Below are 55,391 nucleotides of genomic sequence, written 5' to 3' on the forward strand. Positions count from 1 at the left end.
ACGCCGCCGTGCAGGAACGGGATCGCGGTGCCGAACCGTTCGGCCAGGTAGGGCGCGACCAGTTCGCCGAATTCCCGGAATTGCGTGAACAGCAGCGCCTTCTCGCCGTCGGCCAGCACCGCGTCCACGACGTCCTCGACGAGGGCGAGTTTGCCGGAACGGTGCGCCCCGCGGTGCAGCACACCCGACCCGTCGCCCAGGAAATGCGCGGGATGGTTGCACACCTGCTTGAGCCGGGTGAGCGCACCGAGCACGGCGCCTTTGCGCGCCATGCCCTTGGCGTCCTTGATCTTGGCCAGCATGTCGTCCACGACCGCCTGATAGAGGGCTGCCTGCTCGACGGTGAGGTTGGCCCGCACGGTCATCTCGAGTTTCTCCGGCAGGTCGCTGATCACCGTGGGGTCGGTCTTCACCCGGCGCAGCACGAACGGCTGGGTGAGCCAGCGCAGGCGGCTGATCGCGTTCTGGTCGCGTTCGCGTTCGATGGGCACCGCGAAGCGGGCGCGGAACGACTGGGCGCTGCCGAGCACCTTCGGCATCGCGAAATCCATGATGGAGCGCAGTTCTTCCAACCGGTTCTCCACCGGAGTGCCGGTCAGCGCCAGCCGATGCCGCGCGGGCAGCGACCGCGCCGCCCGCGCCTGTCGCGTTCCCGCGTTCTTGATGTGCTGCGCTTCGTCCAGGACCACGCGGTCCCAATCCTGCCTGCCGAGTTCCTCGGCGTCGCGAGCGAGCAGCGCGTAGGTGGTGATTACCAGATCCGCGGCGGCGACCGCCTCGTCGAGGTCGGCGCCTGCTCGCCGTCCCGCGCCGTGGTGCACCCACACCCGCAGGTCGGGCGCGAACCGTTCCGCCTCGCGCTGCCAGTTGCCGACCACCGACATCGGGCACACCAGAAGGGTCGGGCCGGGCCGCTCCGGCTCGGACGCGGTCTCGCGCTCGTGGACCAGCAGGGCGAGCACCTGGACCGTCTTGCCAAGGCCCATGTCGTCGGCAAGGACCGCGCCGCACCCCATCCTGCTCATGGTGGCCAGCCAGGCCAGGCCGCGTTCCTGGTAGGGGCGCAGCTGGGCCTTCAGGCCGACGGGCGGGGCGAGCGCTTCGGGCTCGCGCGTGCGATCGAGCAGGTCCTCCACCCATCCCGAGGCCGTGACCTCGGTGATCGGCACCTGCGGCACCCGGGAGACCGCGATCTCGCCGAGCATGTCCGCGAAGGTGACCGGAGAGTCGTCGGCATGCGCGGCGACATACCGGGCCGCGGCGGCCAGCGCCTTGTGATCGGCTTGCACCCACTGGCCGCGCAGCTGGACCAGATCGGACTTGCCGCGCACCAGGCGTTCCATCTCGGCCCGGGTCAGCACCATGTCGCCCAGCGCCAGCTCCCAGCGGTAGGACACCAGGCCGCGCAGACCGACCGTGCTCTGCGCGGCGGGCACCGCGCTGTCCACCCGCAACCGCATGCTCGGCTCCGCGACACTCCAGGCGCGCGGCAGCAGCAACCGCACCCCCGCGGCGTGCAGGGCGTTCGCACCGTGCGCGACCAGATCGAGCACCACTTCCGTGGGCAGCAGCAGATCCATGCTGCGCGGATCGCTCGGCAGATCGCGCAACCTCGGATACGCGCGCTTGGCCGCCCCGAGCTTGTCCCCCGCGATCCGCACCAGATTCGGATCTTCGTGTAGCGGGATCGTTCTGGGCGCCTCACCGGTCAGGCGCAGGCAGACCTCCAGCCGCCACAGCGCCACCGATTCGTCGGCGAGGCCCAGTTCGCCGTCCGGTTCCAGCAGCCGCAGCACCAGTTCCGGCTCGTCGCCGGTCAGACTGGCCCGCCAGCGCTCCAGCACCTCGGCGACCTGATAGCTGCCGTTGTCCAGCGGAGTGTCACCGACCAGGGCGGCCACCAGGGGATGCGGCGAGGCCGGCGGTTCGGCCAGTGACCGGGCGATCGGATCGGTCAGTTCGGTGACCATGTCGTCGAGCAGCGCGGCCGGACGCCCGGCCACCCGCAGCGCCTCCGGCATGGCGACCGCCAGTTCGGCCAGCCAGGCCCGTTGCCGCTCCCCGCCGACCAGCCGCCAGCGCACCCACCACTGGCCGTCCTCCCTGCGCAGATCCGGCACGACACGCCCGGCGCGCACCCAGCGTTCGATGCCACGGGCGACGTGCGCGAGGTAACGCAGATCCCCGGACACCAGCTCGACCGGCAGCCGCTGCCGGAGGGCCTCCGCCGCCGCGACCGGAGCCAGCGCGTGCGCACGGACCCGCTCGGTACCGGCGACGCCGTTCGCGACGGCCAGGACCTCGGCACGGTGCCGGAACTTCGACGCCCGCAGCACGCGGCCCAGCGGATCGGGCAACTCCGCGGACGTCGCGGCGACCGGTGCGTCGTGCCAGAGCAGCAACCCGGATCCTGGCGACCACAGTCCGTGCAGCATCACCCCATCCAAGCAGGCGGCTCCGACACGGCCGCGCACACCGCGGCCCGAGCGTTGTGGATTTCTGCGCGATACCGGAACATACTGGAATATCCGCAGGTCATCGCAGAATAATCGCAGCTCGGCGTCAACGAAGCGGAGGAAGCAGCATGACAATTCTGCTCCAGGTTCTCGAGCAGAGCTTCACACCGACGACCGCGTGGGAACGGCGCAAATTCACCTTCGTGCATGCCGACAAGATCGTCGGCATGCGGCTGGACGGGCAGTGCGGCGTATGGCTGGACCTGTCGCGTCCCGGCGAATCCCAGCGGCTGGCCCGCACCGCCGACCCGCGCGAGGCGATCACGTTCCTGCTCACCACCTTCGCCAAGCTCGCCGAATGCGAGGAGCGCGGCGGCTCGTGGGTGATCGGGCACGACGGAACGCATATCGAGTCGATCGCGGCCACCCGGTTCCCGCCGCGCGCCAGCGAGGTCACCGACGACGACCTCCTGGCGCGCGCCTGGCTGTAGGGGCCTTACAGCGGCGGGTCAGCTACCTGTCGCTACCGGCCGTTTCGGATCGTTCGACCACTGCGACCACGACCCGGGATACAACGCCGCCTCCACACCGACGATGGCGAGCGCCGCCACCTGGTGCGCCGCTGTGACGCCGGAACCGCAGTACACGGCCACCGGCCCGGATCCGAACCCGGCGAAACGGTCGCGCAGTTCCGGTACCGCGCGGAAGCGCCCCTCGGCGTCGAGATTGTCGGCGGTCGGGGCGCTGAGCGCACCGGGGATGTGCCCCGCACGGGGGTCGATCGGCTCCACGTCACCGCGGAAGCGCTCGCTCGCGCGGGCATCCAGCAGTACGCCCTTCCAGCGAGCGGCCGCGTCGGCGTCGATCACGGGCAGATGGCCGGGACTCAATTCGACATCTCCGGGCTCCGGGTCGGGCTCGGCGCCGGTCGCGACGGAGCCGCCCGCGTCCACCCAGGCGGGCAACCCGCCGTCGAGGATGCGCACGTCCGCGACTCCCGCCCAGCGCAGCAGCCACCAGGCGCGAGCGGCGGCCATGCCACCGGTGGCGTCGTAGACGACCACCCGATCGCCCTGGCGCAGACCCCAGCTGCGCGCGCACTTCTCCAGTTGCGCGAGATCCGGTAGCGGATGCCTGCCGCGCGCCGGCGACGGCGGCGCGGCCAGTTCGATCTCCAGGTCGACGAACACCGCACCGGGAATGTGACCGTCGAGATAGTGCTGCGGGCCGTCCGGGTCGCCCAGTGCCCATCGGACGTCCAGCAGCCGAAGCCGCTTGTCCGCCAACGCTTCCCGAAGCTCTCCCGGTGAGATCAGTACCGCGCTCAACTCAGCTCCTCGTCCCGAATGACGTCCTCGCGCACCGACTCCCCCACCCTACGCACCGGATGTGCCGATGTCGCCGTACTCTCGCCTCGCGTGCCACCGGCCGGTCCAAGTCAGTCCAGTTTCGCGGCACTGGCAGGCGACACACCCTCGTGACCAGCGGCAATATCCGACCGATGTCGAACCTTTCCGCCGAAGCCACCCCGACACCGGCGCCCGAACGGCCGCCGGCCGGAGCGGCGCCGGCGATCGGCGCGGGCATGGTGACCGCGCTGGTCGGTTTCACCAGCTCGTTCGCCGTGGTGCTGAGCGGGTTGACCGCGGTGGGCGCGAGCCCCGCGCAAGCCGCGTCGGGCCTGCTCGCGCTGTGCGTCACGCTGGCGATCGGCATGATGGCGCTGAGCTACCGCTACCGGATGCCGATCACGCTGGCCTGGTCCACGCCGGGCGCGGCGCTGCTGGCCGGGGCGGGCGCGGTGGCAGGTGGCTGGCCCGCGGCGATCGGGGCGTTCGTGATGGCGGGAGCGCTGATCGTGCTCACCGGACTGTGGCAGCGGCTGGGCGGGCTGGTGGCGGCGATCCCCGTGGAGATAGCGCAGGCCATGCTGGCCGGGGTGCTGCTGCCGCTGTGTCTGGCTCCGGTCCGGGCGGTGCAGACGAGTCCGGCGGTGGTGGCGCCGGTGATCCTGGTCTGGCTGGTGTTGCAACGGTATGCCCAGCGGTGGGCCGTGATCGCCGCCTTCGTGACCGCCGCGGCCGGAGCCGCGATCAGCATCGTGGCGGGGCACCGGCACCTCGACGTCGGCGCGATGGCGCCGCGGCTGGAACTGACGCTGCCGCACTGGAGCTGGCAGGCGCTGATCGGCGTCGCGATCCCGCTCTACATCGTCACCATGGCGTCGCAGAACATCCCGGGCACCGCGGTGCTGGCCTCCTTCGACTACCGGGTGCCCTGGCGCGCGGCGATGACCGTCACCGGACTCGGCACCGTGATCGGCGCGCCCGCGGGCGGGCACGCGATCAATCTCGCCGCCATCAGCGCCGCGCTCTCGGCGGCCCCCGCGGCGCATCCGGACCCGAAGCGGCGCTGGATCGCCGCGTTCACCGCGGGCGCGTCGTATCTGCTGCTCGCACTGGGCTCGGCCGCGCTGGTCACGCTGATCGCGACCGCTCCGGCGGGCACGCTGGAAACCGTCGCCGGTCTCGCGCTGCTGGCCACCCTGGGCGCGGCCCTCGGGGCGGCACTGCGCTCCGAGCACCGCGAGGCGGGCGTCGTGACCTTCCTGATCGCCGCCTCCGGGGTCGGCTTCGCCGGCATCGGCGCCGCCTTCTGGGCGTTGCTCGCGGGGTTGATCGTGCGAAAGGTGCTGCGCTAGCTACGCAAACCCTGCGGACGCCGGTCGCACGCGCCGCGCTACTCGGTCGAGGCGCGCTACTCGGTGAGCGCGGCCTGGAAGCGGCGCATTCCGTCGAGCCAGCGATCGTAGTCGGAACCCTTGTGGCGGTACATCTTCAGCACCTCGGGATGCGGGAGGATCAAGAAGCGCTCGTCGGCCACCCCGGCGAGCACGATCTCGGCGACCTCCTCCGGGGACAGCACCGCGCCCGCGCTGGTGACGGCCTTCACCGCGAGTTCCGCCTCGGCGGCGTGCTCCGGCGGAACGAGGCCGCCGTGCAGCAGCCGCGTGTCCACGCCCATCGGGCACACGCAGCTCACCCGGACCCCGCGGTCGCCGTAGGTGACCGAAAGCCACTCCGCGAAACCGACGGCCGCGTGCTTGGACACCGCGTAGGGCGCCGATCCGAGCTGGGTGAGCAATCCCGCCGCCGACGCGGTGGCGACGAAGTAACCGCCGCCCCGCGCCAGCCATCCGGGCACCAGCAGCCGCGCGGCGCGCACGTGGGCCAGAACGTTGACCTCCAGCGCGGCCGCCCACTGCTCGTCGGTGCTGTCCAGGCCCGCGCCCCCACCGATGCCCGCGTTCGCGAAGTACGCGTCGACCGGACCGAACTCCCTCTCGGCGCGCTCGATCAGCGTGCGGATCACCACCTCCTGGGCCACATCCCCGCCGACCGCGACCGCGCCCGGCCCCAGAGGCTCCGCGACCCGCGCCGCACTCGCCTCGTCGAGGTCGGCGAGCACCACGCGCGCACCGGCGGCGACGAGCCTGGCGGCCAATGCCGCTCCGATCCCCGCGCCCGCCCCCGTGACAATGGCAACTTTGCCCGAAATCTCCATCCCCGCACCTTAACGGGGCGTCACACCGGACCCCTGCCTGAAAGCCGGCGGCCACCTGCCTACCTGCGGATGCGCGGTGGCGAAAGACGCGCGGCGGCACGACGCTGCCGACACCGGATTCTCGGCGAACCGCGATCAGTCGAGGGCCTCAGCTGGAATTCGCCAGGCGGTCCAGCAGCGGAGCGGTGCGCGGGCCCACCAGTTCGCGCATCACCAGCGCCATGTTGGTCCGCTCGACGCCGGGGATCTTGAGGATCTGTCCGGCGATGCGATACAAGTCGTCGGCGTCCCTGGCGACCACCCGCACCGTGAGATCGGTGAGCCCGGTCATGCCGCACACCTCGGTCACCTCGGGCACCTCGGCGAGTTCGTCCACCACGGAGTCGAGGCGGTGCTGGTCGACGACGACCGCGACGAACGCCGCCAGCGGATAGCCGAGCGCGCGGGGCTCGACGCGCCGCTCGAAGCTGCCCAGCACGGCCCCGGCCTCCCAGCGGGACAACCGGGCCTGCACGGTGTTGCGGGACAGGCCGAGCCGCGCGGCCAGCTCCACGCCCGTCGCCCGGGGGTTGGCGACCAGTTCCAGTAACAGCCTGGCGTCGGTGGCGTCCAGGCTCACGCCGGCGTTTTCTCTGGTCATACCACGCAGTATGACATCCGGCCGCCGATCGCAATTGAGCATTCTGCTCATCGACCGGTCGGCCACTTGCGCAGTTCGCATCTAGGGGGATGCTGTGAGGTAGGACACATCAGCGATGTGTCGACCACCTGGTGAGGAGGCGAACACCATGCCGGGCAAGCCTGAGCTTCCGGTGCAGTTGGTGCAGCCGGACGGCCGCCGCGTCCTCGATCGCGAGCACGCGGCGCTCGTCGCCGACGTCGGGCCCGACGAGTTGCGGGCGCTGTACGAGGACATGGTGGTCGCGCGCCGGATCGACGTCGAGGCCACCACGCTGCAACGCCAAGGCCAGCTCGGCCTGTGGGCGCCCATGCTCGGACAGGAGGCCGCCCAGGTCGGCTCCGCGCACGCGCTGCGTCCCGACGACTACGTCTTCTCCAGCTATCGGGAGACGGCGGTGGCCTACTGCCGAGGCGTGCCGCCCACCGATCTCACCCGCCTGTGGCGCGGCGTAGCCCACCATTGCTGGGATCCGCACGCGGTGAACATGACCAACCCCAATATCGTGGTCGGCTCCCAGGGCCTGCACGCGACCGGTTACGCGTTCGCGGCGCACCTGGACGGCGCCGAGATAGCCACCATCGCCTACTTCGGCGACGGCGCCAGCAGCCAGGGCGATCTGGCCGAAGCGCTCGGGTTCGCCGCGACCTGGAGCGCACCCGTCGTGTTCTTCTGCCAGAACAACCAGTGGGCGATCAGTGCCCCGGTGCGGGTGCAGAGCGCGACGCCGATCGCCCGCCGCGCCTACGGCTACGGCATGCCGGGCAGGCAGGTCGACGGCAACGACGTGCTCGCCGTACTCGCCGTCACCAGGCAGGCGGTGGCCAGGGCGCGCTCCGGTGGCGGCCCGTCGTTCATCGAGGCACTCACCTACCGGATGGGTCCGCACACCACGGCGGACGATCCCACCCGTTACCGCTCGGCCGCCGAGACCGAGCAGTGGGCGCGGCGCGATCCGATCGACCGGATGCGCAGGCTGCTCGAGTGCGAGGGCCACTGGAACGACGCGTTCGCGAGCCGGGTCGCCGAGCGGTCGGACGCGGTGGCCCGAGCGGTGCGCGCCGCGACCATCGACACACCCGATCCCGCGCCGAGCGAGCTGTTCGAGCACGTCTACACCACCCCGCATCCGCTGATCACCGAACAGCGGAGGGCGTACACGGAGTACCTGGCCGGCGATCCCGGCGGGGCCTCCGCCCGAGGAGAAGGAGTCCCGCGATGATCACCACCTTCGCCGCCGCGCTCAACACCGGCTTGCGCCGCGCGCTGGAGGACGATCCGAAGGTCCTGCTGATGGGCGAGGACATCGGCCGCCTCGGCGGGGTGTTCCGGGTGACCGACACGTTGCAGAAGGACTTCGGCGACAACCGCGTCATCGATACGCCGCTGGCCGAATCCGGCATCATCGGAACGGCTTTCGGCATGGCGCTGCGCGGATACCGGCCGGTGTGCGAGATCCAGTTCGACGGTTTCGTCTATCCCGCCTTCGACCAGATCGTCTCGCACGTCGCCAAGATCAACTATCGAACGCAGGGAAAAGTGCACGCTCCCTTGACGATTCGCATCCCGTTCGGCGGCGGCATCGGTTCGGTGGAGCACCACTCCGAATCACCAGAGGCCTATTTCGCGCATACTGCCGGGTTGCGCGTGGTGACACCGAGCAACCCGGCCGACGCGTACGCGATGATCCGCCGGGCGATCGCACTGGACGATCCGGTCATCTTCTTCGAGCCCAAGCGCAGGTACTGGGACAAGGCCGACGTCGACTTCGCCGCACTCGACCGCGACGGCGGCCTGCCGCTGGATCGCGCGCGCGTGTGCGCCACGGGATCGGACGCTACCGTCGTCGCCTACGGCGGGACCGTGGCCACCGCGCTGTCGGCCGCGGGAATCGCCGCGCGAGAAGGCCACTCGCTCGAGGTGATCGACCTGCGCAGCCTGTCACCGATCGACTTCGACACCATCGAGGAGTCGGTCGCCAAGACGGGGCGGCTGATCGTCACGCACGAGGCGCCGGTATTCGCCGGGCTCGGCGCCGAGATCGCCGCGCGGATCACCGAACGCTGCTTCTACCACCTGGAAGCGCCCGTGCTGCGCGTCGGCGGATTCGACATCCCCTACCCCCCGGCTAAGCTCGAGAAGCACCATCTGCCCGATCCCGACCGCATTCTCGACGCGGTCGACCGCTCCCTCGCCGCGTGAGGCGGGGTTCGCCGTAGTGAGAGGTGCCGCGTGGAAAACCCTGCCCGCCAGGACCTTCCGTCGTCCGTGCTGGAGTTCCGGCTGCCGGACCTCGGGGAAGGCCTTGCCGACGCCGAACTGGTGTCGTGGGCGGTGGCCGTGGGCGACGTCGTCGAGTTGAACCAGACGATCGCCGACGTGGAGACGGCCAAGGCGGTCGTCTCGTTGCCGTCGCCGTTCGCCGGTCGGGTGGTCGAATTGCTGGCGCGGCCGGGTGACACCGTCGCGGTCGGCGCGCCGCTCATTCGCGTGCGGGCAGCCGGAGCGGACGACGCGGCGAGCGACACGGGCCGCACTTCCGTCCTGGTCGGCTACGGCCCCGAAGCGGAAGCGACGTCGCGGCGGCGTCCCGTCGGGCCGCCCTCGGACAGCGTTTCACCGCCCGGCGAGGCGGACACCGAGCCGCGACGACCGGGCAACGCGGCAGCGACACCCGCCGCGCGAAAGCTGGCGCGCGAACTCGGCTTGGATCTGTGGTTCATCGCGGGTTCCGGGCCGGGCGGCGCGGTCACCGTCGAGGACGTGCGCGGCGCGGTGCCCGTCTCACAGCCCCATCCGGCCGCTCCGGCCGCCGTGCCCGGCGCGGACAGCGAGGCGGTCCGCCCGTCCGTGCGCGAGGAACGCACTCCGATCAGCGGCATTCGTAAGCGCACCGCGACGGCGATGTCGAACAGCGCGCGCACCATTCCGCAGGCCGCCGCGTTCGTCACCGTAGACTGCACCGCGTCGATGGAACTCCTCGATCATCTGCGCAGCACGAAATCCTTCGCGGGCCTGACTTTGACGCCGCTGGCGCTGGTCGCCAAGGCGGCACTGGCCGCGCTCGCGGACTTTCCCGGCATGAACGTCTGCTGGGACGAGGCCGCTGGGGAGATCGTCACCAAGCACTACGTCAACCTGGGCATCGCGGTGGCCACCGAGCGCGGCCTGCTGGTCCCGAACATCAAAGAGGCGCAAACGCTGAGCCTGCGCGACCTGGCCCGCGAGATCGCCTGGCTGGCCGAGACCGCACGCGCGGGCGGCGCGACGACCGCCGAACTGCGCGGCGGCACGTTCACCATCACCAACATCGGCGTCTTCGGCGTGGACACCGGCGTCCCGCTGGTCAACCCGGGCGAGTCCGCGATCCTGTGTCTCGGTTCGATCCGCAAGCGGCCGTGGGTCGTACGCGACGAGATCGCGGTCAGGTGGGTGACCACCCTCGGCGTCGGCTTCGACCACCGCATGATCGACGGCGAGCAGGCGGCCCGCTTCCTGGCCACCACCGCGGGATTCCTGGAGGACCCGCTCACCCTGCTCGGCCGGGCGTGACCCGGCGTTCAGTCGGTGACGAGCGCCGTCGCGGCGGTGCGGATGACCTCCGGGATCTCGACCGGTTTGCGGGTCTCGGCATCCACGTAGACGTGCACGAAGACACCGGTGGCGGACAGTTCCAGCCCGCCGTCGGCCTCCCGGAAGATGGCCAGATCGTAGGTGATGCTGGAGCGGCCGAGCCGGGAGACGCGCAAGCCGACCTGCAACTGGTCCGGGAAGCTGATCGAGCCTTGGTACTGGCAGGAGGTCTGCGCCACCACGCCGAGCGCGGGCAGTTCGCGGATGTCGGTTCCGGTGGCGTGCATCAACCACGCGTTGACCGCGGTGTCGAAGTACGAGTAATAGGTCACGTTGTTCACGTGCCCGTAGTGGTCGTTGTCGGCCCACCGGGTCGGCACCGGCCAGAGCACCGGATACTGCTGCGTCACCCGGCCGACGATAGCTCAGGAGGACGATGCGGTATCCATCGCGCCGCGTGCGGGACCCTACGTGGCTACGCGCGCTCCCTCCTCCGGGCCCGACCGCACACGGCGGTATCCATCGCGCCGCGTGCGGGACCCTACGTGGCTACGCGCGCTCCCTCCTCCGGGCCCGACCGCACACGGCTGAATCCATCGCGCCGCGTGCGGGACCCTACGTGGCTACGCGCGCTCCCTCCTCCGGGCCCGACCGCACACGGCTGTGCCGGTGGTCGCGCGGAGAGACGCCGAAGTGCCGTTTGAACGCCGTGCTCAGCGCGAAGGCGCTGCCGTACCCGACCTGGCGGGCGATGGCCTCGATGGTGGCGTCCGATTCTTGGAGCAGGTCGGCGGCCAGCGCCAGCCGCCATTCGGTGAGGAACGCCATCGGCGGCTCGCCCACCAGATCGGTGAACCGGCGCGCCAGCGCGGCCCGCGACACACCCACCGCCTCGGCCAGGCCCGCGACCGTCCAGCCATGCGCCGGATTGTGCTGGAGCAGGCGCAGGGCCTTGCCGACCAGCGGGTCACCGTAGGCGTGGTACCAGGCGGGCGCGTCGTTGCGGGCGAACCAGGCGCGCAGCGCGGCGATCAGCACCAGGTCCAGCAGGCGATCCAGCACCGCGCTCTGCGCGGGCTCGTCCTTGGCCACCTCGTCGACCAGGATGTCCAACACCCGGCTGTCGAACTCGCCGCGCCGCAACACCAGCACCGACGGGAGCGCGCGCAGCAGGCGCTGGCCTGCCGCGCCCGCGGACTCGTAGGTTCCGGTGACCATCAGGGTCGCCCCGTCCGGGTCGGTCCCCCACTGCCGAACCCCCAGGCTGAGTGTCTCGCAGAGGATCTCACCCTGCGGCGTCTTCGTCACCTGACCGGGATGGATGACGATCTGCGGTTCGGTCGCCGGGTCGTCGGCCACCGTGTACGGCGCGGGCCCGCGGAAGATCGCGACGTCGCCCGCGCCCAGCTGCCGCGGCGCGCCCTCGTCGGTGACGATCCACGCGCCACCGCGGATCATCGACAACACGGTCAGCGGGGCCTCGTCCTGGATGCGCAGCGACCACGGCGGATTCAGCAGCGAACACATCAGGAACGCGCCGCGGGCGCGGGGGCCTTCGAGCAGACTTGCGAGCGCATCCACATGTCCAGAGTAGACGATTGCGCATGTTTATGCGCCGCCGAGCCAAGATGCGTCTCTACCGCGACGGCGTGCCCGCGCGGTGGCGAAGAGAACCGTCAGCGGAAATCCGGAATGTCGCGGCCTCTCGAGACGTTGAAAACATAAACAGACCCGCTCGCGGACGTGGCGCGCAGAGCCGAGCGTCACGCAAGGTCGCACGACCAGGTCAACGATGCCCTGGACCGCCGCCGCGGGCGGGGCTGGCCAGATCGGACGATCCGTCGGTACCGTCGAAATGGTGTTGAGCCCGACGGTCGATCGTCCGATCCGCGTCGCGCGCGCCGCGGTGTTCACGGTCTTCGCGTTGAACGGCTTCCTGCTCGCCATGTGGGTGGTGCACATCCCGGTCATCACCGACCGCACGGGCGTCTCCAAATCCATGCTGGGCATGTTCATCCTGCTGATGTCCGGTGCGGGCATCGCCGGAATGCGGCTGGCGGGTCCGCTCGCCGATCGGTTCGGCAGCAGGACGCTGGTCGGCACGGCCGCGTGCATCGCGTCGGTGGCGGTGGTCGGCCCCGGCCTCGCCACCGGACCGTTCACCCTGGCAGTCGCCCTGTCCTGTTTCGGTTTCGGCAACGGCGCGCTGGACGTGTCGATGAATACCCAAGCGGTGCTGGTGGAACGGGCCTACCGGCGTCCGATCATGGCCGCTTTCCACGCGCTGTTCTCCGGCGGCGGCCTGCTCGGTTCACTGCTCGGCGCCGCCACGCTGCGGGCGGGCTGGGATGTCCGGGTGACGCTGGTCCTGGCCGCGGCGAGCTGCGTCGCGCTGACCCTCACCCTGGTGCCGCGGTTGCTGCGGGAAGCCAGGCACAGCGCGGAAGCGGCGGCGCACCCCGGCCTCGCGACCGTGCACGCGACCGACCGTGACGACACACCGTCACACCACGACTCGACAGCGCACGACAGCGCTTCGTCCCGGCACGACGTCATGCCGATCGGCCCTGACGCCGCGCCGCCGCCGGATCAGCCCGGCCGTGACCGGATGACCGGCGATCACGGCCGAAAGGTATTCGCGCTGGCCGCGATCGCCTTCGCGTTGCTGCTGGCCGAAGGCGTGGCCGCCGACTGGAGCGCGTTGCAGCTGCGTGAGCATCTCGGCGCCGACGCGGCGACCGCGGCGCTGGCCTTCGGCGCCTTCTCCGCCACGATGACGATCGGGCGTTTCGGCGCCGACCGGGTCAGCCACGTCTTCGGCCGGGTCGCGGTGGTGCGCTACGGCTCGCTCATCGCGGCCGCCGGCCTGGCGGTGATCGTCGTCTCGCCGTGGATTCCGCTGACACTGCTGGGCTGGACCATGGCCGGGCTCGGACTCGCGGGCGGGATTCCGCAGATCTTCACCGCGGCGGGGAATCTCGGCTCCACCAGGGCCGCCACCGACATGTCGCGGGTATTCAGCATCGGTTATCTCGGACTGCTCGCCGGTCCCACGGTCATCGGCTGGCTCACCGCCGTGATGTCACTGACCACGGCGATGGTCGTGCCGATGGTCGCCATACTGCTGTGCTGCCGGTACGCGAACGTCGTCGCGACGCCGCGCGCGCAGTGACCGGCTCACGGACTCAACGCCAGCTCGACCATCGGCACCGCCTCGATGCCCGTGCCCGTGGCTTCCTCCACTATCCGGCCCAGATTCCGGTATGACCGCGGGTGGATGCGCCGGTAGTCGTCGAGGACGACGGCGGACTCGTCCGGGCGCAGCACCCGGGACACCGCCGCGACCCTGTAGCGCGCGCCGATACTCACACGACAGCGCGGATCGGCGGTGAGATTGCGGAACCACTGCGCCTGCGCACCGAATCCGGACGCGATCACCACGCGGTCTCGACTCGGCCGCGCGACCGTCTCGAGCACCACATAGCGTGGACGGCCCGAGCTGCGGCCGATGTGCTCCAGCAGCAGGAGCCGCCCTCCGAACAAGACTCCGAGCCGGGCGCGGAAAATCGTGATCGGCGCGCGCACAAACCATCTCGTCCGCAGCAGCCGCGCGCCGATGCTCGTCATCGTTTCAGGCCGGCCGTGCACTACTTGGGTGGTACCAGGCACAGCGTGATCGGCTCGGGCTTGGGGTAGACGATCGTGTCGTTCTCGGTCGCCTTCGCCCCGCACGCGGATTTGTCCGCGGTGCCGCGCACGATCCGGCCGATCTTGAAGTCCGCCGTCGACCCACAGGCCACCTTGGTGCTGGCGCCGAGGAAACCGCCGTCGATGCAGTCGCCTTCCTTGACGTTCAGCCGCAGGCACAGCGTGTATTCGTTGCTGCCGGTCTGGTAGTAGCTGGCGTAGTCCTTGGTGGCGCAGTCCGCGTTCGCGCCGTCGAGCCGTTGCGCCACCACGTAATTGGCTTCGGCATCGGAGCATTCCTTGGTTTCGAACTCCGCTTTGACGGTGGTACCCGACAGCTTCGCGCACTGACCGATATCGATCTTCTCACCGTCCGAACGAAACACGGTGCGACCGCCGATGACCAGCAGGCCGATCACCACGACCACACCCAACACGGCGAGGATCTTGCCCACTCCGCCACCGCCGCTCCGATTCTGCTGCGGTGGCGGTCCCGGCGGCGGGAAACCTCCACCGGGGTAGCCCGGCTGCTGCGGGAACCCTCCCTGTGGCGGATAACCCGGCTGCGGCTGACCGGAGTAGCCGGGCTGCGGGTAGCCCTGTGGCTGGCCCGGCTGGCCCGGCTGGCCCGGAAAGCCTTGCGGCGCACCGGCCGGTTGCTGGGGATAACCGGGCTGCCCCGGCGGTGGGTAACCGGGCTGCCCTGGTGGTGGATAGCCGGGCTGCCCTGGCTGCGGATGGTTCGGTGGTGTCGTCATGGATCCCCTCCCCGGGTCTCGCGTGGTTCCGTGCGCGCAGGCGACGGGCGAACCCATGGAATCTAGCCGATCACCGCGAGCCCCGCCGGACCGGTGAACCGCCGCAACGACTTCGGCGCACGCCAGTTCTCACAGATACAGTCCCGGATTGACCGCATCCCGCGCTACGGCATCAATCCTGGCCTCGCCGTCGCGCACCGCCACGAGCTCGGCCAAGGTCGCGCCGTCCGGATAAGCGCCTGCCTCGCACCGCTGCTCCCGGTCCAGCCAGGCCGCCGCCTCCACGCCGGACAGCCGCCCGATCTCGATCCGCGCCAGGCACCGGCCCGGCCGCGTCACCGCCGGGTGCAGGCGCGACAAGTCCTCGTTGGTGGTGATGGCGACGAGCACGTCCCGGCCCTGGCCGAGCATGCCGTCGGTCAGGTTCAACAGCCGCGAGAGTCCCTGCCCTGCCGCCTCCTTGGCTTCGCCACGGATCAGCTCGTCGCAGTCTTCCAGGACCAGCATCCGCCAGCGGGGCGCGCCCTCGTCGGCATTGTCGACGCCCGCGGCCACGTCCATCAGATAGCCGGGCTTACCGAACATCACCTCGGGATCGAGCACGCAATCGAATTGGCACCAGGCGCCCCAGGCGCGCGCCAGCGCGCGCAGCGCCGTGGTCTTTCCCGTACCGGGAGGTCCGTGCAGCAGCACCAGGCGGCCGCGGACGTCGGCGGCGGTGAGCGACATCAGGCGATCCATCGCGGTGGCGACCTCGCCCGTGTAGTTACCGCGGATCGACGACCACTCGGGCGCCGAGATCGAGCGCGCACGCCGCTGCGGGCCGTGGGTGTTCATGTGCCAGAAGCCCATCTCCACGGTGTCGCCCACCTCCGGCGGCGCCGCCGCGTCCCGGATGGCCTCGGCGAGCAGCTCGTCCGCGAGCGTCTCGCTGACAGCGGTGACCTCGACCATCGCCGAACCGCCCGACCAGCGCACCGACCGCAGCGACCAGCCGGGACCCACCACCAGCGTCGCCCCGCTGTCGTTGTCGCGCACCGTGCGCATTACGCGGCCACGGCCGGGACGCAGCGGCGCTTCCGGCCGCACCCGCTCCAGATGCGCGGTGCGCGCGCACGGGTGATCGCCGCGCAGGAACGGACCGAGCGCGAGGGCATCGATCGCGTCGCGGATCGAGTACGTGGAATCGACTACGACGGTCCACGGCAGCCGCTCGGCGGGATCGGCCGAGGGCTCCCCGGGACCGATCAACCGAAGAGGCTCATGACGTGCGGACACCCGGAGAATGATCCGGGGCGGCCTGCCGCGATGTCCATCGAATTACGAAAGCGCCCCTGCACCGGAAGGGTGCAGGGGCGCTTCGCGGGAACCTCCGGCCTACAGCGCCTTCAGTTCCTCGGTGACCGCTCCGACGGACTTCTTGGCGTCGCCGAACAGCATGGAGGTGTGGTCGGCGTAGAACAGCGGGTTGTCGATACCGGCGAAACCACTGTTCATCGACCGCTTGAGCACGATGACACTCTTGGCCTGGTCGACGTTGAGCACGGGCATGCCGTAGATCGGGCTGGAGGCGTCCTCGCGGGCGGCGGGGTTGGTGACGTCGTTGGCGCCGATCACCAAGGCGACATCGGTGCGATTGAATTCGCCGTTGATGTCGTCCATTTCCTTGAGCGCGTCATAGGACACCTCGGCCTCGGCCAGCAGCACGTTCATGTGCCCCGGCATACGACCGGCGACCGGATGGATGGCGTATTTGACCTCCACACCCTTTGCCTCCAGCAGCGAAGCCATCTCCTTGACCGCGTGCTGCGCCTGCGCGACCGCCATACCGTAACCGGGCACCACGATCACCTGATTGGCGTACGCCATCTGGATCGCGGCGTCCGCGGCGGAAGTGGCCTTGGCCTGCTTCTGCTCACCGCCCGCGCCGCCGGGCGCGGCACCGCCGCCACCGAAGCCGCCCGCGACGATCGCCGGGATGGACCGGTTCATCGCCTTGGCCATCAGGTTGGTCAGGATGGTGCCCGACGCGCCGACGATCATGCCCGCGACGATCATCGCGGTGTTGTTCAACGCCAATCCCGCCGCGGCGGCCGACAATCCGGTCAGCGCGTTGAGCAGCGAGATAACCACCGGCATGTCCGCGCCGCCGATCGGCAACACCACCATCAATCCGAGCACACCGGCTGCCACCAGCACCGCGATCATCCACAGCTGCGACACCCCCGCACCGGTGGCGCCGACGCCGATCACCACCGCCGCGGCGACCGCGCCGAGCAGCAGCAGCAGGTTCAACGGTTGCTGCAATCTGCCGATCCCGATCGGGCGGCCGGGCAGGATCTCCTGCAGCTTCCCGAACGCGATCAGCGAACCCCAGAACGACACCGAACCGATGATCGCCGCGAACAGCGACCCGATCACGATGTGCACGGTCGGTTCCTCGTCGAAGCGCGAGAAACCCTGGGAGTTGATGAATTCCGACCACGCGATCAACGCGACCGTGCCACCGCCGACACCGTTGAACGCGGCCACCAGCTGCGGCATCGCGGTCATCTTGGTGTACTTCGCGGGCGGCACACCCAGCACGACACCGACCACCAGACCGGCGACGATGAGAATCCAGTTGTCGGTGTGCCGGATCGAGATCAGCGTCGCGACCACCGCCAGCGCCATGCCCACCGCGGCGATCAAGTTGCCGCGCACCGCGGTCTTCGGGCCGGTCAATCCCATCAAACCGTAGATGAACATGCCGAAGGCGATGATGTAGAGACCGTTCACCAGATAGGTGACGTTGTCGAAGGTGTGCATCACTCACCCGCCTTCTGCGCAGCAGCGGGCTTCTTGCCCTTGAACATCCCCAACATCCGGTCGGTCACCACGAAACCACCGATCACGTTCAGGGTTCCGAACACCACAGCGACGAACAGGATGATCTGCGTCAGGATCGACGGGTCCTGCACATTACCCAGCGTGACCAGCGCGCCGAGCACCACGATGCCGTGAATGGCATTGGTGCCCGACATCAACGGCGTGTGCAGCGTGTTCGGGACCTTGGAGATCACCGCGAAACCGACGAACCCGGACAGCACCAGGATCGCGATATTCGCCAGCAATTCGGTATACATCAGTTCTCCACCTTCGCCTCGGTCGCGTCGTTCACCTGCGCCGACTCCGCCGATTCGGTCGCGTCCGCCGAGTCGGCCGCGGCACGGGTGACGCAGGAATCCGCCAGCACCTGGTCGCTGAAGTCGGGCGCGAGCTTGCCGTCGACCAGCATCAGCTCCAGCAGCGCCGCGATGTTCTTCGAGTACAGCTCCGAGGCGTGCTCGGGCATGGTGGCGGGCAGGTTCAACGGCGAGGCGATGGTCACCTCGTGCTTGACCACGGTCTGTCCGGGCTCGGTCAACTCGCAGTTGCCGCCGGTCTCACCGGCCAGATCGACGATCACGCTGCCCGGCTTCATGCCCTCGACCGCCGCGGCCGTCACCAAGCGCGGCGCGGGACGCCCCGGCACCAGCGCGGTGGTGATCACCACGTCGAAGCCCTTGATCGCGTCTTCCAAAGCCCGCTGCTGCTCGGCCTTCTCCTCGTCGGTGAGCTCGCGGGCGTACCCGCCCTCACCGGCGGCGTCGATCCCCAGATCCAGCCACTGCGCACCCACCGACCGCACCTGATCGGCGACCTCGGGACGCACGTCGTACCCGGTGGTCCGACCACCGAGGCGCTTCGCGGTCGCCAGCGCCTGCAAACCCGCCACGCCCACACCCAGTACCAGCACGGTCGCGGGCTTCACTGTGCCTGCGGCGGTGGTCAACATCGGAAAGAACCGCGTCGACTCCGACGCCGCCAGCAACACCGCCTTGTATCCCGCCACATTCGCCTGCGAGGACAACGCGTCCATCACCTGCGCGCGCGAGATCCGCGGAATCGCCTCCACCGCGAACGCTTGCACCCCCGCCGACTTCAGCGCGCCGATCTGATTGTCGGCGTTGCGCGGCGCGAGGAAACCGATCAGCGTCTGCCCCGACGACAGCTTGGCCACCTCGGCGTCACTGGGCGGGGCGACCTTCACCACCACATCCGCCGACCACGGATCACCGATCGTCGCGCCCGCCTCCACATACGCTTCGTCGGGAATGAGCGCGCCCTGTCCGGCCCCGGACTCGACGACGACCTCCACGCCCTGCTTCACCAGGCTGGGGATGATCTTCGGCACCAATGCGACACGTCGCTCGCCCGCGTTCGATTCGCGAACGACACCGACACGCGCGCCGCGCGGCGATGGATCGCCTACGCTCTGCGTTGTCTCCACTTGTCAGACTTCCTTCTCTTACCGAGCTTCAGGCAACGGGTAGACGACCGGACGATGTTACCGTCGAGTAAGTTCGCCCAAATCCTCGCAACTGTACCTGGCCGGCCGTGAGCCTAGCTGAGATGCCCGTCACACACGCCGGGCGATTCGCGCCGGTGCGCCGGGGGTTCCCCGGTCGCCACGGAGCGAGCCGTCTTTCATCGAAGCCGCGGTCGACCCATTTTCCTTCTCGCTCTGTGATCGTGGTCGCCGCAGGTGAACACGGCAAGACCGTACGTAAAAGTCTGTTACCAACCTCGAGGTGGGGGCCTGATCGGAGGCCCGGCGTCCCGGTGAGCGGACGTGCGCGTCCTGCCGAACGACGCTCCGGGGGTGTTCCGCTCGGCTCGTACGCCGTATGGTCCAGCGTGTGAACGACTGCGTCTTCTGTCGCATCGTGGCAGGCGAGGCGCCGGCGGCGAAGGTGTACGAGGATGACGCGCTCTGCGCGTTCCTCGACATCCGGCCGGTCGCCCGCGGGCACACGCTGGTCATACCGAAGCGGCACGCCGCCGAGTTGGAGGACCTCGACGCCGAACTCGGCGCGCGGATCTTCCGGGCCGGGCACCGGCTCGCACTGGCCGTCCGGCGCAGCAGCCTCGCCGCCGACGGCGCCAACCTGGTACTCAACGACGGAACCGCCGCGTTCCAGACCGTGCCGCACGTCCACCTGCACGTGATCCCGCGCAGGCACGGCGACAAGCTACGGTTCGCCAAGGGATTCCTGCTGCGGCGCCCGCACGATCCGGTGACCACCGCCGCGGCCATCCGGGACGGCATCGCCGCATTGGACGACGAGGGCGAACGCCCGGAAAAGGAAATCGACGGATGACCGAGACGTTCGATCGGGCCACGCTGATCGACCTGCTGGCACGGCAATGGGACGTGATCGACGCGCTGGTCGCTCCGCTGGACGAGGACCGCTGGCGCACCCCGTCGTCGCTGCCCGGCTGGACCGTGTTCGACGTCCTCGCGCATATGGTCGGCACCGAGTCCTGGCTACTGGGTGACCGCCCGCCCGCCCACGACCCCACCACCGCGAAGACCGATGTGCGCACGCTTCCCTACGTGCGCAACGAGACCGCGGTGCTCAACGAGATCTGGGTGGACCGGTTGCGCCCGCTGTCCGGGGCCCGGCTGCTCGAGTTCTATCGCGACGTCATCGCGCGCAGACGCGCCGCGCTCGCGGCCATGGGCGAGGACGAGTGGGAGAAGGAGATCGTCTCGCCGATCGGGCAGGTGACCTACGGCAGGTTCATGCGGGTGCGGTTGTTCGACTGCTGGATGCACGAACTCGACATCGCCGACGCGCTCGGCGTGCCGGTGGAAGAGGGCGGGCCACGCGGCGAGCTGGCGTTGGCGGAGTTCGCGGGCAGCATCCCGCGCGTGGTGGCGAAGAAGGGCGAGGCGCCGGACGGCGCGCGGATCACCTTCGCGCTGACCGGCCCCCTGGCCAAGACCCTGCACATCGAGGTGGCGGGCCGGGCGCGCTACGTGGACGGATTCGACGAACCCGCCACGGTCGAGATCGGCCTGGACTCGAGGCTTTTCGTGCGGCTCGGCGGCGGTCGGACGACCGCCGAGGAGCACCTGGACGAGATCACCATCCGGGGCGACGCCGAACTCGGGCAACGCATCGTGCGCCACCTGGCCTTCACCATCTGATCCGCGATGCGGCTGTTCCTGTCCAGCTATCGCTTCGGGGCGCACTACGACCGGCTCGCCGCGCTCGCGGGCCCGCCCGGCCGGGTGGCGCTGATTCCGAACGCCTGCGACGCTTGGCCGCAGGCGTGGGCGGGCGCGGTGACCAGTGACATGGCACCGTTGCGCAAGCTCGGCTACCGCCCCGAGGTGCTCGACCTGCGCGAGTACGCCGGTCGGGAAGCCGAGCTGGAACGGAAGTTGGCCGAATTCCCGCTGGTGTGGGTGCGCGGCGGCAACACCTTCGTGCTGCGCGCCCAGTTCGCCCGCAGCGGCGCGGACCGGGTTCTTCCTCGGCTGCTCGCCTCGGATGCGCTCGTCTACGCCGGTTACAGCGCCGGGGCCTGCGTGATGACCCCGGACCTGCACGGCCTGGAGTCGGTGGACGACCCCGGCGAGGTCGCTCCGGCGTGCGGAATCGAACCGCGCTGGGACGGACTGGGATTGGTCGACCGCCGGATCGTGCCGCACATCGATTCGGCCACCGATCCCGACGGTGAGTGCACTCGGCTCGCCGCCCGCTACCGGGCCGAAGGCGTCGCGCACTGGGCCCTGACCGATGAGGACGCGATCGTGGTCGACGGCGCGCGCGTCGAGGTGCTGATCGATCCGGCGGCGTCCTGAACATCCGCAACCCATTGTTCGAGATCGCGCCCGGTTCGAGATCGCGCACGCGGTAGCCGTAGATCCGCACTCGCACCTGCGCCCCGAAAGGGTCTTCGGCGTGCAATAGCGCGCGTCGAGCCGATACAGCCGACGGCTACGTCCGGGTCTTCACGTCGCGTCCGGCGCGAGTTCGGGTTCCGGCTCGGCAGCCCGGCGGAAGACCACCCAGCGCATCGCGCTGTACATGTAGACGGCTTCGCCCGCGCCCGCCAGTAACCGGGACAGGTGGTATTCCAGCCCTAGCGCGGTGAGTCCGCTGCCGACGCCGAGGATGAACGCGAGGTAGTTGACCACGACCACCCCCACGTACACCGTGGCCTGCCTGCCGACCGGCGCGTGGGAATGGAAGTTGAACGTACGGTTCAGCACGAAGGCGAGTCCGAACGCGCCTACGTACGCCACGGTCACCGACAACCACACCGGCAGATCGAACGAGCCGTGCAAAACGGTGAGCAGCGCCAAGTCGACGGCGAAGGTGCCGCTGTTGATCAGCGCGAAGCCCAGGAAGGTCGGCGGGACGAGACGATCCAGCCCCAGCGGCAGCCGCCGCACGACCGCCTCGCACCAGCGGATGAACCGGTCGGCGATCGTATCGGCGGTCTCGGACGGCTCGTGCACGCGACCAGGCTGCCAGCGGCAGATGTCCGGCAGATGAGCAGGCGGCGACCGCCCGGTGGATCAGCTGATCTGCGCCCGGCCGGGACCGTCCTGGGCCTGGTCCAAGCCCGCCCAGGCCGCGAGGCATCGCCGCCGCGCGACATCGTCCGCGTCCGCCAGCAGCGCCTCCAGCAACTCGCGGGGCTCGCGGCGCCAGAGGTCGGCAAGCTCGGCGAGGGCCTCCTTGCCGAAGACACCGGAGCGGTCCAGCGCGGTCAGCCACTCCTCGTGCTCGCCCGCGTGCACACGGCGCAGCACGTCCGGGTCGATGCCGCCCTCGACGAACTCGCTGGAGAACATCGCGGCGACCAGTTCCCGGCGACTGGGTTGTTCGCCCTGCATCCGTTCCATCCCTCCAAGTGGTACGCGGCGAACCGCATGGTCGGCCTGCGCCACGACACGGCGGCGCCGGGAGAACTCGATGCCCCGAACACTAAGCCCCTGTGGGCATTCTGGTCTCCCGACAGCGGTAATACCACTGTGGCGGGTGACATCACATTCCGGGGCTTTCGCGCGCCACACGCGCACGGGTCGGCCGATCAGCAAATCACGGGCACGGGGAGCTAGCGTGAAGTTGTGGACCTGCATGACTTGATCGCCGCCCTCCCCGACGGCACGGTGCTCACCGACGCCGACCTGCTGGCGGGCTACCGCCAGGACTGGGCGCGGGATCCGGACGCCGGGACCGCCCTCGCCGTGGTGCGGGCGACCAGCACCGACGACGTGGCCGCCACGCTGCGATGGGCCACCGCGCATCGTGTCCCGGTGATCCCGCGCGGAGCCGGATCCGGGCTGTCCGGGGGCGCCACGGCGGTCGACGGAGCGATCGTGCTCACCACCGAGCGGATGCGGGATATTACCGTCGACCCGGTCACTCGGACCGCCGTGGTGCAGCCGGGCCTGCTCAACGCCGAGGTCAAGCGCGCGGTCGCGGAGCACGGCCTGTGGTATCCGCCCGACCCGTCGTCGTTCGAGATCTGCTCGATCGGCGGTAACGCGGCGACGAACGCGGGCGGACTGTGCTGTGTGAAATACGGCGTGACAACCGATTACGTGCTCGGGATGCAGGTCGCGCTCGCCGACGGCACCGTCGTGCGGCTGGGTGGTCCGCGATTGAAGGACTCGGCCGGACTGTCGCTGACCAAGCTGTTCGTCGGCAGCGAGGGCACGCTCGGAGTGATCACGGAACTGACCCTGCGACTGCTGCCCGCGCAACCGCCGCAGAGCACGGTCGTCGCGAGCTTCCCCACGCTCACCGCCGCCACCGAGGCGATCCTGACCATCACCGGCGAACTGCGGCCCTCGATGCTCGAGTTCATGGACTCGGTGTCGATCAACGCCGTGGAGGACGAGCTGCGGATGGGATTGGACCGGCAGGCGGCCGCGCTACTGGTCGCGCGTTCCGACGCACCCGGCGAATTCGCCAGGCGCGAGGCCGAGATCATGGCGGCGGCCTGCGAGAAAGCAGGCGCCACCGAGGTTTTCCACACCGAGGACCCCGCCGAGGGCGAGGCGTTCGCGGCCGCCCGGCGTCTGGCGATTCCCGCCGTGGAGAAGCTCGGCCCGCTGCTGCTCGAGGACGTCGGCGTGCCGCTGCCCCGGCTCGGCGACCTGGTGAGCGGCGTCGCCGAGATCGCCGAGCGCAACGCGGTGACGGTGTCGGTGATCGCGCACGCGGGCGACGGCAACACCCACCCGTTGATCGTGCACGACCCCTCCGACGCGGATCTCACCGCGCGGGCGCATCGAGCCTTCGGCGAGATCATGGACCTGGCCATCGCCCTCGGCGGCACCATCACCGGTGAACACGGCGTCGGCCGATTGAAGAAGGCCTGGCTGCCCGATCAGCTCGGCCCCGACGTGATGGCCCTGACCAGGCGCATCAAGGACGCCCTCGACCCGGACGGCATCCTCAACCCCGGCGCGATCCTGTGACCGCCTCGGAACATTCCCCGCGCGCAAGGAGTTCTACTCGAACATGACGACCAGGCTCGAACACAACGTCGCCGATACCCGTTTCGAGATCTACATCGACGACACCCTCGCCGGGTACGCCGACTACGCCGAACGCGAAGATCCCAAGGTCCGCGACTTCCACCACACCATGACCTTCCCCGAGTTCCGGGGCCGCGGAGTGGCCGCCCAGGTCGTCGAATACGCCCTCGACGACTCCCGCAATGAGGGCTTCTCGGTTATCCCCACCTGCTGGTACGTGGAGAAGTACATCGCCGAACACCGCGAGTACGCCGACTTGGTCTCCTGAGCCGCACCGACGCGCTCAACCGCCGCTCGCGGCGAGCAAGCCTCGGATATCGATCTTCGTCATGCCGTGCACCGCGCGCAGAATCCGTTCGGCCGTGTCCGGTTCGGCGTCCTCCAGCAGTTCGCTGAGGGCTTTCGGGATCACCTGCCAGGTCACGCCGAAACGGTCGGTCAGTGAACCGCCGGGCCCTTCGTTCCCGCCATCGGTGAGACCTGCCCACACGGTGTCCACCTCCTCCTGCGAAGCGCACTCGACGTACATCGAGAGCGCTCCGGTGAAGGCCCACCGCGGCCCGCCGTTGTAGGCGATGTACCGCTGTCCGGCCAGTTCGAAGGTGACGGTGGTGGCGCGACCGTCCGCGGCGCGCTGTACGTCGAGAATCTCGGAGTCGGCGATCAGTCGTGTGTAGTGGTCGGCGGCCTGCTCGGCCATGCCGTCGAACCACAGGAACGTGCTCACCTGCATGCTTGTCCTCCTCTGTCGCGGGCCACAGCCCCTGTGAACGCCGTGTAGTCCTTCAGTTCGACCACGTCGGCGACTTTCTCCATGCCTCGCCCGACCAGACGCCTCGGCAGGAACGGCAGCATCCGGATGGTCAGGTTGCGTAGCCGGAGCTGTCCGCGTGAGTCCGGCATCAGACCGCCGTCGCCCGCGGCCCGGGCGAACTCTTGGGCGCGGTCGGCGAACTCGCGCATCTCTCGCTCGTAGGCGGCATAGGCGCGGCGATGGTCACCATCCGCCGCGGCGAGTTCGCCGGCCAGAATGTAGGCACCGACCAGCGCCAGGCTGGTACCGATGCCCGACATCGGCGAGGCGCAGTAGCCGGCATCCCCGACCAGTACCGTCCGGCCGCGTGACCAGGTGTCCATGTGCACCTGGTCGACCCGGTCGAAGTAGAAATCGGGCGCCTCCCAGATCGTGGCGAGCGTCCTGGGGATCTCCCAGGCGTCACCCTCGAAGGCGGAGACGACGATCCGTTTCTGCTCGTCGATATCACGCTTGTCGTATCCCAGCGAGGCCGAGCGCAGGAAGAATCCGGCCAACGCTTCTCCGGGAACGGGTCTCGGGTACAGCCCGGCTGTCCGGCCGGGTCGGCCGTTTCCGCCGGGCATGGTGTACATCAGCTGCCAACCGTCGTGCTCGAGCGCCGTGGTGGTACTGAACAGAGCGATGTAGCAGCCGAGATCGCGGATGTAGCGCTGCTCCGGGCCGAAGACCAGACCGCGGACAGTGGAGTGCACCCCGTCCGCGCCGACCAGCAGGTCGAATCGCCTGGACCCGCCTTTCTCGAAGTCGACGCGCACGCCGTCCTCGTCCTGGCCGACCGCGGTGATCGAGTCACCGAAGACGTATTCGACGTCGTCACGGGTCGCGTCGTAGAGGATCCGGGCCAGATCGGTACGGAGAACGGCCATCTCGGCCACGGGGCCGCCCGAGTGCCCGAAGACGTCGGTACCCATCGTCGCGACGCGCTTGCCCTCGCGATCGACGAACGCCAATCCGCGCGCTCCGGTGTGCGCCTGCCGGACTCGGGCGACGATGCCGGTCCGCTCGGCCACCTGTCGGGCGGCACCGCGGATGTCGACTGCGTGGCCACCGCTGCGAGGTGCCGCCGCGCGCTCCACCACCGTCGGCTGGAAGCCGTACTTGTGCAGCCAGTACGCCAGGGTGGACCCGGCGATCCCGGCCCCGGAGATGAGGACGCTTCGATTCTTCATACGTGCTCCCTGTTCGGAGTGTCCTGCCGACGAAGTGGCGGCGGCTGGTGCACGGCCACGATCCCGCCGCACCAGCTGCGTACGCCGTATCGGATCCGCTTGTCACCGTAGCTCGTACCGCACGAAATACGCTATACGGCAACAAAATAAGTCCACTAGGACGTTCGCGATCGAACTAGTGCACTATGGTCGACAGTGACCTGACACGATGGATCGGAGTAGCTCATGTCGTCATCCGCGCAACGGCCGGATCCGCCGTACCGGACGATCGTCGCGGAGATCCGCGCGCGGATCGTGTCCGGCGACTTACGCCCCGGCGATCGGGTGCCGTCCATCCGGCAGATCGCCCAGCGATGGGGCGTCGCGGTCGCGACCGCGACCAAGGTGACGGCGACCCTCCGCGAAGAGGGACTGGTCGAAGCGCGAGTCGGTTCCGGCACGGTGGTCAGCGCCCGCAAGCCGGCCGCCCCGATGGCGTCCCGCCCCGCCGCTCCATCGGCGCTGCGGCCGTCCGGCCTTCCCGGTCAGACGCTGAACCGGAACCACATCGTCCGCCGGGCCATCAGGACCGCCGACGCCGAAGGACTGGACGCGGTGTCGATGCGACGACTCGCGGCCGAACTCGGCGTGGGCCCGATGTCGCTGTACCGGTACGTGGACAGCAAGGACGAACTGCTGACGCAGATGGCCGACACGGCCTTCGGCGAACTCGAACTACCCGAGCCGGGGCCGGACGGCTGGCGCGCCAAACTCGAACTGATCGCCCGCGGTCAATGGCGACTGTGCCAGCAGCACCTGTGGCTGCCCGAGGTCGTCTCGTTCACCCGTCCTCTGCTCGCACCCAACATGATGGCGCAAACCGAGTGGACACTACGCGCCCTCGACGGCCTCGGCCTTTCCATGACCACCCGCCTGTACGAAGCGCTCACCCTGCACGCACTGGTCCTCACCCTCGCCCGGTCGATGGCGGAAGAATCCGAAGCCGAACAGAACACCGGCATGACCCTCACCCACTGGACGATCGCACTCCGGACACGAGCACACGATCTCCTCGCCAGCGGCCGATTCCCCCTCCTGGCAACGATTCCGGAGTCATCGAACCTGACCGACCTCTTCGAATACGGCCTCGCACGTCACCTCGACGGCTTCGCCGCCCTGGTCACCCCCCACACAGCCATGCGTCCGTGAGTGGCACATGAGCGGGAGGTCTACTCGCGTTTCGCCGCAGCCATGTGCCACTCGCGGAGCTACCGGGTGGGGCGCCAGCTTGCCAGCGGGGAGGCCACCAGCAGTCACCGTGGTCAAGCGAAGGCGACGTGGTCGGCCTCGACCTCCACCGCTTCGGCTCCTGCGCGAGTGAGCCGACCGGCGACAACCTGTTGCGCGGACATCTTCGCGGTCCTTCCACCGCCAATTGCGAGTCCCGCACGCCGATATGACCTTGTCCGAGGAAAGCGACCTCGATCATCACCGCCCGCGAGACGTCGCGTTCCTCAGCCCGCCCCGGGACGGTAAAACGCACCTGTCGGTCGGGCTGTCGATGCGGGCCCGCCAGGCTGGGCACCGGGGGTCGTCTTCGCCACCGTCGCGGAGTGCGGCGGATAGACGTCAGTGGGCGGGTCGACAGCCCGACACCAGGGTTGAAACGGAATGATCCGTTCTGCTACTGTTCGACCAGAACAAAGCATTCCGTTCCCAAAGGAGATCGCCGTGAGCACCATTAAGCCCTTCCAGGTCGACATTCCGCAGGCCGAACTCGACGATCTGGCCGACCGTCTGCGCCGCTCCCTGTGGCCGAGCGAACTGCCCGGCGTCGGCGACTCCTATGGGGTGCCCGAGGATCGGGTGCGCGGTCTGGCACAGTACTGGCTGGAGACCTTCGACTGGCGGACGCTCGAGGCGAAGCTCAACGCCTACCCGCAGTTCACCACTGAGATCGATGGCGAGAACATCTACTTTCTGCACATCCGGTCAGCTCGGGCGGACGCGCTGCCGGTGGTCCTGACCCACGGCTGGCCCGGCTCGGTGCTCGAGTTCCTCGACGTCATCGAGTCGCTGACCGCGCCGGAGTCCGCTGAGGATCCCGCCTTCCACCTGGTGATTCCGGCGCTGCCCGGCATGGGTTTCTCCGGCCCGACGCACAGCACCGGCTGGACCATGCGGCGCGTCGCCAAGGCCTGGATCGAGCTGATGGATCGGCTCGGCTACCAGCGCTTCGGTGCGATCGGCAACGACGGCGGCTCGATGGTCTCCCCGGAGATCGGCCGCCTGGCGCCGGACCGGGTAGTGGGTGTCCATGTGACACAGCTGTTTTCGTTCCCGTCCGGCGACCCGGCCGAGTTCGTCGACCTCTCGGCGGAGGATCTGGCGGCACTCGAACACCTGAAGTGGTTCCAGGACAACAAAATGGCCTTCAACATCCTGTGCAGCCAGCAGCCGCAGACGCTGGCCTACGCGCTCTCCGATTCGCCGATCGGCCTACTGGGCTGGAACGCACAACTTTTCGGTGAGAGTCTGGACGCCGATTTCATCATCGGCAACGTTGCCCTCTACTGGCTGACCGGCACCGCCGCCTCCTCGGTCCGGTACTACTACGAGGAGGCGCACAGCACCGACCGCCCGACCGGCGCGACCACGACCCCCACCGCACTCGCCATGTTCAAGGGCGATTTCCAGTCGATCCGCCGGTTCGCCGAGCGGGACCACAGCAACATCGTCAGCTGGAACTCCTACGACGCGGGCTCGGCGATCGGCGGTCCGAACGATGCCGCAGGCCACTTCGCCGCGCACGAGGCACCTGAACTGCTCGTCGGCGACATCCGGCGGTTCTTCGCCGAAGTCGGCTGAAGTCCGGCCACGCGAGACAGTCACTCGACAGCATCACTGTCACTCGTTTCGACGACTAGGCAGCACGCGTGAGACCCGCTGATGTTTCGACATGGTCGTGAACTATCTGCCCGGACACCCCGAACGTCCCTCCTCCGCACTCGGGTGGTCGAGGCCATCTGTGCGGGTAACGCAGAGGAACAGAGTCTGAGCGACGGCGACGGCCGGCGACAGGTGGTCGTCAGGGGCCGTAGCGCGCTATCGAGCGCGCGACACGGCGATTCCCGCGTCGGAACAATCCAACGGTCAACGGACGTGGTATTCGGGCGACCTGGGCACCGACGGCCTGACGAGGGCCTGAGATGCGTTCCAGGACCGCCCGAACGTCACGTGATCTACCGAAACATCACTTCAGCAGCGCGCGCGACATCACCAGACGCTGGATCTGGTTGGTGCCCTCGTAGATCTGGGTGATCTTCGCGTCACGCATCATGCGCTCCACCGGGAAGTCGGTGGTGTAGCCCGCGCCGCCGAACAGCTGGACGGCGTTGGTGGTGACCTCCATGGCGACGTCGGAGGCGAAGCACTTGGCGGCGGCGGAGATGAAGCCGAGGTTCTGCTCGCCGCGCTCGGCGCGTGCGGCCGAGGTGTAGACCATGAGGCGGGCGGCCTCGATCTTCATCGCCATGTCGGCGAGCATGAACTGGGTGTTCTGGAAGTCGGCGATCGACTTGCCGAACTGCTTGCGGTCCTTGGTGTAGGCGATGGCCGCGTCCAGCGCTCCCTGGGCCAGGCCGACGGCCTGCGCGCCGATGGTGGGGCGGGTGTGGTCGAGCGTTTGCAGCGCGGTCTTGAAGCCGGTACCCGGCTCGCCGACGATGCGGTCACCCGGCACGCGGCAGTTCTCGAAGTACAGCTCGGCGGTGGGCGAGCCCTTGATGCCCAGCTTGTGCTCCAGCGGGCCGACCACGAAGCCCTCGTCGTCCTTGTGCACCAGGAAGGCCGAGATGCCGTTCGCGCCCTTCTCCGCGTCGGTCACCGCCATCACGGTGTACCAGGAGGACTTGCCGCCGTTGGTGATCCAGCACTTGGAGCCGTTGATGATCCAGTCGTCACCCTCCTGCTTGGCCCGGGTGCGCATGCCTGCCGCGTCGGAGCCCGCCTCGCGCTCCGACAGCGCGTAGGAGGCCATCTCGCCGTTGACGATGTCCGGCAGCACCTTGTGCTTCAGCTGCTCGGAGCCGTTCAGGATCAGGCCCATGGTGCCGAGCTTGTTCACCGCGGGGATCAGCGAGGAGGAGCCGCAGACGCGCGCTACCTCTTCGATCACGATGCAGGTGGCCACCGAGTCGGCGCCTTGGCCGCCGTAGGCCTCTGGCACGTGCACGGCGTTGAAGCCGGAGGCGTTCAGCGCGGTCAGCGCCTCCTCCGGGAAGCGGGAGTTGCCGTCGACGTCCTTGGCGTGCGGGGCGATCTCCTTCTCGGCGAGAGCGCGGATCGCGGCGCGCAGCTCATCGTGGAAGTCCTCGAGCTTGAACAGGTCGAAATCGGGGTTTCCCGCCATCGGGCTTCACTCCTGGTCGTCGGTGGTGATCGCCGCTTTCCGCCGAGAAAGCAACGCGTCGGCACTCAGTGCCACATATGAGTCGAGTATACCCATATGGACGCGTATCACATGGGAAGATGATGTGGCACTCAGTGTCAGATTGGTCGCACTCAGCGCCACCTCACAGGGTGCCGAGCTTGCGAACCAGCAGATCCGCTATCTGCCGGGGCGCGGCATCGCGCGGGAACACGGCGACGACCAGCTCGTCGGGGTTCACCGCACGCCCCGCGCCGCGCGGGATCGCGGCCAGCTCCAAGCGCAGGTCTGCGGCGCCCGCGTCCGACTCGCCGCGCACCATCCGGCGCAGCAGGTAGTTGTGCGTCGCCGTCACGGCGGCGGCGAACTGCACCCGCGCCAGATCGGGGACATCGGGCAGCCGCTCGCGCAGGTAGTCGGTGAACAACCGTTCGTAGCGGAACACCGTGACGATCTCGCGCTCCCGCAGCGCGGGCACCCGGCGCACCACCTGATACCGCCGCGCCGCGATCTCCCGCCACTGCGTGAAGCGCTCGAACACCTGCACCACCGCCGCGCAGACCGCCTCCCACGGGTCCTCGCGCGACGCGGACAGGAACTGCTCGGCCTGCGCCAGCTGAGACTCGTGATCGGCGAAGATCACGTCCTCCTTGGACCGGAACTGCCGGAAGAACGTGCGCCGCGAGATCCCCGCCGCCTCGGCGATCTCATCGACCGTCGTCGCCTCGTACCCCTTCTCGGCGAACAACCGCAGCGCCTGATCCACCACCGTGAGCCGAAAATGCGCGGTGTCGTCGCCTCCCCGCATCCGAGCGATATCCCCTGTAGTCACGACCTCACACCGTAGTCAGCAACCGAAACCCCCAGTTCTCCGCGCCGGAGATTCCGCCATTTGCCGCGGTGCCCTCGTCCGTCGAACTCACCACGCAGCAGGTGGCACACACGTTGAACGTGTCGCGGCCCTGCGCCCTCGGTCGTCTCCCGCCCGGTGACCGAGGCGCACCCGCCCAGCCGGCCTGCTCGAACCAGGCGAGCAGGCCGTGTCAGCCCAAGAGCTTCGTGCGCAGGGCGTCGTCCTTCTCCCGCACCATCTGCTCGAGTCCGGCCTGGAACTGTTCCATGCGGGTGCGCAGGGCCGGGTCGTGGGCGGCGAGGATGCGGGCGGCGAGCAGGCCGGCGTTGCGGGCGCCGCCGATGGAGACGGTGGCGACGGGCACGCCCGCGGGCATCTGGACGATGGACAGCAGCGAGTCCATGCCGTCGAGGTACTTGAGCGGGACCGGCACGCCGATCACCGGTAGCGGTGTGGCGGAGGCGACCATGCCGGGCAGGTGGGCCGCGCCGCCCGCACCGGCGATGATGACCTTCAACCCGCGACTCGCCGCGTCACGCGCGTAGTCGAGCATGCGCTGCGGAGTGCGGTGCGCCGAGACGACGCCCACCTCGAAGCGGATCCCGAATTCGGCCAACGCCTCCGCGGCGGCCTCCATCGTCGGCCAGTCGGAGTCGCTGCCCATGATCAGGCCGACAGCCGGGCCGATGGCCACTTCTTCACTCATGCGGATCCCATCCGTCGGTCCAGATCGCGTGCGACATCCAGTGCGCCGCCCGCTCGGCCTTCTCCCGAACCTCGGCCACGTCGTCGCCGAGGATGTTGACGTGCCCGATCTTGCGGTCGGGACGCTCGCCCTTCCCGTACAGGTGCACCTTCGCCTCAGGGAGCCGCGCGAACAGGTGGTGCAGCCGCTCGTCCATCGACATCTCCGGGGCCTGCGGCGCGCCGAGGATGTTGGCCATCACGGTCACCGGCGCCAGCGGCGCGGTGTCGCCGAGCGGGTAGTCGAGCACAGCGCGCAGATGCTGTTCGAACTGCCCGGTGCGGGCGCCGTCCATCCCCCAGTGCCCGGAGTTGTGCGGACGCATGGCCAGCTCGTTCACCAGCAGGTTGCCGTCGGCGGTCTCGAACAGCTCCACCGCCATGACGCCGACGACGCCGAGTTCCTTCGCGAGGTTCAACGCCATCGTCTCCGCCGCGGCGGCCGTGTCCTCCGGCAGGTCGGGCGCGGGCGCGACGACGACCGCGCACTGACCCTTGCGCTGCACGGTCTCCACCACCGGCCAGGTCGCCGCCTGCCCGAACGGCGAACGGGCCACCATCGCCGACAGCTCGCGCTTCAGGTCGATCCTCGCCTCCGCCAGCAGCTGGACGCCGTAAGCGAGCTGGTCGGTGACGATCGCCGCGGCCTCGTCGGCGGACTCGGGCATCCACACGCCGCGTCCGTCGTAACCGCCGCGCACCGCCTTCAGCACGATCCGCCAGCCGTGCTCGTCGCCGAAGCGCACCGCGTCGGCGACCGAGGTCACCGGCGTGAACGCGGGCACGGGCAGCCCGAGCCCGCTCAGCTTGGTGCGCATCGCCAGCTTGTCCTGCGCGTAGACCAGCGCCTGCGGCGGCGGCTGCACGTTGACGCCCTCGGCGACCAGCGCCTCCAGGTGCTCGGTCGGCACGTGCTCGTGGTCGAAGGTCAGCGCGTGCGACCCGACCGCCGCCTTGCGCAGCGCGCCCAGGTCGGTGTGGCTGCCGAGCACCACCTCAGGACTCACCTGGGCGGCCGGGTCCTCGGGGTTCTCGGCGAGTACGCGCAGCCGCTGGCCCAGCGCGATCGCCGCCTGATGCGTCATGCGCGCCAGCTGTCCGCCACCGATCATAGTGACGGTGGGCATTGCCGATGGATCGAAGGAACGTGCGCTCACGTCGGACAATATTGTCATGTCCGGCTCGAATGGTCGGTACCGGTACACTCCGGTCTTGTGTCATTCGTCGACGACGTGGTCAGCGTCCTTCCCAAGCCGGTGCAAGATATCGCGTACCGGCATCGGGAGTTGATCAAATTCGCGATCGTCGGGGCGACCACGTTCGTGATCGACAGCGGCATCTTCTACGGACTCAAGTGGACGGTACTCGCGGAGAAACCGGTCACGGCCAAGATCATTTCCGGCGTCATCGCCGTGATCGCGTCCTACATCCTGAACCGGGAATGGTCGTTCAAGAATCGCGGCGGGCGCGAACGCCATCACGAAGCGCTGCTGTTCTTCGCCGTCAGCGGCGTCGGCGTGGTCCTGGCCTTCACCCCGCTGTGGATCTCCAGCTACGTCTTCGACCTGCGCCAGCCCAACGTGAGCTTCACGGTCGAGAACATCGCCGACTTCATCAGCGCCTTCATCATCGGCAACCTGCTACAGATGGCCTTCCGTTTCTGGTCGATGCGCCGCTGGGTCTTCCCGGACGAGATGGAAGAGCTCGAAGCGGAGTTCGTGGACCTCGTGGAAGAGGAACTCGGCCGCGGCTGAGTCAGCGCGGCTCGGCCACCACCGCGTTGGCCGGACGGGCCTTCGAGGCCCCGAGGAACACCGCGAACAGCGCGGGCCTGCGCCGTTGCAATTCCAAGCGTCCGCCGTCCGCCTCGACCAACGCCCGCGCCAGCGCGAGGCCGACTCCGGTGGAACCGCCCGCGGAGAAGCCCCGGTCGAAGATGTGCGGAGCCAGCTCGTCGCGAACGCCGTGCCCCTCGTCCGCGACCTCGACGCACACCAGCGGCTCACGGCCGACCCCCGGCCGCACCGAGCGCACCGACACCGTGCAGGTCCCACCGCCGTGCATGAGCGCGTTGTCCACCAGCACCGCGACCGCCTCGCGCAGCCGCGAACCCGTGATCGGGGCGCGCAGCGACTCGTCGCCGGTGAGCGTCAGCGTCCGGCCCGTCTCGGTGAACGGGTGGGTCCATTCGGCGACCACACCGCGCAACTCGTCCATCACCGGCACCGGATCGCGATCGGCCGCGTCCTCGTCCCGGGAGGCGCGGACCAGATCGTCGATCGCGTCGGTGAGGCGGTCGACCTGCGCCATCGCCTCCTCGGCCTCGTGCACCACCTCCGGATCGGGATGGGCGGACAGCTCGTCGAGGCGCAGCCGCACTGCGGTAAGCCTGCTGCGCAGCTGATGTGAGACATCCGCCACCAGGGCGTGTTCGCGCTGGAGCCGTCCGGCGATCTCCACGGTCGCCGAATCGAGCACGTCGGAGACGCGGTCCAGTTCCGCGATGCCGTGCCTGCGCGGATCGGGGCGGAAATCGCCCATCGCCAGCCGCGCCGCGCGCGCCGCGACGTCCCGCAGCGGATCGGCGACCCGCCGCGCGGTGACCACCGCGACCGAGACCGCCGCGCCGAGCGAGGCGAGCACCGCCAGCGCGACCACCGCGACCGCCTGGCGCTGCATGGCGTGCATCGGCGCCGAGGGCACCTCCAGGCGCAGCGACGCGGACTTGCCCATGGACAGCGACTCGACCAGCGGGTCGGGCACCTGGGTCACACCGATGTCGCGCCGGGAGGCGTTGTCCTGCTGCGACGGGTACACGATGGTGAGCTTCCCGTTCTCCGGCACCAGCGGCGCCACCGACCGGATGTCCAGCTCGCCGGGCACCGTGCCGTCGCGCTCCTGCGCGATGATCTCCGCGGCGATCCGGTCCAGCCGGTTCTGCAGGTCGTTGCGCGTGATGTCCTCGACCCACAGCCACGCCGTGTAGATCAGCGGCACGCCGAGCACCACCGTGGTGAGGGTCAGCACGGTGAGCATGGAACGCAGGATCCGGCGGCGCACGTCAGTCGGTGTTCAGCCGGAAGCCGACCCCGCGCACGGTGACGATGCGCCGTTCGGCCATGGGGCCCTCGTCGCCGATCTTGCGGCGCAACCAGGACATGTGCATGTCCAACGTCTTGGAACCGCGCAGCTCCGCGTCGCCCCACACCTCGCGCAGGATGGTCTCGCGCGCCACCACCTGACCCGCCCGGTCGATCAGCACCTTGAGCAACTCGTATTCCTTGTTGGCCAAACCGATTTCGACTCCGTTGACCAGCACTCGCCGCGCCGCGGGCTCCAGGCGGATCCCCCCGACCTCGACCGTGTCGTCGCCGATTCCGCTGCGCCGCAACAACGCTCGCACCCGGGCCAGCAGCTCGGCGAGGCGGAACGGCTTGCCGACGTAGTCGTCGGCGCCCGCGTCCAGCCCCACCACGAAATCCACCTCGTCGGTGCGCGCGGTGAGCATCAGCACCGCCAGATCCGCGCCGCGAGCGCGCACCTGACGGCATACCTCCAGCCCGTCCATGCCGGGCAGGCCGAGATCGAGGATGAGCAGGTCATGGCCGCCTTCCAGGGCTCTTTGCAGCACGGCCGGGCCGAAACTCTCGACGGTCACCGAGTAGCCCTCACGGCCGAGCGCGCGTGACAGCGGGGCCGCGATGGCGTCGTCGTCCTCTGCCAGCAGTACAGCGGTCATACGCCCAGGTTACGGGCTCACCGGTAGCTGCGACGGTCGTCCCGGCGCTCGTCGCGGCCGTCGCGATGGCGTTCGACCTCGAACACCTGGTGGTACAGCAGCGCGTGTACCTGCTGGACCGACGGGATGTCGTCGTATTCCAGCGGCTCCGAGGAGGACGACTCGATGATCAGCGTCCCGGTGCCGAGCAGCCGATCGAAGAGTCCGTGCCGGAATTGCACGCTGGAGATCCGGCTCATCGGGATGTCGATGCCACTGTGGGTGAGCACGCCCTGCCGCACCAGCACCCGCCGATCGGTGATGATGAAATGCGTCGACTTCCATCGGATAACCGGTGCGGCACAACGCCATAGCAGGATGGCCAGATACACCACGAGCACCGTGACGAGCAGCGCCGACGCGGTGGTGCCCGTGGCCTTCTGCGAGACGAGTCCCCCTGCGAAACCGGCGAGCGCGGTGGCCACGATGAGCGTCACGATCGGCCAGAAGAGCATTTTCCAATGCGGGTGGCGATGCAGCAGCAGCTGTTCCTCGGGCGCCAGCACATCCTCCGGATAACCCATGTCAGGAACACTACCGCCTGAAGATGCCGGAACGGCTGACACCGCAGCGCGTCATGCTGCACAATCGGCACCCTGCGTGTGACTATTCCGCGCAGTGGCTCTCTGTATCGCGCAACGCCCGGCTCACCATCATCGTCGATTCCGACCGTGGAGGAACGCGTGACCAAAGACCTGACCCCGCTGCAAATCCTGGCCGAACTCGAGCCCATCGCCGAAGAGAATGTCAATCGGCACCTGTCCATGGCGAAGGACTGGAACCCCCACGATTACGTGCCGTGGAGCCAGGGCCGTAATTTCGCCGCACTGGGCGGCGTCGACTGGGAACCGGAGCAATCGCACCTCAGCGAGGTCGCCCGGGTCGCCATGATCACCAATCTGCTCACCGAGGACAATTTGCCCTCCTATCACCGGGAGATCGCGCAGAACTTCTCCGAGGACGGTCCGTGGGGAACCTGGGTCGACCGGTGGACCGCCGAGGAGAATCGCCATGGCATCGCCATTCGGGACTACTTGGTCGTCACCCGCGCGGTCGATCCGGTCGCCCTGGAAGAGGCCCGGATGATCCACATGAGCAACGGCGTCCAGTCACCGGAAGGGTGGGGCGGATTCCTGGCGAGCGTCGCGTACGTCACCTTCCAGGAACTGGCCACCCGTGTGTCCCACCGCAATACGGGCAAGGCGTGCAACGACGCCGTGGCCGACCGCCTGCTCCAGCGCATCTCCGCCGACGAGAACCTGCACATGATCTTCTACCGCTCGCTGTGCGGCGCGGCGCTGGACCTGGTTCCCGACCAAGCGCTGCCCGCGATCACCAGGATCGTGCGGAATTTCCTGATGCCCGGCGCCGGGATGCCCAACTTCCGCCGCTACGGCGTGCTGATGGCCAAGCACGGCATCTACGATCTGCGCCAGCATCTGGAGGAGGTGCTCCAGCCGGTGCTCAAGCAGTGGAACGTCTTCGAGCGCTCCGATTACGGGCCGCGCGGCGAGCAGGCGCGCGACGAACTCGGCGCGTTCCTGGAGAAGCTGAGCAAGGACGTGATCAAGTTCGAGGAGCAGCGCGATCGCGCCCTCGCCCGGGATGCCTCGCGCGGCGTCGCCCAGCGCGTCTGAGGCACGCCGCCGCGCGTTGCCGGCGGCGCGGCGCCCGCCGCGCCGCCGGGCGGTCCGGCGCTCAGTACTGGGCGCGCAGATGCGTGACGTCGCCGGCGGATACCGCTTGCCCGCCGATGAGCAGGCGGCCGTACTCGTCGACGCCCTCGGCGACGCCGGTCAGCGTCCGGTCCCCGGGCAGCTCGGCACGGACCTCGGCGCCGATCGTGGCGCACCGCTCGCGGTAGGCGGCGGCCAGTTCGTCGATCGCCCAGTCCGCGTCGCGCCACGCGGTGAAGCGGCGGGCGAACTCGATCAGCAGGGATCGCACGAGCACCGTGCGATCGGTCTGCCGCGCGCCGGCGATGGTGAGCGAGGTGGCGTGCGGCACCGGCAGTTCCTCATCGGTCAGGCTCACGTTGAGTCCGAGCCCGATCACCACGGCGGGCGCGCCGCCCTCCGCGCTCGCCGCGACCTCGGCCAGGATGCCCGCCACCTTGCGGCCCTCGATCAGCACGTCGTTGGGCCATTTGAGTTCCGCGGGCACGTTCGCCGAGGCCCGCAGCGCGTCGACCACGGCCACGCCGGTCAGCAGCGCCAGCCAGGCGAGCGAGGCCGGGCCGATCCCGGGCAACCGCACCAGCAGCGACATCGCCAGCTGCGCTCGCGGCGGGCTGACCCAGGTGCGCGCGTGCCTGCCGCGACCCTGCACCTGGGTCTCCGCCAGCAGAACCACGCGGTCGGCGGCCGGATCGGCCGCCCGCGCGATCAGATCCGCGTTCGTGGACCCGGTCGACTCGACCACATCGATCCGCGTGAAGAACGACAGCTCGGGCGACTCGACGGCACTGCGCCGCAACTGCTCTGCATCCAACGGTGGCCTCTGCACACCGGCAGGCTACTCGTCGTGCCGGGCGCTACCCGACCAGGTCATACGAGGAGACGATCGGGTCGCGCGCCGCCGCGCCCATCCCGTCGCCGTCCTCCCGCTCGCCTTCGGCCGCCTCGGCCCACACCTCGGGCTCGCCGTACTTCGGCGCCTCCTCGGTGGTCCGGGTCCACGCCGTCTCGGCCGCGTACTCCGCGCGAGCTCTACCCCATTCCCACATGACGCGCTCCTCCCCCGTTCGGAAATCCCTCGCCCTCAGGTTAGGTGGGCAGGACCGATCGGCGATACTCATTTTCCGCCTTCCGGACTCTGCTACCGACCAGGAAGTTTGCCCGGGAAAATTGATCTAGCTGCGGTTTTCTACTCGCCGGTAGCCCGGTCTTGGTTAGAAAGTAAACGCTGGTACTGGTTACACTCCGATGCCATGACGAGTGTCCAGCAGCAGCCCGCATCAGGTCCGGCGGGCTCCCCCGATATCCACACCACCGCCGGGAAGCTGGCTGACCTGCGGAATCGGCTGGAAGAGGCCAAGCACCCGATGGGTGAGGCCGCGGTCGACAAGGTGCACGCGAAGGGCAAGATGACCGCCCGCGAGCGCATCCTCGCGCTGCTGGACGAGGGGTCCTTCGTCGAGCTCGACGCCCTGGCCCGCCACCGCAGCGTCAACTTCGGCCTGGAGAACAACCGCCCGCTCGGCGACGGCGTGGTGACCGGTTACGGCACCATCGACGGCCGCGACGTCTGCATCTTCAGCCAGGACGTGACGGTGTTCGGCGGTAGCCTCGGCGAGGTCTACGGCGAGAAGATCGTCAAGGTGATGGATCTGGCGCTGAAGACCGGCCGCCCGCTGATCGGCATCAACGAGGGCGCGGGCGCGCGCATCCAGGAGGGCGTGGTCTCGCTCGGTCTCTACGGCGAGATCTTCCACCGCAACATCCAGGCCTCCGGCGTGATCCCGCAGATCTCGCTGATCATGGGCCCGGCCGCCGGTGGCCACGTGTACTCCCCGGCGCTGACCGACTTCGTCGTGATGGTCGACGGCACCAGCCAGATGTTCGTCACCGGCCCGGACGTCATCAAGACGGTCACCGGTGAGGACGTCACCATGGAGGACCTGGGCGGCGCGCACACGCACATGACCAAGTCCGGCGTCGCGCACTACGTCGCCTCCGGCGAACAGGACGCCCTGGACTACGTCAAGGACCTGCTGTCCTACCTGCCGAGCAACAACCGCGCCGAGGCGCCGCGGTTCCCGGCCACCGACCCGATCGACGGCGCGATCGAGGACTCGCTCACCGACGAGGACCTCGAGCTGGACACGATCATCCCGGACTCGCCGAACCAGCCCTACGACATGCACGAGGTGATCCGGCGTCTGCTCGACGACGACGAGTTCCTCGAGGTGCAGGCCGAGCGCGCGATGAACATCATCGTCGGCTTCGGCCGGATCGACGGCCGCAGCGTCGGCATCGTGGCCAACCAGCCCACCCAGTTCGCGGGCTGCCTGGACATCGACGCCTCGGAGAAGGCCGCGCGCTTCGTGCGCACCTGCGACGCGTTCAACATCCCGATCATCACCCTGGTCGACGTGCCCGGCTTCCTGCCCGGTACCGGACAGGAATACAACGGCATCATCCGGCGGGGCGCGAAGCTGCTCTACGCCTACGGTGAGGCCACTGTGGGCAAAATCACGATCATCACCCGCAAGGCCTACGGCGGCGCCTACGACGTCATGGGTTCCAAGCACATGGGCGCCGATGTGAACCTCGCCTGGCCGACCGCCCAGATCGCTGTCATGGGCGCTTCCGGCGCCGTCGGATTCGTCTACCGCAAGCAGCTGCAGCAGGCCGCCAAAGAGGGCGGAGACGTCGATGCGCTGCGGCTCGAGCTCCAGAACGAGTACGAGGACACGCTCGTGAACCCGTACGTCGCCGCCGAGCGCGGATACGTGGACGCGGTGATCCCGCCGTCGCATACGCGCGGCCAGATCGTGTCCGCGCTGCGACTGCTCGAACGCAAGATGGTGACCCTTCCGCCGAAGAAACACGGCAACATCCCACTGTGATCGAGCGATACGCTCGATAGGCCGCGCACAAAGGGTGGCATCGGCCTCGGTAACACTTACTCTGGCGTGTACCGGCTTGTTGCAGAGACGCAATGAGTGCATCCGAAGACGAATGCTTCATCCGTAGCTAGTCGGAAAACGGGAATAGCCTGATCAGTCCGCTGATAGAGGCGAAGAGAGGACCTGGCACTGTGACGACCGTGGCAGAAGAAGATGTGTTGAGCGCCGTCGAACTGGATCTCACAGTCGACCCGATCGCAGACGAGACCGGTGCCTCCACCGGCTCCGACGCGTCAGCGCGATCCGCCGAGGCCACCGCTGAGCCGTTCTTCCGTGTCGTGAAGGGCTCGCCGAGCGACGAAGAGCTCGCCGCGCTGGTGTGCGTGCTGTCCGCCGTGGCGAACAGCGCCGCGCCCTCCGGCCCCGCCGGGCCGCCCGATATGTGGGGCCACCCGACGCTGATGCATCGCGGCTCTTCGCCGTTCTCCCCGTACGCCTTCCCACAGCTGTCCCACTTGCGCGGGTGACGCGGCTGATCCTGGCTTCCGCGTCCCCGGCCCGCCGGGAGGTTCTCCGCTCGGCGGGCATCGACCCGATCGTCCGGGTCTCCGCCGTGGACGAGGACGCGGTCGCCGCCGCCCTCCCCGAGGACACGCCGCCACGCGCGGTCGTGGTGGAACTGGCGCGCGCCAAAGCGGCCGCCGTGGCCGCGGACATTCCGGAGCTGGCCGCCGACTGCGTTGTGGTGGCCTGCGATTCGATGCTGCTCGTCGACGGCGAGTTGCAGGGCAAGCCGCACACCGCTGAGGTCGCTCGCGCGCGGTGGGGCGACATGGCCGGACGCAGCGCGGATCTGGTCACCGGTCACTGCGTGGTGCGGATGCGGGATGGCCGGATCACCGCCGAGGCGGTCGATTGCAGTAGCACCACCGTGCACTTCGCCAAGCCGGAGCCGGACGAGCTGGACGCCTACATCGCGACCGGTGAGCCGCTCGAGGTGGCGGGTGCGTTCACCCTCGACGGGCTGGGCGGCTGGTTCGTCGATCGCATCGATGGCGACCCGTCCAGCGTCATCGGCATCGGGCTACCACTGCTGCGCCGACTGCTTGGCGATGTTGGGATCAGCGTTACGCAGCTGTGGGGCCACACGGCCTGACGGCGCGGTGAACGCCTCGGCGTCCCCGCCCGGGGACACCGGCGCCGCCTCCTGGGCCTCGGCGCGCTGAGCCGCGATGAGTTCGAGCCGGGCCACGCACAGCTCCGGTTCGACGAACGGGTGCATCCGCACGTCGATCGTCCCGTGCGCGCCGCCCCGGTCGATCACCTCTTCGAGCAGGCCGAGGTGTACGCCGCACACCACCTCGGAGTGCGTCCGCGCCAGTTCGCGCAGCGGGCACGCCGTCAGACGGATCAGCACCTTGCCCTCGGTCTCCGAGGACGGGTCGCGCTCGGGCGCGAATCCCAGTTCCGACATCAACGTCATCGTGAGGTCTTTGGCGTCCTCCAGCGACTCCACCCGATGGTCACCCACGTCGAGTCTGCTGCCCCAGGCGCGGCCCGCCGCGATCGCGGCCTCGGATCTGCGCCGCGCGTCCGGGCCGAGCTGATCGGCGAGCACCTGCGCCAGGTCCTGATAACCCACCGATCGCTGCACCGCGCTGTATCCGATACGCGGCCGCCCACGGCCGCGCGGCGGCTGCTGGAACTGCCGGACGAGGGATTCCCTGGTGAGCACATCGAGATGGAAACGAACCGTGGTGACGTGCTGTCCGGTGATTCTGGCCAGTTCCTGGGCGTCGAGAGGCTCGCTGGCGCCACGTAGGATCGCGAGCAGTCGCCGCCGCGGCCAAGAATCGGACATAGCTCACCCCTCCTCCCGGGAGACTTTATCGGATGTAGGTGCCCTTTATTCGGCCCTCATCCGATTTGTGATCTGAAACGAGAGTCACTGTCGCCTCACACCTACCATCGCTGTGAGGCCTCGAACCGCTGCCACCGCCGTCCACCCATGCGTGAAGGACCCAAACACCGTGCCCGTCGCTCCGGACCCTCATCCCTCACTCGGTTCCTACGCACACCCTCACCGACTAGTAACCACGGAGTGGCTGTCGGCAAACATAGGCGCACGGGGACTCGAGATCATCGAGGCCAACGAGGACACGCTGCTGTACGACATCGGGCACGTTCCGGGCGCCACCAAACTGGATTGGCGAAGCGATCTGAACGATCCGGTCACGCGCGACTATATCGACGGAACCCGCTTCACCGAACTGATGCGCGCCAAAGGGATAGATCGTGACGACACAGTCGTGATCTACGGGGATCGCGGGAACATCCAAGCGGCGCACACGGCGTGGGTATTCACCCTGTTCGGGCACGAGGACGTGCGCCTGCTCGACGGCGGACGCGCGGCCTGGATCTCCGAGGGGCGCGACACGACGTTCGAACCCGGCTATCCGGTGCGCAGCGCCTACCCGGCCGTGCGCCGGGACGACAGCACCTTCCGCGCGTTCCGCGAGGACGTGTTCGCCCATCTCGGCAAACCGGTGATCGACGTGCGCTCGGCCGAGGAATACTCCGGCGCGCGCGTGCTCGACGCGGCCAGTCCCGAGGACGCGGCGATGCGCGGCGGCCACATTCCCAGCGCCTCGAACATCCCGTGGACCGAGGCGCTCGCCGCCGACGGGAGTTTCCGCTCGCGCGCCGAACTCGAGGAGGTCTACCGCGCGTCGGCCGGCCAGGACGAGGTGATCGTCTACAGTCGAGTCGGCGCGCGATCCAGCCACAGCTGGTTCGTCCTTACCTACCTGCTCGGGCGCGACGGAGTACGCAACTACGACGGCTCCTGGACCGAGTGGGGAAACTCGGTGCGAATGCCGATCGCCAAGGGGGATGAACCGGGCGAAGTGCCGGCACGCGGCGGTTCTCGGCGCACCAGGAGCAGGTGAGTCGGGTACGGTCCCAAACAGCGACCGCGTACGTTGTGATCCGCGACCTACTGTTGAGTAGGGCTAGCCGAGTTCGGCGTCTGTTGGCAGACTGCCTACACTCGCCCGAGACGTAAACAAGTCGATTATGGGAGCGGAGGCTGCACAGCGACCCCACCCCCGGCGAAGCGACCAGAAGAATGCACACAGGAGGCTCAGTGCCCAGCCATGCCAGCGCGCGGATCACAAAGGTACTCGTAGCTAACCGAGGCGAGATCGCCGTGCGCGTGATCCGGGCGGCCAAGGACGCCGGCATCGGCAGCGTCGCGGTCTACGCAGAGCCGGACGCGGATGCCCCATTCGTCAAGCTCGCCGACGAGGCCTTCGCCCTGGGTGGGCAGACCTCGGCCGAGTCGTACCTCGTGTTCGACAAGATCCTCGACGCCGCCGCCAAGTCCGGCGCCGACGCCATCCACCCCGGTTACGGCTTCCTCTCCGAGAACGCCGACTTCGCCCAGGCCGTCATCGACGCCGGGTTGATCTGGATCGGCCCCTCCCCGCAGTCCATTCGCGACCTGGGCGACAAGGTCACCGCGCGGCACATCGCCGAGCGCGCGAAGGCGCCGATGGCCGCGGGCACCAAGGACCCGGTCAAGGACGCGACCGAGGTCGTCGAGTTCGCGAAGAAGTACGGTGTGCCGGTCGCGATCAAGGCGGCCTTCGGTGGTGGCGGCCGCGGCATGAAGGTCGCGCACTCCATCGAGGAGATCCCTGAGCTGTACGACTCGGCCGTGCGCGAGGCCACCGCCGCCTTCGGCCGTGGTGAGTGCTTCGTCGAGCAGTACCTGGACAAGGCCCGCCACGTCGAGGCGCAGGTCATCGCCGACAAGCACGGCAACGTCATCGTCGCGGGCACCCGCGACTGCTCGTTGCAGCGGCGCTTCCAGAAGCTCGTCGAGGAGGCCCCGGCGCCGTTCCTGTCCGACGAGGTCCGCGCGAAGATCCACGCCTCGGCCAAGGCCATCTGCAAGGAAGCCGGCTACTACGGCGCGGGCACCGTCGAGTACCTGGTGCAGGGCGAGACCGTCTCCTTCCTCGAGGTGAACACCCGGCTGCAGGTCGAGCACCCGGTCACCGAGGAGACCGCGGGCATCGACCTGGTGCGCCAGCAGTTCCGCATCGCCAACGGCGAGAAGCTGGAGCTCACCGAGGACCCGACGCCGCGCGGCCACGCCTTCGAGTTCCGCATCAACGGCGAGGACGCGGGCCGCGGCTTCCTGCCCGCTCCCGGCCCGGTGACCGTGTACTCCGAGCCGTCGGGCCCCGGTGTGCGCGTGGACTCCGGCGTGGTGGCCGGCAGCGTGATCGGCGGGCAGTTCGACTCGATGCTGGCCAAGCTGATCGTCACCGGCGAGAACCGCACGCAGGCACTGGAGCGCGCGCGGCGCGCGCTGGCCGAGTTCGAGGTCGACGGCCTGGCCACGGTCATCCCGTTCCACCGGGCGATCGTCGAGGACCCGGCGTTCATCGGTGACGGCGAGAAGTTCGACGTCTACACCAAGTGGATCGAAAACGAGTGGGTCAACACCGTCGAGCCGTTCACCGGTGCGGGCGCCCCGGCCGACGAGGATGAAGACCAGCCGCGTCAGAAGGTCGTCGTCGAGGTCGGCGGCCGCCGGGTCGAGGTGTCGCTGCCGGGCAACTTCACCGTCGGCGCCGGTGCGGCCGGTGCGGCGGGCAACGGCGCCGGTGTGATCCGCAAGAAGCCCAAGCCGCGCACGCGTGGCGGCGCGGGCGGCGGCGCGGCCTCCGGTGACGCGGTCACCGCTCCGATGCAGGGCACCGTCGTCAAGGTCGCGGTGGAAGAGGGCCAGTCGGTCGAGGCGGGCGATCTGATCGTGGTGCTCGAGGCCATGAAGATGGAGAACCCGGTCAACGCCCACAAGGCGGGTGTGGTCACCGGTCTGTCCGTCGAGACGGGCGCGGCGATCACGCAGGGCACGGTTCTCGCGGAGATCAAGTAACAACGTCACGGAGCGGGCGCGGGACCACGAGGTTCCGCGCCCGCTTCGCTGTTCACGCGGCGGTCCCTCCGCAGTCACGCGAGCTGCCTCCGCTGGACCCGAAACGCACACCGAGGTGTCGTATCGTGTTGCGGTGACCAGCTCGACAAGCCTCTCCCCCGTCGTGGAGGTGATCCGCGCGCGGCGCGCAACGGCCGGCCGCGCCGACGGTCACCGCCTGGCGCTGGTGGTAGAGGGCGGCGGCAGCCGGGGCGTGTACTCCAGCGGCATGGTGTCGGCGCTCGAGGAACTCGGGCTCGCCGGGGTATTCGACGCCGTGTACGGCACGTCGGCGGGCGCGATCAACGGTGCCTGGCTGCTGTGCGGCCGCGCGATTCCCGGCATGCGCTCCTGGACCGATCCGGAGATCATGCGCCGCGCCGTCGACCCGGCTCGGCTCCTGCGCGGACGTCCGGCGTTCGATCTGCGGTATCTCGTGCACCAGGTGTACGACGGCGTCGAACCGATGGATTTCGACGCGATCCTGGCCAACTCCACGACCTTCCATCCGATCGCCACCGATATCCGGACCGGGCAGGCGGTCGATCTGCATCCACACATCACCGACAAGCGGACGCTCATGCGTGCGCTGCGCGCGTCGGCGGGCCTGCCCATTCTGGCCGGGCCCCCGGTGGCCCTGGGTAGCTCGGCCTACTTCGACGGCGGCCTCTCCGAGACCGTGCCGATCCGCACCGCGGTCCGCGCGGGCGCCACCCATGCCTTGGTCCTGCGCACCCGGAGGGTGGACGAACGGCGCCCGCCCGCCTCGCGCCTGCACCAGATCATCGGCGGCGGCTATCTGCGCGCCGTGGCCCCCGGCGCGTACCGGGCCTGGCTCGAACGCCCGCGGCAACAGGACCTCGAGGACCGGGCCCTCGCCGAACTCGGCGACTCCGTGCTCCAGATCCACCCGCCCGTCGGCTCTCCGGACGTGGACAGCGCCGCCCGCGACACCACACTGCTCGCCAGGGCCCTGCAAATCGGCCGCACAGCCGTGCTCGGCGCGCTCTCCGCCGTCATCCCAGCCGCCTGACCGACTTCGACCCGCTTCCGCTCCGGCGGGCGCACGGTAGAACATCCGGGATCGGTGATTCATCGCGGGTCAGCTCAACGGCGCGGCGCGGTGGTGAGGCGCGGAGGCGTTCAGGCGATGTGGACTCGCACGCCGCCGGAGAGGACGAAGTCGTGCAGCTCCAAGTGGTCGGGGGTCGCCGTCCTGGGCAGGTCGAATACGAGCTGGGTGGTGGCGGACTGCCCGGGACGCAGCTCGAAGGAGTAGCCGAGGCGCTGCTGGGTGTTCTGCCACATGGTGGCGGTGGCGTTGTGGTCGAAGGGCGTGTTCTGCGCGTCCAGCAGGCGTTGGCCCATCGGCAGGAACCACTTCGTCTCGTCGGAGATATTCCGCACGGCCAGCGTGACGATCAGGAACGAGCCCGTGGCCCGCTGCAATCCGACTCGTGCCACGCCCGTGTCGACGTTCGTCACGACGAACTCGAATTTGCCGTCGCGCACGGGACTGCCCGCCGGCGCCACGGCGGCCGGATCGGATGCGCGGTCGTCCCCGGGTGGCCCGGGGTTCTCCACCGCCACCGCCGAGGGAGGCAAGGTGGGCGCGGGCGCGCCGGAATCACCGGCTCTGGTTCCCGCGGCGATCAACGCGAAGCAGCCCGCCGCGAACGCGAACGGCGCGAGGAACACCACGATCAGCGCGCCGATCATCTTCGACAGGAGACTCCGGCGACGACGCGGCCGACGACGCGGGACCGGAACTCCCGGGCGACGCTGGGCGACCGGCGGGGCCGGACGCTGCACCGCCGGGAAAACCTTTCGCGCAGGCGCACGATACGGCGATGCGACCGGGCCGGGCTTCGGGGGCAGCACGCGAGCGAGCAACCGTTCCTGCCAACCCGGCTGTGCGCCCCGGGCAGGTCCGGCGGGATACGACCCGCGCCCGGGGGCTGGATACGGCTGTCCTGCAACGGGATAGCTGGCGGATGCGGGCGGGCGCTGCGCACCGGCGTATCCGCGCAGTGCCGAGCCGGGAGTCGGAACATGTTGACCCGGTTCAGGATTGGGCGCGACTGTCGACCAGTCGAGCTTGGTGGCCACAAGGGTCGGCGCAGGGCCCGGGTTCGGCAGAACTTTGGTCGGGGTAGGCGTTCGCCGCAGTGGCTCGGAACCCACGGATTCCGGTGCGGCCGCGTCGGCTTTCGAGTCCACGGCTACCGGCTCCGGAGCGGACGCGCCGATCGCGGCTCGCGCGGCCGCGGCGAATTCTCCTGCGGTCGGGAATCTTTCGCGCGGCTCCTTGGCCAGACCGCGAGCGATGACGGCGTCCAGCGCGGCGGGGACGGCGGCGCACATCGAACCGGCGCGTGGGGGCGGCGCCATCAGGTGGGCATGCATCTGCTGCGCGGGATCGGTATCGCCGTAGAGCCGCGCACCGGTGAGGCATTCGTAGAGCACGCAGGCCAGCGAGTAGACGTCGGCGCGTCCGTCCGCCTTTCCGCTGAACCGTTCCGGGGCCATGTACGCGAGGGTGCCGATCGCCATGCCGGTGGTGGTCACGGCCGTCTGTCCGAGCCCGTGCGCGATGCCGAAGTCGATCAGATAGGTGAAGCCACTGGGATGCACGACGATGTTCGACGGTTTGACGTCGCGGTGCACCAGCCCGGCCCGGTGCGCCACATCGAGCGCGGCGGCGACGTGGCCGATGACGCCGATCGCGACGGCCGGTGCCATCGGGCCCTCGGCCACCAGCTTGCCCGCCAGGTCGGCGCCCTCGACGAATTGCATGTCGATGTAGAGCCTGCCGTCGATCTCGCCGAATCGGTGGATCCGCGGCACGTGCGGGTCGCGCAACTGCGCCACGGCTTCGGCTTCACGCTCGAACCGCTTGCGGTATCCGGGCGCGGACGCGAGGTCGACGGGCAGGAGTTTCAACGCCACCCGTCGCGCCGCCACCATGTCGTACGCCAGCCAGACCTGACCCATGCCCCCCTTGCCGAGCGGTCGCTCCAGCCGGTAACCCCCGAATCGCACCTCCCCCATCGCGAACCTCCAGTCACCGTTGACAGCTGGTCGACCCGGCCTCCACCTGCGGCGCGGACAACGGAAATCAGCAGCTCACCGTGCCGATACCGAAGAAGTGGCCTCTTTCGGAGCGTAACCGCACCCCGCCTCGCGCACCACTGTGTGCTCGACGACAGTCCGGCGACGGCCCGCCTACTTACCCGGCTTGGCCTTGGGCTTGCCGTTGCCGTTGCCGTTGCCCGGATTCGCGTGATCGGGCTTGCCCCGGCCGGGCTTGTCGTCCGAGGCGGGCTGTCCGGACTGGTTCGAGTCGTCGATGTTCTCCGCGGCGACACCGCCCGCGGCCGGCGCTGCCGGAAGCCAGCTCGACCGGCCCCCCGTCAACGGAGTGCAGGTCAGCACGAGGCCGTCCACGGTGACGCTGTGCACGTCCACCACCGGGTCGCACGGCTGACCCGCGCCGGGCAGGACCACGGGCGCCGAAATGGGTACCGGCGCCCGCGTGGCCGGTACATGCGACGGCGGCGCGGACGGTTCCTGCTGCGGGGACGGGGCGGGAGCGGAGGCCGGTCCCGCGTCGGCCGCGTCCGGGCGCCCGAGCCACAGCGACCCGGCGACCAGCGCGACGAGCGCCGCGAAAGCCACCAGCGCCAGACGCGATCCGGAAGACGTTCGCGCTCCGGGCGCGGCGGCGGTCCGGACGACCCCACGCGGCGGCGGGAGCACGAAGGTCGGCACCGACGACGCGAGTTCGACCGTGGTGGCGTCCTGGCCCGTCAGGGCCGCGTATCCGGCCGAGGCCAGTTCCCCGGCGCTGGACCAGCGCAGGGCGGGGTCTTTCGCCATGCCGCGTGCGATCACCGCGTCCAGTGCGGGCGGCAAGGCCGGATTCAGCGCGGAGGCGAGCGGAGGGGTTTGCATCAAGTGGGCGCGCAACATGCGCGGCGGGTCGCCGTCGTCGAACGGCCTTCGCCCGGTGAGGCACTCGTACAGCACGCAGGCCAGCGAATACTGATCGGACTGGGGTACCGCCGACCCGTCGAACCGCTCCGGCGCCATGTAGGCCAGCGTGCCCACCACATTGCCGGTGGCGGTGATCGCGGGCTGGTCGCTGCGCTGCGCGGTGCCGAAGTCGATCAGGTAGGCGGTGCCGTCGGGGGTCACCATGATGTTGGACGGCTTCACGTCGCGGTGCACCAGGCCCGCACGATGGGCGATGTCGAGCGCGCCTGCCGTCTGCACGACGATCTCGATCGCGCGCTCGGGTTCCAGCCGCCCCGCCCGCCGCAGCAGCGCGGCCACGTCGGAGCCTTCGATGAACTCCATATCGATGTACAGGCGGCCGTCGAGTTCGCCGAACGAATGGATCGGCACCAGGTGCGGCCCGCGCACTTGGGCGGCGAGCCGAGCCTCCCTGGTGAATCGCTGCCGGAATTTGGGGTCCGCCGCGTACGCGGCGGTCAGTACCTTCAACGCGACGGCACGGTCGGCGGTGGTGTCGTGCGCGAGCCAGACCTCGCCCATGCCGCCGCTGCCTAGCAGCCGATCGAGGCGGTAGTGGCCGAACCACAGCTCGCCCATGTCGTAGAACCTCCCGCTAGCCTCTTCCTCATGACCGAGCTACCCGAAATCCGACGGGATACCGCGAAACGCGCAAAAACGGCGGCGCGGCCATCCGATCATGTCGCAGCGAGGCCGGTCGGCGCCGCGGAATTCGGCGGAGTGGTCACGGACGCGCTGGTCGCCTCGGCCGGCTACCGGCGCGGCGCGACGGGCGAACGCTGATGGAGCCGATCGAGATCAACGCGGGCGCCTGGTATCTGCGCGCTTTGCGCGCCGACGACCGCATCGATGACCGACCTGCCCTGGCCGAGGGCGGCATCACCGAACCGGACTACGTGGCCCGGCGCAGCGCGGGCTGGGCGGAGGAGACACATTTCTCCTGGGCGGTCTGCGAACCGACCACGGCCGAGCTGGTGGCCGAGATCGGGGCGACGCCGACGGGTGACGGCACCGCGGCGGTGACGGGGTGGGCACGCCCGGGCTACGAAGCGGCCCTTGATGCCGGACTGACGTCCGTCCGCCGTTTCGTCGAAGGAGGTTTGGGCCTGCGTCCGGTCATCTCCTGACCACTCGACGACCGGCGTGCTGGTGCCGGGTCAGCGCATCACGCCGGTGTGTCCGTCGGGGTGACGGCCGGATGGCGAGCCCGTGCCGACCTTTCCGAGGGGGTGCGCACCAAAGGATTCGGGTGATCGGACAGCACCGGAACGGAGACCACGAGCGAGGCGCGCAGCACCGGTACATCCGCTGTCGGTTCGAGTGCCGCGCCTCTTCGGAGAGGGTGTCGGCATGGATGCGAAGCCCAGGAGGAGGATCCGGGATTCCGGCGCACCCACCGGGCGCACCGGGATACCCGGAACCTCCTGTTCGCGGGCTATTCCAGGCCGGTAAGGACCCGGTCCATGGCGTCGACGGCCTCGTCCAGCTCGGCGCCGGTGACCGTCAGCGGAGGACGGAACCGGATGCCTCGCTCGCCGGTGCCGAGGATCAGCACCCGCTCCCGCTCGCGCAGCGCGGTGAGCACCTCGTCGCGCAGCCGGGACGACGAGAGCGTGATCGCGCACATCAGGCCGCGCCCGCGCGGCTCGCTGACATCGGCGTGCCGGGCGGCGAGCGCGCCCAGCCGTTCGAGCAGGTGCGCCCCCAGCGGCCGGGACCGTTCGATCAGTTCGTCCCGCTCGAGCACCTCCAGGACGCGCCTGCTGCGCACCATGTCGGCGAGGTTGCCGCCCCAGGTCGAGTTGAGCCGGGAGCTGACCGCGAACACGTTGTCGGGCACCTCGTCCACGCGGCCACCCGCCATGACGCCGCACACCTGCGTCCGCTTACCGAAGGCGACCACGTCCGGCGCCAGGCCGAGTTGCTGGTAGGCCCAGGCCGTTCCGGTCATGCCGACGCCGGTCTGCACCTCGTCCAGCACGAACAGCGCGTTTTGCTCGTGACACAGCTGCTGCACGGCTTGCAGGAACTGCGGGCGCAGATGCCGGTCGCCACCCTCGCCCTGGATCGGCTCGGCGATGAAACACGCTATGTCGTGCGGGTTTTCCTGGAATGCCCGACGCGCCTGCGCGAGCGCGCACGCCTCGGCCTCCTCGATGTCGAAGGCGTCGGTGACGTAAGGGGACTTGATGCGCGGCCAGTCGAACTTCGGAAAGCGCGCGGTCTTCACCGGATCGGTGTTGGTGAGCGACATGGTGTACCCGCTGCGGCCGTGGAACGCGCCGGTCAGGTGCAGCACCTTGGCGCCGAGTTCCGCTGCGCGGCCCTGGGATTCGTTGTGCCTGCTCTTCCAGTCGAACGCGATCTTGAGGGCGTTCTCCACCGCGAGGGCGCCGCCGTCGATGAAGAACAGGTGCGGTAGCCGCGGATCGCCGAGCACCCGCACGAACGTCTCGACGAAGCGGGCCATCTCGACGGTGTAGATGTCGGAGTTGCTCGGCTTGTTCACCGCCGCGGCGGTGAGTTCGGCCAGGAACTGCGGGTCCTCGGCGAGGGCGGGGTGGTTCATGCCCAGCGCGTTGGAGGCGAAGAAACCGAACATGTCGAGGTAGGGGCTGCCGTCGCGTTCGTCGACGAGGCGGCAGCCACGGGAACGGTTGAGGTCGAGCACCAGGTCGAAGCCGTCGGCCAGGATGCTCGCCGACAAGATCTCATGGACCCGGGCGGCGGGGGTGACCGCCGGGCGGGTGCGTTCCAGTTCGATGGTCACGCCCTGAGGGTACGTAAAAATTTACGGAACCTCTATGACTATCCGTATTAATTACACAGAATCGCTACCTGTCATAGAATGTCTGCAAGATGATGGTGCTCCGGGTGCGCACGTTGGCGGTGGCTCTGATCTCTTGGAGCAATTGCTCGAGGTGCCGCGGAGACGCCACACGCACCAGCAGGATGTAGCTTTCCTCCCCGGCCACCGAGTGGCACGCCTCGATGCCGGGGATGTGCTGCAACACCGCGGGCGCGTCATCGGGTTGCGACGGGTCGAGAGGAGTGATCGCGACGAATGCCGACAGCAGTTGACCGAGCGCTTCGGGATCGACGTGTGCGGTATACCCGCGGATCACACCGCGCGCCTCTAATCGGCGGACCCGGGACTGCACCGCGGACACCGACAGACTCGCCTTCTCGGCCAGGTTGGACAGAGTGGCCCGTCCATCGGCCATCAGTTCACGAATCAGCAGGCGATCGATGTCATCGAGTACGGGTCTTGCCGGTGTATCCGCCATCAGCGAAGGCTAACTCAGGCGGCCCGCCTCGTGTCCGAAACCTGACCTCCATCCTCCCACTCGAGGGGACAGACACGCCGCGACGCGGCCGAAAGGTACGGCGGAACAACAGATGACCGAGGTATTGGACGTTCAGACCACCCGGCAGCTCACCGCCCGCGCGGAGGCGGCGCTGCGCCGATTCGGTGCGCTGCCAGCGGAACCCGGCGATCTCCCCGCGCGCACTCCGATCACCGGAGGACAGCTGACCACCCTGCGGTCCAGCTCGCCGGACGAGGTCGATGCCGCCATCGGCCGGGCCGCTACCGCCTTCCGGGGCTGGCGCGGCGTTCCCGCTCCCGTCCGGGCCGGTGTCGTACGCAGGCTGGGGCAGCTGCTCACCACACACAAGAGCGACCTGGCCGAGCTGGTGACGCTGGAGGCGGGCAAGATCCCCGCCGAGGCCGCGGGCGAAGTGCAGGAGATGATCGACATCTGCGAATTCGCCGTCGGCCTGTCCCGGCAGCTGTACGGCCACACCATGCCCTCGGAACGTCCCGGCCACCGGTTGATGGAGACCTGGCATCCGCTCGGCGTGGTCGGGGTGATCTCGGCGTTCAACTTCCCGGTCGCGGTCTGGGCGTGGAACACGGCGATCGCACTGGTCTGCGGCGATACCGTGGTCTGGAAACCGTCGGAGACGACGCCGCTGACGGCGCTGGCCTGTCACGCCCTGCTCCGGCGCGCGACCGGCGAGGTCGGCGCGGATCCCGAGATCCATCAATTGATCCAGGGCGGGAGCGAGGCAGGCTCCCGGCTCGTCGACGACGCCCGGGTCGCGCTGGTGAGCGCCACCGGGTCGGTGCGGATGGGCCGGTTGGTGGCGCCGCGGGTGGCCGAGCGGCTCGGGCGCTGCCTGCTGGAGCTGGGCGGCAACAACGGCGCGATCGTCACCGCGTCCGCCGATCTCGACCTCGCGGCGCGGGCCATCGTGTTCGCGGCGGCGGGCACGGCCGGGCAGCGGTGCACCACGCTGCGGCGGCTGATCGTGCACCGGGACGTGGCGGGCCCGCTGATGGACCGGCTGGAGCGGGCATATCGGCAACTGCCCGTCGGCAACCCCTTCGACGAGGGGGTGCTGGTCGGGCCGCTGATCGACGGCAAGGCCTACACCGGAATGCGCGCGGCGCTGGACAAGGCGGTGACCGACGGCGGCGAGCTGGTGTGCGGCGGCGAACGCGTCGATGGATTCGGCGATGACGCCTACTACGTGCGGCCCGCTATCGTGCGCATGCCCGCCCAGACCGCGGTGGTGCGGGAGGAGACCTTCGCACCCATCCTCTACGTGCTCACCTACGACGACTTCGATCGCGCGATCGCCCTGCACAACGAAGTGCCGCAGGGTCTTTCGTCCGCGATCTTCACCACCGACCAGCGCGAGGCCGAACGTTTCCTCGCCGCCGACGGATCCGATTGCGGCATCGCGAATGTCAACATCGGCACCTCCGGCGCAGAGATCGGCGGCGCCTTCGGCGGTGAGAAGCAGACCGGCGGCGGACGCGAATCCGGCTCGGACTCCTGGAAGGCCTACATGCGCCGAGCCACCAACACCGTCAACTACTCCACCGAACTGCCCCTCGCCCAGGGCATCGAGTTCGGCTGAACCGCTCGCCGCACCCGCTCCCACCAGGCGATTGGGTTGTTCGCACCACCCTGTGTAGTGTTGTCCTTACCCGACGCGGGGTGGAGCAGCTCGGTAGCTCGCTGGGCTCATAACCCAGAGGTCGCAGGTTCAAATCCTGTCCCCGCTACTACAGGCCCGGTTCGGATGGTTCACACCGTCTGAGCCGGGTTTTTTTCTTGCGGTAGCTGTTCGATGGCCGAATCTGTTCCCAGCGCTGCGCGCAGCGGCATGTATTCGCGTGAATGTGCCTCGACGCCGATATTCTTCGATCTCGTCTTTCCGATCACCAGGTGATTCGTTCCGTCGAGAGTTCCACCAACGCCGTCGCGGTCCGCGACGCCCGTGGTCTGCCACGAACGCGAAGGAGAGCTGTGCAGCGCAGAGCGATGCTCAAGGGGTGTGCGGCGGCGATCGCCGTGCCGATGTTCGCCGCCGGCTGCGATGTGCTGGACGGCAGCGCGAAAGCGGTGGACGAGTTGGCCTTCGATCTCGGCGCGTTCACGGTGGAGACGAAGACCGTCGCCACCTTCGAGCGCGACAAGAAGGTCACATACCAGTTCTACGAGAGCGTCGTCTATGTGGCGAAGCCGGTGGACAAGGCATATCAAAGCCTTAACGTCAGCGTGCCCACCGAAATCGACGGAGCAGCCGTCGATGCGAGCAAGGCTCCCATCCTTCTGAGCAACTCCGTCGGGGGGTATCTGTCGTCGTCGGTGACGAACCGCCCACCGGACAACGGTGGTGATCGGGCCAGGAACCGGGACCTCGCCCTGACCGCGGGCTATGTCGTCGTGGAACCGGGCGTGCGCGGCCGCGACCTGGTCGCGCTGGACGGCACCTACTTCGGCGTGGCGCCCGCCGCCATCGTGGATCTGAAGGCCGCGGTCCGGTACCTGCGGCACAACGCGGGTCGCGTGCCGGGAGACACCGACCGGATCGTGGCCACGGGGGTCAGCGCGGGCGGCGCGCTGACCGCCTTGCTCGCCGTAT

56 protein-coding genes and 1 tRNA gene (2 of these 57 running past the window's edge) are annotated in these 55,391 nt (G+C 69.2%); 26 read left to right on the plus strand and 31 right to left on the minus strand.

What is annotated here, in order from left to right; translation table 11 throughout:
- On the minus strand, nt 1-2,435 hold the 5' portion of the coding sequence (locus ACGF7Y_RS31330; protein ID WP_393240170.1) for a DEAD/DEAH box helicase. It extends 382 nt beyond the left edge of the window; 2,435 of the gene's 2,817 nt are visible here — the first part of the coding sequence; it begins with the start codon at nt 2,433-2,435; its stop codon lies off the left edge, out of view.
- A 149-nt stretch (nt 2,436-2,584) separates the two neighbouring features.
- Between ACGF7Y_RS31330 and ACGF7Y_RS31335 the strand changes: the two genes are divergently transcribed.
- On the plus strand, nt 2,585-2,947 hold the full coding sequence (locus tag ACGF7Y_RS31335) for a hypothetical protein (protein ID WP_040865109.1): 363 nt from the start codon (nt 2,585-2,587) through the stop codon (nt 2,945-2,947).
- 18 nt (nt 2,948-2,965) lie between these two features.
- On the opposite strand, the gene ACGF7Y_RS31340 is transcribed toward ACGF7Y_RS31335, so the two are convergent.
- Nucleotides 2,966-3,784 (minus strand): sulfurtransferase, encoded by an 819-nt coding sequence (locus tag ACGF7Y_RS31340; protein ID WP_393240173.1) that lies wholly within the window; start codon nt 3,782-3,784, stop codon nt 2,966-2,968.
- A 173-nt stretch (nt 3,785-3,957) separates the two neighbouring features.
- On the opposite strand from ACGF7Y_RS31340, the gene ACGF7Y_RS31345 reads away from it, so the two are divergent.
- On the plus strand, nt 3,958-5,157 hold the full coding sequence (locus ACGF7Y_RS31345) for a benzoate/H(+) symporter BenE family transporter (protein WP_393240175.1): 1,200 nt from the start codon (nt 3,958-3,960) through the stop codon (nt 5,155-5,157).
- 56 nt (nt 5,158-5,213) lie between these two features.
- On the opposite strand, the gene ACGF7Y_RS31350 is transcribed toward ACGF7Y_RS31345, so the two are convergent.
- Complete coding sequence (locus tag ACGF7Y_RS31350; protein WP_393240178.1) at nt 5,214-6,020, minus strand: SDR family oxidoreductase; 807 nt, start codon at nt 6,018-6,020, stop codon at nt 5,214-5,216.
- Nucleotides 6,021-6,168: 148 nt separating this feature from the next.
- On the minus strand, nt 6,169-6,660 hold the full coding sequence (locus tag ACGF7Y_RS31355; RefSeq protein ID WP_393240180.1) for an Lrp/AsnC family transcriptional regulator: 492 nt from the start codon (nt 6,658-6,660) through the stop codon (nt 6,169-6,171).
- Between the two features lie 148 nt (nt 6,661-6,808).
- On the opposite strand from ACGF7Y_RS31355, the gene pdhA reads away from it, so the two are divergent.
- Genes pdhA through ACGF7Y_RS31370 form a run of 3 tightly spaced genes read left to right on the plus strand, consistent with a single transcriptional unit; the run spans nt 6,809 to nt 10,251 of the window.
- A complete protein-coding gene (pdhA, locus tag ACGF7Y_RS31360; protein ID WP_393240183.1) occupies nt 6,809-7,921 on the plus strand; it encodes a pyruvate dehydrogenase (acetyl-transferring) E1 component subunit alpha in 1,113 nt (370 codons plus the stop codon).
- Nucleotides 7,918-8,901 carry an alpha-ketoacid dehydrogenase subunit beta gene (locus ACGF7Y_RS31365; protein WP_040865105.1) on the plus strand — a complete coding sequence of 328 codons (984 nt, stop codon included), beginning with the start codon at nt 7,918-7,920 and terminating at the stop codon, nt 8,899-8,901. Before pdhA ends, ACGF7Y_RS31365 begins: the two co-directional genes overlap by 4 nt.
- A 30-nt stretch (nt 8,902-8,931) precedes the next feature.
- A complete protein-coding gene (locus tag ACGF7Y_RS31370) occupies nt 8,932-10,251 on the plus strand; it encodes a dihydrolipoamide acetyltransferase family protein (RefSeq protein WP_393240186.1) in 1,320 nt (439 codons plus the stop codon).
- Between the two features lie 8 nt (nt 10,252-10,259).
- Here the strand turns inward: ACGF7Y_RS31370 and ACGF7Y_RS31375 are convergent, their stop codons facing one another.
- Both ACGF7Y_RS31375 and ACGF7Y_RS31380 read right to left on the minus strand, forming a co-directional pair.
- On the minus strand, nt 10,260-10,682 hold the full coding sequence (locus ACGF7Y_RS31375; protein WP_393240189.1) for an acyl-CoA thioesterase: 423 nt from the start codon (nt 10,680-10,682) through the stop codon (nt 10,260-10,262).
- Nucleotides 10,683-10,887: 205 nt separating this feature from the next.
- Nucleotides 10,888-11,853 carry an AraC family transcriptional regulator gene (locus tag ACGF7Y_RS31380; RefSeq protein ID WP_063051752.1) on the minus strand — a complete coding sequence of 322 codons (966 nt, stop codon included), beginning with the start codon at nt 11,851-11,853 and terminating at the stop codon, nt 10,888-10,890.
- 274 nt (nt 11,854-12,127) lie between these two features.
- Between ACGF7Y_RS31380 and ACGF7Y_RS31385 the strand changes: the two genes are divergently transcribed.
- Nucleotides 12,128-13,444 (plus strand): MFS transporter, encoded by a 1,317-nt coding sequence (locus tag ACGF7Y_RS31385; RefSeq protein ID WP_393240319.1) that lies wholly within the window; start codon nt 12,128-12,130, stop codon nt 13,442-13,444.
- A gap of 5 nt (nt 13,445-13,449) precedes the next feature.
- On the opposite strand, the gene ACGF7Y_RS31390 is transcribed toward ACGF7Y_RS31385, so the two are convergent.
- The 6 genes from ACGF7Y_RS31390 to ACGF7Y_RS31415 all read right to left on the minus strand — a co-directional run bounded on the left by ACGF7Y_RS31390 (nt 13,450) and on the right by ACGF7Y_RS31415 (nt 19,029).
- Entirely contained in the window at nt 13,450-13,899 is a 450-nt protein-coding gene (locus tag ACGF7Y_RS31390; protein ID WP_393240192.1) for a nitroreductase family deazaflavin-dependent oxidoreductase, read from the minus strand.
- Between the two features lie 20 nt (nt 13,900-13,919).
- Nucleotides 13,920-14,717, minus strand: a complete 798-nt coding sequence (locus tag ACGF7Y_RS31395) for a hypothetical protein (protein ID WP_393240195.1) — start codon at nt 14,715-14,717, stop codon at nt 13,920-13,922.
- 129 nt (nt 14,718-14,846) lie between these two features.
- Entirely contained in the window at nt 14,847-15,995 is a 1,149-nt protein-coding gene (locus tag ACGF7Y_RS31400; RefSeq protein WP_393240198.1) for a DUF5925 domain-containing protein, read from the minus strand.
- Between the two features lie 99 nt (nt 15,996-16,094).
- A complete protein-coding gene (locus ACGF7Y_RS31405; protein WP_393240200.1) occupies nt 16,095-17,525 on the minus strand; it encodes an NAD(P)(+) transhydrogenase (Re/Si-specific) subunit beta in 1,431 nt (476 codons plus the stop codon).
- Nucleotides 17,525-17,842 (minus strand): NAD(P) transhydrogenase subunit alpha, encoded by a 318-nt coding sequence (locus ACGF7Y_RS31410; RefSeq protein ID WP_062971051.1) that lies wholly within the window; start codon nt 17,840-17,842, stop codon nt 17,525-17,527. Before ACGF7Y_RS31410 ends, ACGF7Y_RS31405 begins: the two co-directional genes overlap by 1 nt.
- A complete protein-coding gene (locus ACGF7Y_RS31415) occupies nt 17,842-19,029 on the minus strand; it encodes a Re/Si-specific NAD(P)(+) transhydrogenase subunit alpha (protein ID WP_393240203.1) in 1,188 nt (395 codons plus the stop codon). Before ACGF7Y_RS31415 ends, ACGF7Y_RS31410 begins: the two co-directional genes overlap by 1 nt.
- Nucleotides 19,030-19,438: 409 nt before the next feature.
- On the opposite strand from ACGF7Y_RS31415, the gene ACGF7Y_RS31420 reads away from it, so the two are divergent.
- Genes ACGF7Y_RS31420 through ACGF7Y_RS31430 form a run of 3 tightly spaced genes read left to right on the plus strand, consistent with a single transcriptional unit; the run spans nt 19,439 to nt 21,393 of the window.
- Entirely contained in the window at nt 19,439-19,900 is a 462-nt protein-coding gene (locus tag ACGF7Y_RS31420; RefSeq protein ID WP_393240206.1) for an HIT family protein, read from the plus strand.
- Complete coding sequence (locus tag ACGF7Y_RS31425) at nt 19,897-20,733, plus strand: maleylpyruvate isomerase family mycothiol-dependent enzyme (RefSeq protein ID WP_393240209.1); 837 nt, start codon at nt 19,897-19,899, stop codon at nt 20,731-20,733. The genes ACGF7Y_RS31420 and ACGF7Y_RS31425 overlap by 4 nt, the downstream gene beginning before the upstream one ends.
- 6 nt (nt 20,734-20,739) lie before the next feature.
- A complete protein-coding gene (locus ACGF7Y_RS31430; protein WP_393240212.1) occupies nt 20,740-21,393 on the plus strand; it encodes a Type 1 glutamine amidotransferase-like domain-containing protein in 654 nt (217 codons plus the stop codon).
- A 150-nt stretch (nt 21,394-21,543) separates the two neighbouring features.
- On the opposite strand, the gene ACGF7Y_RS31435 is transcribed toward ACGF7Y_RS31430, so the two are convergent.
- Both ACGF7Y_RS31435 and ACGF7Y_RS31440 read right to left on the minus strand, forming a co-directional pair.
- Complete coding sequence (locus ACGF7Y_RS31435) at nt 21,544-22,053, minus strand: GtrA family protein (RefSeq protein WP_393240215.1); 510 nt, start codon at nt 22,051-22,053, stop codon at nt 21,544-21,546.
- 60 nt (nt 22,054-22,113) lie between these two features.
- Complete coding sequence (locus tag ACGF7Y_RS31440) at nt 22,114-22,434, minus strand: hypothetical protein (RefSeq protein WP_157106783.1); 321 nt, start codon at nt 22,432-22,434, stop codon at nt 22,114-22,116.
- Between the two features lie 234 nt (nt 22,435-22,668).
- Between ACGF7Y_RS31440 and ACGF7Y_RS31445 the strand changes: the two genes are divergently transcribed.
- Both ACGF7Y_RS31445 and ACGF7Y_RS31450 read left to right on the plus strand, forming a co-directional pair.
- Nucleotides 22,669-24,027, plus strand: a complete 1,359-nt coding sequence (locus ACGF7Y_RS31445; protein ID WP_393240218.1) for an FAD-binding oxidoreductase — start codon at nt 22,669-22,671, stop codon at nt 24,025-24,027.
- A gap of 43 nt (nt 24,028-24,070) precedes the next feature.
- Nucleotides 24,071-24,355 carry a GNAT family N-acetyltransferase gene (locus ACGF7Y_RS31450; protein WP_393240221.1) on the plus strand — a complete coding sequence of 95 codons (285 nt, stop codon included), beginning with the start codon at nt 24,071-24,073 and terminating at the stop codon, nt 24,353-24,355.
- A gap of 15 nt (nt 24,356-24,370) precedes the next feature.
- Here ACGF7Y_RS31450 and ACGF7Y_RS31455 read toward each other — a convergent pair whose 3' ends face one another.
- Together ACGF7Y_RS31455 and ACGF7Y_RS31460 are read right to left on the minus strand one after the other, a co-directional pair.
- On the minus strand, nt 24,371-24,820 hold the full coding sequence (locus tag ACGF7Y_RS31455; protein ID WP_393240224.1) for a VOC family protein: 450 nt from the start codon (nt 24,818-24,820) through the stop codon (nt 24,371-24,373).
- A complete protein-coding gene (locus ACGF7Y_RS31460) occupies nt 24,811-26,073 on the minus strand; it encodes an FAD-dependent monooxygenase (RefSeq protein WP_393240227.1) in 1,263 nt (420 codons plus the stop codon). Before ACGF7Y_RS31460 ends, ACGF7Y_RS31455 begins: the two co-directional genes overlap by 10 nt.
- Before the next feature lie 225 nt (nt 26,074-26,298).
- Between ACGF7Y_RS31460 and ACGF7Y_RS31465 the strand changes: the two genes are divergently transcribed.
- Entirely contained in the window at nt 26,299-27,261 is a 963-nt protein-coding gene (locus ACGF7Y_RS31465) for a GntR family transcriptional regulator (protein WP_393240229.1), read from the plus strand.
- A 462-nt stretch (nt 27,262-27,723) separates the two neighbouring features.
- On the plus strand, nt 27,724-28,920 hold the full coding sequence (locus ACGF7Y_RS31470) for an epoxide hydrolase family protein (protein ID WP_393240232.1): 1,197 nt from the start codon (nt 27,724-27,726) through the stop codon (nt 28,918-28,920).
- Between the two features lie 385 nt (nt 28,921-29,305).
- On the opposite strand, the gene ACGF7Y_RS31475 is transcribed toward ACGF7Y_RS31470, so the two are convergent.
- The 4 genes from ACGF7Y_RS31475 to ACGF7Y_RS31490 form a co-directional block, all read right to left on the minus strand.
- Entirely contained in the window at nt 29,306-30,463 is a 1,158-nt protein-coding gene (locus ACGF7Y_RS31475; protein WP_393240235.1) for an acyl-CoA dehydrogenase, read from the minus strand.
- Nucleotides 30,464-30,626: 163 nt separating this feature from the next.
- Nucleotides 30,627-31,289, minus strand: coding sequence for a TetR family transcriptional regulator (locus ACGF7Y_RS31480; protein WP_063051737.1), 663 nt, complete (start codon nt 31,287-31,289; stop codon nt 30,627-30,629).
- Nucleotides 31,290-31,524: 235 nt separating this feature from the next.
- Nucleotides 31,525-32,040 carry a 5-(carboxyamino)imidazole ribonucleotide mutase gene (gene purE, locus ACGF7Y_RS31485; protein ID WP_393240238.1) on the minus strand — a complete coding sequence of 172 codons (516 nt, stop codon included), beginning with the start codon at nt 32,038-32,040 and terminating at the stop codon, nt 31,525-31,527.
- Nucleotides 32,033-33,253: a 5-(carboxyamino)imidazole ribonucleotide synthase gene (locus ACGF7Y_RS31490; protein WP_393240241.1), complete on the minus strand. Its 1,221-nt coding sequence runs from the start codon at nt 33,251-33,253 to the stop codon at nt 32,033-32,035. Before ACGF7Y_RS31490 ends, purE begins: the two co-directional genes overlap by 8 nt.
- A 39-nt stretch (nt 33,254-33,292) precedes the next feature.
- On the opposite strand from ACGF7Y_RS31490, the gene ACGF7Y_RS31495 reads away from it, so the two are divergent.
- On the plus strand, nt 33,293-33,832 hold the full coding sequence (locus ACGF7Y_RS31495; protein ID WP_393240244.1) for a GtrA family protein: 540 nt from the start codon (nt 33,293-33,295) through the stop codon (nt 33,830-33,832).
- A gap of 1 nt (nt 33,833) precedes the next feature.
- On the opposite strand, the gene ACGF7Y_RS31500 is transcribed toward ACGF7Y_RS31495, so the two are convergent.
- Genes ACGF7Y_RS31500 through ACGF7Y_RS31510 form a run of 3 tightly spaced genes read right to left on the minus strand, consistent with a single transcriptional unit; the run spans nt 33,834 to nt 36,380 of the window.
- Nucleotides 33,834-35,138: a sensor histidine kinase gene (locus ACGF7Y_RS31500; protein ID WP_393240247.1), complete on the minus strand. Its 1,305-nt coding sequence runs from the start codon at nt 35,136-35,138 to the stop codon at nt 33,834-33,836.
- 1 nt (nt 35,139) lies between these two features.
- Nucleotides 35,140-35,817 carry a response regulator transcription factor gene (locus tag ACGF7Y_RS31505; protein WP_040865082.1) on the minus strand — a complete coding sequence of 226 codons (678 nt, stop codon included), beginning with the start codon at nt 35,815-35,817 and terminating at the stop codon, nt 35,140-35,142.
- 17 nt (nt 35,818-35,834) lie between these two features.
- Complete coding sequence (locus ACGF7Y_RS31510; protein ID WP_062971078.1) at nt 35,835-36,380, minus strand: PH domain-containing protein; 546 nt, start codon at nt 36,378-36,380, stop codon at nt 35,835-35,837.
- Nucleotides 36,381-36,539: 159 nt separating this feature from the next.
- Between ACGF7Y_RS31510 and ACGF7Y_RS31515 the strand changes: the two genes are divergently transcribed.
- The gene (locus ACGF7Y_RS31515; protein ID WP_393240251.1) at nt 36,540-37,493 is read left to right on the plus strand and encodes an acyl-ACP desaturase; all 954 of its coding nucleotides are present in this window, start codon (nt 36,540-36,542) and stop codon (nt 37,491-37,493) included.
- 61 nt (nt 37,494-37,554) lie between these two features.
- Here ACGF7Y_RS31515 and ACGF7Y_RS31520 read toward each other — a convergent pair whose 3' ends face one another.
- Both ACGF7Y_RS31520 and ACGF7Y_RS31525 read right to left on the minus strand, forming a co-directional pair.
- Nucleotides 37,555-38,361: a biotin--[acetyl-CoA-carboxylase] ligase gene (locus ACGF7Y_RS31520; protein WP_393240253.1), complete on the minus strand. Its 807-nt coding sequence runs from the start codon at nt 38,359-38,361 to the stop codon at nt 37,555-37,557.
- A 28-nt stretch (nt 38,362-38,389) separates the two neighbouring features.
- Entirely contained in the window at nt 38,390-38,581 is a 192-nt protein-coding gene (locus tag ACGF7Y_RS31525; protein WP_157172664.1) for a hypothetical protein, read from the minus strand.
- A gap of 204 nt (nt 38,582-38,785) precedes the next feature.
- On the opposite strand from ACGF7Y_RS31525, the gene ACGF7Y_RS31530 reads away from it, so the two are divergent.
- The 3 genes from ACGF7Y_RS31530 (at nt 38,786) to ACGF7Y_RS31540 (ending at nt 41,582) form a co-directional block, all read left to right on the plus strand.
- Nucleotides 38,786-40,426 carry an acyl-CoA carboxylase subunit beta gene (locus ACGF7Y_RS31530; protein ID WP_040865078.1) on the plus strand — a complete coding sequence of 547 codons (1,641 nt, stop codon included), beginning with the start codon at nt 38,786-38,788 and terminating at the stop codon, nt 40,424-40,426.
- 191 nt (nt 40,427-40,617) lie between these two features.
- The gene (locus tag ACGF7Y_RS31535) at nt 40,618-40,953 is read left to right on the plus strand and encodes an acyl-CoA carboxylase subunit epsilon (protein WP_393240257.1); all 336 of its coding nucleotides are present in this window, start codon (nt 40,618-40,620) and stop codon (nt 40,951-40,953) included.
- Entirely contained in the window at nt 40,950-41,582 is a 633-nt protein-coding gene (locus ACGF7Y_RS31540; RefSeq protein ID WP_357125747.1) for a Maf family nucleotide pyrophosphatase, read from the plus strand. Before ACGF7Y_RS31535 ends, ACGF7Y_RS31540 begins: the two co-directional genes overlap by 4 nt.
- On the opposite strand, the gene ACGF7Y_RS31545 is transcribed toward ACGF7Y_RS31540, so the two are convergent.
- Nucleotides 41,511-42,287 carry a metalloregulator ArsR/SmtB family transcription factor gene (locus ACGF7Y_RS31545; RefSeq protein ID WP_040865075.1) on the minus strand — a complete coding sequence of 259 codons (777 nt, stop codon included), beginning with the start codon at nt 42,285-42,287 and terminating at the stop codon, nt 41,511-41,513. The genes ACGF7Y_RS31540 and ACGF7Y_RS31545 overlap by 72 nt on opposite strands.
- 169 nt (nt 42,288-42,456) lie before the next feature.
- Between ACGF7Y_RS31545 and ACGF7Y_RS31550 the strand changes: the two genes are divergently transcribed.
- The 3 genes from ACGF7Y_RS31550 (at nt 42,457) to ACGF7Y_RS31560 (ending at nt 46,449) form a co-directional block, all read left to right on the plus strand.
- The gene (locus ACGF7Y_RS31550) at nt 42,457-43,374 is read left to right on the plus strand and encodes a sulfurtransferase (protein WP_393240261.1); all 918 of its coding nucleotides are present in this window, start codon (nt 42,457-42,459) and stop codon (nt 43,372-43,374) included.
- A 197-nt stretch (nt 43,375-43,571) separates the two neighbouring features.
- Nucleotides 43,572-45,377, plus strand: coding sequence for an acetyl/propionyl/methylcrotonyl-CoA carboxylase subunit alpha (locus ACGF7Y_RS31555; RefSeq protein WP_393240264.1), 1,806 nt, complete (start codon nt 43,572-43,574; stop codon nt 45,375-45,377).
- Between the two features lie 133 nt (nt 45,378-45,510).
- Nucleotides 45,511-46,449: a patatin family protein gene (locus tag ACGF7Y_RS31560; RefSeq protein WP_393240267.1), complete on the plus strand. Its 939-nt coding sequence runs from the start codon at nt 45,511-45,513 to the stop codon at nt 46,447-46,449.
- Nucleotides 46,450-46,559: 110 nt separating this feature from the next.
- Here ACGF7Y_RS31560 and ACGF7Y_RS31565 read toward each other — a convergent pair whose 3' ends face one another.
- Nucleotides 46,560-48,467 carry a protein kinase gene (locus ACGF7Y_RS31565; protein ID WP_393240269.1) on the minus strand — a complete coding sequence of 636 codons (1,908 nt, stop codon included), beginning with the start codon at nt 48,465-48,467 and terminating at the stop codon, nt 46,560-46,562.
- Nucleotides 48,468-48,641: 174 nt separating this feature from the next.
- Nucleotides 48,642-50,030, minus strand: a complete 1,389-nt coding sequence (locus ACGF7Y_RS31570; RefSeq protein WP_393240271.1) for a protein kinase — start codon at nt 50,028-50,030, stop codon at nt 48,642-48,644.
- 30 nt (nt 50,031-50,060) lie between these two features.
- Between ACGF7Y_RS31570 and ACGF7Y_RS31575 the strand changes: the two genes are divergently transcribed.
- A complete protein-coding gene (locus ACGF7Y_RS31575; protein ID WP_393240274.1) occupies nt 50,061-50,234 on the plus strand; it encodes a hypothetical protein in 174 nt (57 codons plus the stop codon).
- A complete protein-coding gene (locus ACGF7Y_RS31580) occupies nt 50,234-50,578 on the plus strand; it encodes a hypothetical protein (protein WP_393240276.1) in 345 nt (114 codons plus the stop codon). Before ACGF7Y_RS31575 ends, ACGF7Y_RS31580 begins: the two co-directional genes overlap by 1 nt.
- A gap of 308 nt (nt 50,579-50,886) precedes the next feature.
- Here the strand turns inward: ACGF7Y_RS31580 and lat are convergent, their stop codons facing one another.
- Together lat and ACGF7Y_RS31590 are read right to left on the minus strand one after the other, a co-directional pair.
- The gene (gene lat, locus ACGF7Y_RS31585; RefSeq protein WP_393240279.1) at nt 50,887-52,221 is read right to left on the minus strand and encodes an L-lysine 6-transaminase; all 1,335 of its coding nucleotides are present in this window, start codon (nt 52,219-52,221) and stop codon (nt 50,887-50,889) included.
- Between the two features lie 64 nt (nt 52,222-52,285).
- On the minus strand, nt 52,286-52,738 hold the full coding sequence (locus ACGF7Y_RS31590; protein WP_039796222.1) for an Lrp/AsnC family transcriptional regulator: 453 nt from the start codon (nt 52,736-52,738) through the stop codon (nt 52,286-52,288).
- 112 nt (nt 52,739-52,850) lie between these two features.
- Between ACGF7Y_RS31590 and ACGF7Y_RS31595 the strand changes: the two genes are divergently transcribed.
- Entirely contained in the window at nt 52,851-54,380 is a 1,530-nt protein-coding gene (locus tag ACGF7Y_RS31595; protein WP_393240282.1) for an aldehyde dehydrogenase family protein, read from the plus strand.
- 74 nt (nt 54,381-54,454) lie between these two features.
- A tRNA-Met gene (locus ACGF7Y_RS31600) sits at nt 54,455-54,528 on the plus strand.
- A 22-nt stretch (nt 54,529-54,550) separates the two neighbouring features.
- Here the strand turns inward: ACGF7Y_RS31600 and ACGF7Y_RS31605 are convergent.
- The gene (locus tag ACGF7Y_RS31605) at nt 54,551-54,688 is read right to left on the minus strand and encodes a hypothetical protein (protein WP_157114053.1); all 138 of its coding nucleotides are present in this window, start codon (nt 54,686-54,688) and stop codon (nt 54,551-54,553) included.
- An 84-nt stretch (nt 54,689-54,772) separates the two neighbouring features.
- Between ACGF7Y_RS31605 and ACGF7Y_RS31610 the strand changes: the two genes are divergently transcribed.
- On the plus strand, nt 54,773-55,391 hold the 5' end (the start) of the coding sequence (locus ACGF7Y_RS31610) for a subtype B tannase (protein ID WP_393240285.1). It continues 848 nt past the right edge of the window; the window shows 619 of its 1,467 coding nt (coding positions 1-619); its start codon is at nt 54,773-54,775; its stop codon lies off the right edge, out of view.

This window comes from Nocardia sp. NPDC047654 (assembly GCF_043205035.1).
In the GTDB taxonomy this organism is placed as follows: domain Bacteria; phylum Actinomycetota; class Actinomycetes; order Mycobacteriales; family Mycobacteriaceae; genus Nocardia.

What these genes read in the sequence shown, in the direction of transcription:
- ACGF7Y_RS31335 (WP_040865109.1), top strand. Translation starts at nt 2,585, where the DNA reads ATGACAATTCTGCTCCAGGTTCTCGAGCAGAGCTTCACACCGACGACC.
- ACGF7Y_RS31345 (WP_393240175.1), top strand. Translation starts at nt 3,958, where the DNA reads ATGTCGAACCTTTCCGCCGAAGCCACCCCGACACCGGCGCCCGAACGG.
- ACGF7Y_RS31350 (WP_393240178.1), bottom strand. Translation starts at nt 6,020, where the DNA reads ATGGAGATTTCGGGCAAAGTTGCCATTGTCACGGGGGCGGGCGCGGGG.
- ACGF7Y_RS31355 (WP_393240180.1), bottom strand. Translation starts at nt 6,660, where the DNA reads ATGACCAGAGAAAACGCCGGCGTGAGCCTGGACGCCACCGACGCCAGG.
- pdhA (WP_393240183.1), top strand. Translation starts at nt 6,809, where the DNA reads ATGCCGGGCAAGCCTGAGCTTCCGGTGCAGTTGGTGCAGCCGGACGGC.
- ACGF7Y_RS31365 (WP_040865105.1), top strand. Translation starts at nt 7,918, where the DNA reads ATGATCACCACCTTCGCCGCCGCGCTCAACACCGGCTTGCGCCGCGCG.
- ACGF7Y_RS31385 (WP_393240319.1), top strand. Translation starts at nt 12,128, where the DNA reads ATGGTGTTGAGCCCGACGGTCGATCGTCCGATCCGCGTCGCGCGCGCC.
- ACGF7Y_RS31390 (WP_393240192.1), bottom strand. Translation starts at nt 13,899, where the DNA reads ATGACGAGCATCGGCGCGCGGCTGCTGCGGACGAGATGGTTTGTGCGC.
- ACGF7Y_RS31395 (WP_393240195.1), bottom strand. Translation starts at nt 14,717, where the DNA reads ATGACGACACCACCGAACCATCCGCAGCCAGGGCAGCCCGGCTATCCA.
- ACGF7Y_RS31405 (WP_393240200.1), bottom strand. Translation starts at nt 17,525, where the DNA reads ATGCACACCTTCGACAACGTCACCTATCTGGTGAACGGTCTCTACATC.
- ACGF7Y_RS31410 (WP_062971051.1), bottom strand. Translation starts at nt 17,842, where the DNA reads ATGTATACCGAATTGCTGGCGAATATCGCGATCCTGGTGCTGTCCGGG.
- ACGF7Y_RS31425 (WP_393240209.1), top strand. Translation starts at nt 19,897, where the DNA reads ATGACCGAGACGTTCGATCGGGCCACGCTGATCGACCTGCTGGCACGG.
- ACGF7Y_RS31430 (WP_393240212.1), top strand. Translation starts at nt 20,740, where the DNA reads ATGCGGCTGTTCCTGTCCAGCTATCGCTTCGGGGCGCACTACGACCGG.
- ACGF7Y_RS31440 (WP_157106783.1), bottom strand. Translation starts at nt 22,434, where the DNA reads ATGCAGGGCGAACAACCCAGTCGCCGGGAACTGGTCGCCGCGATGTTC.
- ACGF7Y_RS31450 (WP_393240221.1), top strand. Translation starts at nt 24,071, where the DNA reads ATGACGACCAGGCTCGAACACAACGTCGCCGATACCCGTTTCGAGATC.
- ACGF7Y_RS31455 (WP_393240224.1), bottom strand. Translation starts at nt 24,820, where the DNA reads ATGCAGGTGAGCACGTTCCTGTGGTTCGACGGCATGGCCGAGCAGGCC.
- ACGF7Y_RS31460 (WP_393240227.1), bottom strand. Translation starts at nt 26,073, where the DNA reads ATGAAGAATCGAAGCGTCCTCATCTCCGGGGCCGGGATCGCCGGGTCC.
- ACGF7Y_RS31465 (WP_393240229.1), top strand. Translation starts at nt 26,299, where the DNA reads ATGTCGTCATCCGCGCAACGGCCGGATCCGCCGTACCGGACGATCGTC.
- ACGF7Y_RS31470 (WP_393240232.1), top strand. Translation starts at nt 27,724, where the DNA reads ATGATCCGTTCTGCTACTGTTCGACCAGAACAAAGCATTCCGTTCCCA.
- ACGF7Y_RS31475 (WP_393240235.1), bottom strand. Translation starts at nt 30,463, where the DNA reads ATGGCGGGAAACCCCGATTTCGACCTGTTCAAGCTCGAGGACTTCCAC.
- ACGF7Y_RS31480 (WP_063051737.1), bottom strand. Translation starts at nt 31,289, where the DNA reads ATGCGGGGAGGCGACGACACCGCGCATTTTCGGCTCACGGTGGTGGAT.
- purE (WP_393240238.1), bottom strand. Translation starts at nt 32,040, where the DNA reads ATGAGTGAAGAAGTGGCCATCGGCCCGGCTGTCGGCCTGATCATGGGC.
- ACGF7Y_RS31490 (WP_393240241.1), bottom strand. Translation starts at nt 33,253, where the DNA reads ATGACAATATTGTCCGACGTGAGCGCACGTTCCTTCGATCCATCGGCA.
- ACGF7Y_RS31505 (WP_040865082.1), bottom strand. Translation starts at nt 35,817, where the DNA reads ATGACCGCTGTACTGCTGGCAGAGGACGACGACGCCATCGCGGCCCCG.
- ACGF7Y_RS31510 (WP_062971078.1), bottom strand. Translation starts at nt 36,380, where the DNA reads ATGGGTTATCCGGAGGATGTGCTGGCGCCCGAGGAACAGCTGCTGCTG.
- ACGF7Y_RS31525 (WP_157172664.1), bottom strand. Translation starts at nt 38,581, where the DNA reads ATGTGGGAATGGGGTAGAGCTCGCGCGGAGTACGCGGCCGAGACGGCG.
- ACGF7Y_RS31530 (WP_040865078.1), top strand. Translation starts at nt 38,786, where the DNA reads ATGACGAGTGTCCAGCAGCAGCCCGCATCAGGTCCGGCGGGCTCCCCC.
- ACGF7Y_RS31545 (WP_040865075.1), bottom strand. Translation starts at nt 42,287, where the DNA reads ATGTCCGATTCTTGGCCGCGGCGGCGACTGCTCGCGATCCTACGTGGC.
- ACGF7Y_RS31565 (WP_393240269.1), bottom strand. Translation starts at nt 48,467, where the DNA reads ATGGGGGAGGTGCGATTCGGGGGTTACCGGCTGGAGCGACCGCTCGGC.
- ACGF7Y_RS31570 (WP_393240271.1), bottom strand. Translation starts at nt 50,030, where the DNA reads ATGGGCGAGCTGTGGTTCGGCCACTACCGCCTCGATCGGCTGCTAGGC.
- ACGF7Y_RS31575 (WP_393240274.1), top strand. Translation starts at nt 50,061, where the DNA reads ATGACCGAGCTACCCGAAATCCGACGGGATACCGCGAAACGCGCAAAA.
- ACGF7Y_RS31580 (WP_393240276.1), top strand. Translation starts at nt 50,234, where the DNA reads ATGGAGCCGATCGAGATCAACGCGGGCGCCTGGTATCTGCGCGCTTTG.
- ACGF7Y_RS31590 (WP_039796222.1), bottom strand. Translation starts at nt 52,738, where the DNA reads ATGGCGGATACACCGGCAAGACCCGTACTCGATGACATCGATCGCCTG.
- ACGF7Y_RS31595 (WP_393240282.1), top strand. Translation starts at nt 52,851, where the DNA reads ATGACCGAGGTATTGGACGTTCAGACCACCCGGCAGCTCACCGCCCGC.